Source organism: Larkinella punicea (assembly GCF_003334855.1).
GTDB lineage: Bacteria > Bacteroidota > Bacteroidia > Cytophagales > Spirosomataceae > Larkinella > Larkinella punicea.
In genome coordinates, this window is sequence record NZ_QOWE01000018.1 from 57,672 (window position 1) to 115,342 (window position 57,671).

Consider the following 57,671-nt stretch of genomic DNA (forward strand, 5'->3'; position numbering starts at 1 on the left):
CGAAGGTTTGGTAGACCGACCGGATGTAGGCCAGTGCCTCTCCAACTTTCGCAGGTTGAATCCGAACATAGACATTGTCTTTCTCAAAAGGAGCGGGCATCTGCAGCACCAACGGCTCGATTTTGTGTTGCAGCGAGTACGTGTGAAAGTCCTTGACCACTCCCACGACGCGGGCTTCGGCCGTGTTCTTGTCATTGTCGATGTAGTATTTCAACCGCTTCCCGACCGGATTTTTCCAGCCGAGTTGTTTCACCAGCGTTTCATTGACCAAAACCGCACCCGTCAAATCGCTTTTGAACGATTCGGAGAAGTTGCGTCCGTTCAGTAACTTGATTTCCATCGTTTTCAGGAAATCCGAATCGACGGAAAACTTCTGAACCATTTGGGTGCTGGCCGAAAGGACCCCGTTTTGTTCAAAGAACATGCCGTTGCCGCCAATGTTGTTGTTGCCAATCGGATTGCTGGCGGCTGACGCGTTCTCGATCAACGGGTTACGCATCAGGGCTTCTTTCAGGGCTTCAATGCGCTGACGGGTTTCCTGGCTGCTGATGTGGAACGTCAATACCTGTTCTTTATTGAAACCCAAATCTTTGTGCATCACAAATCCCATCTGTCGATAGACAATCCCGGAGCAGGCAATCAGCGCAATGGTGGCCACAAACTGGAAAACCACCAGCGATTTCTTGAAAACGATGCTGCCCGCCTGGTTGCCAAGTTGACCTCGCAAAGCCGCCACCGGTCGAAAACCGGACAACATCAGCGCAGGATATAAACCGCTCAACGCGCCAATCACCAGCGACAAGGCGGCTACAATCAGGAAAGTGTTTGGTAAGCTGTCAATGACCAATGCCTTGTCGGACAGTTGGTTGAAGTAAGGGAGGGCCAGTGTGACCAGCGCCGTACTGACCAAACCCGCCATGAAAGTCATGAGCATGGACTCGGCCAGAAATTGCCCGATTAGTTGCGCCCGATGCGAGCCAATCGCTTTCCGCACGCCGACTTCGCGGGTTCGTTTCAGGGCGCGGGCCGTGTACAAATTCACGTAATTGATGCAGGCAATCAGCAGAATCAGCCCTGCCACTATCGAGAAAATGGAGACCGTGCGGGCGGTGCCGTTCGGACTGATTTCGTAGTCGAGTTGCGAGTGAAGGTGAATGGAGGTCAGGGGCTGGAATTCAATGCGGTAAGTCAGATCACCCATTTCTTTTTTCAGGTATTTCTGGAAGAAACCCGGCATTTTAGCTTCCAGCTTTTTGTAGTCGCTTCCTTCGGTCAGCAATAGATACGTATACAGTTCAAAAGCCTGCCAGCCGTTGGTATAATTGGGTGGTAATGAGCGCAAAGCTCTGAAACGCAAATGCGAATTGGCCGGAATATCGTCAATAACACCGGTAACCGTATTGGGGAAATTATTACTGAACAGAACGACTTTTCCGATCGCTTTTCGGGCGTCTCCGAACAGGTTTTCGGCCACGGTTTTCGTCAGAACGATGCTCTGCGGTTTGGTCAGTGCCGACGCCGGATCGCCGAACAGAAACGGAAAGGTAAACACCTCAAATACCGACTGATCCGTGAAAATAATGTCGCCTACGTCAATTTTTTTGTCGTTGTACGTCATCTGTCCACCGCCTTCCATACTGATCCGGACGGCATTTTCAACCTCCGGATAGTCGTTTTTCAGAGCAGGGCCAAATGGCGCGGAGGTAGGAGCGAGCTTCAGATTTCCACCCGGCCACTGGGCATAATGAACTACCCGAACAATCCGATCCGCCTTGGTATGAAACCGGTCGAAACTCAACTCATCGGCAACATAAAGTACCATGAGCCACACCGCAGCCATGCCGATTCCAAGACCGACTACGTTCAGACCGCTGAAGAGCTTGTTTTTCCAGAATGTCCGAAGCGTGATTTTTATGTAATTGTATAGCATAGCCGATGCGGTATTGACGTTTAAAAAACCGGAAACCGATCACCTGGAATGAAAACGAAGCCAGGCTGTTCAGGTCAGGCCCAAAAGCCGTACCAAAGAACTAACACCCTTGTTTCCAGCAAAATAAAGACCATTCGGTTCGTACATTGTCCGCAAATGGACGGTTGGGCTGACCGCTGGCGGACAGGCACTCAAACCATTACTTCACGGCCGGTTCCAGCAACCGGATCGTTCCGGCGTCGGCATCCATTTCGGCTTCAATGCCCAGCGGGACGGTGAATTTGTGCGTAATGTGACCGATCATCGCGCCCGAATAGGCCGGTTTTTTCAGCGGAATAATGTGATCCCGAAAAACATCTTCCAGCGTCAGGGAACCGTAGCCTTTGCCGGGCTCGCAGTCGGTGCATTTCCCGAAAACAAAACCGCTGATCTGATCCAGAACGCCTGCCAGTTTGAGTTGCGTAATCATCCGGTCCATCCGGTAGACATCTTCGCCAATATCTTCGAGAAACAGAATGCTGTCTTTCCAGTCCGGCAGGTATTTAGAGCCCATCATGTGGCTCAAAACCGTCAGGTTACCGCCCACAAGCCGACCGCGGGCTTTGCCGGGGTGCAATGTGTCAATCCGGTCTTTGACCTGCGCCAGCAAGTCGCCTTTGTCGTGCGGGTTTTCCATCAAAACCGCCTGACCATCCATCAGCGTCTGTCGGAAATAGTTCACCGTGAACGGATTGAACGTCGCCGAACCCACCGGGCCGTGCATCGTCGCCAACCCGGTTTGGGCGTAAATGCCCAGCAGCAAGGCCGTTATGTCGCTGTAACCGACCAGAATTTTCGGATTCCGCCGGATCAGATTGTAATCGAGCAATGGCAACAGCCGGGCGCATCCCCAACCGCCGTGCATGGCCATGATGGCATTTACACTGGAATTGGCAAACATCGCGTTGAGGTCAGCGGCCCGGTCGGCATCGGTCCCGGCGAGGTAGCCGTAGCGGTCGAAAACGTGTTTGGCAATGACGGTTTTGAACCCCAGTGCCTGCAACGATTCTACCGCGACCTGCACGGTTTCGTGCGTGAAAGCCGGAGCCGCCGGGCCTACCAGCGCCACCGTATCGCCCGGTTTAAGCCGCGGGGGTTTGATCACGGAAAGCGGTGGACGAAAAGCCGGGATGGCCGCAGCAGCGGTGAGCATTTGCAAAAAGTTTCGGCGGGAAAACGACATGAGACGGAAACGAGTAGTAGGAATTGCGGTAAAAAGAGTAACAAGATAAACCAGAATACGACGCGATTCCTTAATTTAGATCGCATTCGGCATTTTTAAAAAATTTTAAAATATTTTTATTGGTGTTACGAATAAGTATACCGAATTTTGCCGCACCGCACGAACCACAATCTACCATTCGTTATGATTTCTGAACCTTCCATTGTCGAAAATGCGTCGGGTCGTAAACCGGGTGAGCCGGTGCAATCGGCCATCACGTACGAAAAAATTCCGACGCACATCTACGCCGATGCGAAAGATGCGTCCCGCGCCGTCGCCCACGAAATTGCGGATCTGATCCGTGCCAAACAGCAACAGGGCAAATTGTGTGTGCTGGGTCTGGCCACCGGCTCATCGCCCAAAACGGTGTATGCCGAACTCATCCGGCAACACCGCGAAGAAGGCCTGAGTTTCCATAACGTGGTGACGTTCAACCTGGACGAATATTATCCAATGGAACCCGATTCGCTGCAAAGCTACGTGCGGTTCATGAAGGAGCAATTGTTCGACCACGTCGACATTCCGGAAGGCAATTATCATATTCCCGACGGAACCGTTCCGGTCAACAAAGTAGCTGAGTTCAGCCGGTCGTACGAAGAAAAAATGCAATCGTACGGTGGACTGGATTTTCAACTGCTTGGCATCGGGGGCAACGGTCACATCGGTTTTAACGAACCGGGTTCGCTGATCAATTCACACACCCGCCTGATGATGCTTGATCACTCGACGCGGGCGGCTGCGGCCATGGATTTTGGGAGTCTGGTAAGAACCCCGAAAAAAGCCATTACGATGGGCGTTGCCGCCATTCTAAGCGCCCGGCGGGTGGTTCTGCTGGCCTGGGGTGAACGCAAAGCGCCGGTGATCCGGGCCGCTTTGGAAGGCACCGTTACCGAATCCATTCCGGCTTCGTACCTCCAAACCCACCCCAATGCGCTGTTCGTGATCGATCAGGCGGCAGCGTCGGACCTGACCCGGATGCAAACGCCCTGGCTCGTCGATACCGTTGAGTGGGACAACAGCATGGTTAAAAAAGCCGTGACCTACCTGTCGCGCTCGCTGAAAAAACCGGTGCTGAAACTGACCAACAAAGATTACAACGACAACGGGATGAGCGACTTGCTGGCGCAAGTGGGCCAGGCATACGATCTGAACATCGACGTTTTCAATCAACTGCAACATACGATTACGGGCTGGCCGGGTGGCAAGCCCAATGCCGACGATACGAAGCGCCCCGAACGCGCCCTGCCCGCCAGCAAACGCTGCCTGATTTTCAGCCCGCACCCCGACGATGACATCATTTCGATGGGGGGAACCTTCCAGCGACTGGTCGATCAGGGCCACGAGGTTCACGTGGGTTATCAGACATCTGGAAACATTGCCGTGGCCGATGACGAAGCCCTGCGGTTTGCGGATTATGTGGTGGATTTCAACGAGAAATTCGGGATCGACAGCCCCGAAGCGACCCAGATTTTCCGCGATGCCGCCGAGTTCCTGCGCGCCAAGAAAGACAGTGAAATGGATTCGACGGAAGTCCGGTACATCAAAGGATTGATCCGGAAAGGCGAAGCCAAATCGACCTGCCGGTTTGTCGGAATTCCCGTCGAAAACGCCCACTTTCTGAACATGCCGTTCTACGAAACCGGCAAAGTGGAGAAGAGTGCGCTGAGCGAAGCCGACATTCAGGTGGTGATGGACGTCATCAAACAGATAAAACCGCACCAGATTTATGCCGCCGGTGACCTCGCCGATCCGCACGGAACGCACAAAGTTTGCCTGGACGCCATCATGGAAGCCGTTCGCCGGTTGAAAAACGAGGACTTCATGCAGGATTGCTGGGTGTGGCTCTACCGCGGTGCCTGGGCCGAGTGGGATATTCACGAAATCGAAATGGCGGTTCCGATGTCGCCCGACCAGGTGATGCGCAAACGGCTCGGTATTTTCAAACACCAGTCGCAGAAAGACGGCGTGGTCTATCAGGGTTCCGATTCGCGGGAGTTCTGGCAACGCGCCGAAGAACGCAACCGGGCGACGGCCGGCTTGTATAACCAGCTTGGTCTGGCCGAATACGAAGCGATGGAAGCGTTTGTCCGCTGGAAATTTTAACGTACCCACCAACTTCTTTTGACCAGCCCCTGCCCTTCCGGCCGGGGCTTTTTTTGTACCCTGCCGTCGGTTGAATCGTTTTAAGGCCGATATGCGCCGGGATTCGGGTGCGCGGCTTTGAATCTGTCGGACCGGTGTCTATTTTTGCCGACACGCGGGCCATAACCCGCTCAATCTTTACCAACTTGACTTTAACCGACCGCGCCTTCTGGCTCAATTACTGGGAATCAAAAGAAGGGCTCATTTTCCAGATTCCAGACAAATACCCGTTTCTGCCCCTGATCCGGCAACTGGTGGCGGCTCACCCCATCCAGTCGGTGCTGGAACTGGGCGGTTTTCCGGGTTATTATTCGGTCTGGATGAAAAAACACCTGAACACCGACGCCACGCTGCTCGACTACGTTGTTCATCCGAAAATCCTGCATGAACTGGAAAAAGCGAACGGGTTGCCGGAACATTCCGTCGGGGTGATCGAAACCGATCTGTTTCAGTATTCGCCCCAACGCGGTTTTGACATGGTGACGTCGAACGGACTCATCGAACACTTCGACAACACGGCGGTTATTCTCGAAAAACACGTCGAATCGCTGAATCCGGGCGGTTTGTTACTCGTCACCCTGCCCAACTTCCGGGGGCTGAACGGCTGGTTTCAGAAGACGTTCGATCCGGAAAACTACGCCAAACACAACATCCGGTCGATGGATCTGGAGTTGCTCCGAACCACCAGTGAACGGCTAGGTCTGAAAAATATCAAGGTCTATTACGACGGGCGGTTTATGCTCTGGCTTGAGCGTGAATCCGAAAAACCGCTGCTGGGTCGCCTGCTCCGAAAGCTCCTGTGGCTTCCGCTGAAAGTGTTTTTCAAACTGGTTCCGGTTGAAACCAAAGTGTTTTCGCCCTACATCGTTCTGACGGCTACCAAATGAAGGTTCTGCACCTGAGCACGTTTCATCAGTTTGGCGGGGCGGCCATTGCCGCTAACCGGATCAATCAGGCGCTGAATCGGGCCGGTTTTTCGTCCGATATGCTGGTGGCCAACACGCCGGTGGTCGAACCGTTTGTGACGTCGCTCGCCCAAACGCCCTGGCAAAAACGCTGGAACACCGCCCGGTTTGCGCTCGACCGCCTGACTTTTATGCCCTTCGAACGCAACCGCGACGTCCGGTTTGCCTTCTCGCCTGCGCTGATCGGCACCGACATCAGCCATCATCCACTCGTGCAACAGGCTGACATTCTGCATCTTCACTGGACTTCGTTTGGTTTCTTATCGACCCGGTCGTTAAGCAAGCTGTTTGCGTTGCAAAAACCGGTCGTCTGGACGATGCACGACATGTGGGCGTTTACGGGCGGCTGCCACCACAGCGGCACCTGCGAGGGTTACCAACACCACTGCGGCAACTGCCCGTTTCTGCGTACTGCTGCGCCCGACGACCTCTCCCACAGCGGCTGGCTCCGCAAGCAAACGGCGTATCAAAACGCCCGGCTGACGCCCGTGGGGTGCAGTCAGTGGCTGGCAAACCGGGCGCGGCAAAGCAGCTTGTTCGGTACGTTAGCCGTCCATTCGATTCCGAATCCATTGGATACCAGGGTGTTTGTTCCGATCCCGAAAGCCGTTGCCCGCTGGGAATTGAAACTGCCGGATCACAAACGGTTTATTCTTTTTGCCGCTACGAAAGTATCGGCGGTGGGCAAAGGCTTTTCGTATTTCCAGAAAGCCCTGGGGTTGTTGCGGCAGCAACTGACGCAGCCCGACGATGTGGAACTGCTGATTTTCGGAGCGGGCGACGAAAGTTTGTTGCAGGAATTACCGTTCAACTACCACTTTCTCGGTTCCCTGAAAAGTGTGCAGCAGATCGTCACGGCTTACAGTGCCGCCGATTTGTTCGTCATTCCGTCGCTGGAAGAAAACCTGCCCAACACCATCATGGAGTCGATGGCCTGCGGAACGCCGGTGGTCGGTTTTGGGGTGGGCGGCATTCCGGAAATGGTTCAGCATCAGCAGACGGGCTATCTGGTCAACTACCGCTCGGTCGAGGATCTGGCCAACGGCATTGAGTGGGTGCTGGAACAATCCGAAACCAATTTCAATCAATTGTCGGAAAATGCCCGAAACCATGTGGTGATGCACTATGACGAAACCGTGGTAGCTCAGAAGTATATTCGCCTGTACGAACAAAAAATTGCCCCTAAATCCCCTAAAGGGGACTTGGACGCATCTGATTCCGGATCTAAAAGTCCCCTTTAGGGGATTTAGGGGCAATTAAAAAATAGCCAGATCGGTTTTCTTACGACACAACACCGCAAACGCGCTCGGTTTGATTTTTCGCAGGGCCGGAACGGATTTCAGGATTTGGGTTTTCAGCCAGATCGCCCAGAAAGCCAGCGTGTTGGGAGCCGAATGGCGAATGGCGGCCGTGTCGTAGAAAACGCTGTGTTCGGCCAGAATTTCGAACCCTTCGGATTTGAGCAGAAACTTGAACAGCGAGGGCGTGAAAATATTGATGTGACCGTACGACAGGAAGTGATCGGTTTTTTTGTCGACAAAAAAGCTGAAGTCGATCGGTACTTCGAAAAACTGGTATTCCGAAACCCGGGCGATTTCACGTAGCAAAAGCCGGGGGTGTTCCACGTGTTCGATGACGTGTGAGCAGGTCGCCAGCGGGAATTCTTTCGGGCCATACGGTATTTTGTAGCCGTCGAATAGCTGCACATTCTGCAACGACGACAGGCCCCGCTCCCGGATGCGGCTGGCGCCACTTTCCGAGATTTCGAGGGAATACATGGCCGGCGAAAACCGGTTCTGGTCGAGTTGCTGCAAAACCGCCCCGTCGCCGGAACCCACATCCAGCATCTTCGGAAAGTGGTAGGATTGACACAGGCGATGAATGGTTTCGGCCTTCATCCGGGCGCCCATATTCCGCCAGGTGCGGTCAGAATCAGCGTATTGCGACCGGTATGCGTCCTGAAGTGCCGATGAGGTTGTTGAATTCGTTTCCATTCAGCCGTTGGTTAGCACGTAAAATTACCGTTTTTTTGTGAATTGCCGCGATCACTCTATGCCCTTACTTTCCATCATCACCATCACCTACAACGCCGAACGCTTTCTGGAACGCACCATTCAGAGCCTGTTGGCCAACCAACCGGGCGCCGAGGTGGAGTACCTGATCATCGATGGCAACTCCAAAGACGGAACGCTGGACATCGTGCGGCAGTACGAAAAACACATCACCCGCTGGATTTCGGAACCCGATCGCGGGTTGTACGACGCCATGAACAAAGGCCAGCAACGGGCGACGGGCGACTATGTCTGGTTTATGAATGCCGGTGATGAGCTTCACGACGAAGCGGTTTTGCCGAAGCTCCTGAACCAGATTCGGAATAATCCCGCCGACGTCTATTACAGCGATGCGCTGTTTGTGGACGACCACGGCAAGGCGCTGGGGTTACGCAGCCAAATTACGCCCCACGTCCTGCCCCGCCACCTGAACTGGCGCGACATGGCGATGGGCATGAAAGTCTGTCATCAGGCGTTTATTGCCCGCCGAACGCTGGCTCCGCCCTTTCTGGTCGACAACCTCAGCGCGGATGTCGATTGGGAAATTCGCTGTCTAAAAACCGCTCAGAAAGTAGTTTGGCTCGATTTTGTCTTGTGTAAATATCTGGTCGGCGGTTTATCGGTTCAGCGGCACCGGCAGTCGCTCCGGGATCGGTTCACTGTGCTGGCCGATCATTTCGGGGTCGCAACGGCCTTATGGAACCACGTCCGGATTGTGGCGCGGGCGGTGCGGTTTCGGTTTTTTGGCTAAAAAGGACTCGCGACTGGTTTGTGGGTGCGATACAAGGTGACACTGCAGGGCGGCAGGCTGATTGGCTGGCCCGGTTCGGCCTGAGCGGGCAACAGGGCGGTTTCTGACGCGACAGCTTCCAACCACATGGGGTCTTTCGAGTCCAGAATCTTGTCCCAGGACGATGCCCCCCCGGCGGGCAGTGCGTACGAAACAGGTTCGTCGGACAGATTGAACAGGCTGAGGATATGCGATTGGCCGTCGGCGGTTTGGCGATTCAGAACAAAACCGGATTGCCCCAAAACCGTGACGCGCAGGTCATTTTTGGCGACGTTCTGCAACACCGGCTCGGTCCGGCGCAGTTCGATCAGCGTCCGGTACCAGTCGAGCATAATCCGGTGCTTGCCTTCCGTGCGCTTTTCCCATTGCAGGATGGAGTCGGTAAAGGTTGCTTTGTCAAACGGATCCTTCGGGTCGTCGGACCAGCCAAAAGCCGCAAATTCGTTTTTACGGCCCTCCTGAACGGCTTTAATCAGCGTTTCTTCGGAGTGATCGACAAAATAATAGAACGGGGCGTCTTCGCCGTATTCTTCTCCCATAAACAGCAGCGGCACATAGGGCGACAGCAAGAGGGCTGCTGCGGCCACTTTCTGCCGCTCGAAATCGATCAAAACGGAAAGTCGCTCACCCCCGACGCGGTTGCCAATCTGGTCGTGGTTGTGATTGAAAACCACAAACTGATCGCCCGGAAAACCGGCCGACGAAGCGCCGAATTTTCGTTTCCGGAAGGGAGCATATTCTCCGCTGATCACGAAACCGTCGGTGTAGGCTTTGGCCAGTTGCTCCATCTGGCCGAAATCGCCGTACCGCTCTTTGCCTTCCTTATGGAGCAAAACGTACAGCGCGTGGTGAAAATCGTCGAGCCACTGGGCATCGAAGCCGAAACCGCCCATTTCGGGTGATTTGATGACGCGCGGGTCGTTCAGATCCGATTCGGCCACCAGGTGCAACGAACGTCCCAGGCGTTTTTCCAGTACCTTGACTTCGTGGTGAATCTGTTCCCAGATGTGGAAAGCGCCCATGTCGAACACGGCATGAATGGCATCGAAGCGAAGCCCGTCGATGTGGTAATGTTCAAACCAGTGCAGCGGATTGTTGGAAAAATAATCCCGCACCCCATCCGACCATTCATCGTCGAAATTGATGGCGTCGCCCCAGGGCGTGTGGTATTTGGCGTTGAAATAAGGCCCAAACTGGCTGAAATAATTGCCTTCGGGACCCATGTGGTTGTAGACCACGTCCAGAAAAACCGCCATACCGCGGGCGTGGCAGGCATCCACCAGTTTTTTCAGTCCGGCCGGCCCACCGTAGGAATTCTGAACCGAGTAGAGGTAAACGCCGTCGTAGCCCCAGTTGCGGGTGCCGGGAAACTGCGCGACAGGCAGGATTTCCAACGCGTTAATGCCGGTTTCCATCAACGCATCGAGCCGGGGAATGATGGCTTCGAACGTACCGACGGGTGTAAACGTGCCGACGTGCAGTTCATACAGAATCAGATCGCAGAAGGGCAGGCCCCGCCAATTCTGATCCTGCCAGGCGTGGGCAGCATGGTCGACCACCACCGAGGGGCCGTGGACGCCTTCGGGCTGGAAATGAGAGGCCGGATCGGAGTAGGCTTTCCCGCCGTCCGGTTTGAAAAAATACCGCGTACCAGGCTGAACATCCGTCACTTCCACACAAAAATAACCCCATTCCACGCGTTGCATGGGGATTTGGCGTTCGGCAGGGTCGAGAAGCAGGAGCGTCATGGATTCTTTCTCCGGCGCCCAAACCGTAAACATACAGGAACCGTTACCGGTATAGTTTGCACCAATGGTTTTCATAATCGTTTAATCAAGTCGGATAATCATTCCTTCGTCACCACCCAGCGTGATGGTTCCGCCTACGGTATTTCCTTCCCGTTCGCGGGAAGTGGCCAGCGCAATAACGCCTTTCAGCGAAGGATCTTTCGGTTTAAAATAAGTCGGTCGGTGGCTCAGGTTCAGCACCATCAAAAACCGGGGATGCCCGTTTGCCTGCCGAATGTAGGCCATCAGGCTGTTGTCGGCATACACCGGCACGTAATCGCCCATCCTAAGCGAAGGCTCCCGCTGCCGCAACGCCAGCAGTCGTTTGTGCAGCGAAAGCATCGAATCGGGGTCTTCGTTTTGCACCTGCACGTTTTCGCGGGCGTGGTTTCCGGCCAGCCGGAGCCAGGGTTTTCCGGTGGTAAAACCGGCATTAGGCTGCTGATCCCACTGCATGGGCGTTCGGGCCGGATCGCGGCTCAGGTTCTTGTCCGGCATGTTCAGCCCCTGCGGGTCCTGCACCTCTTCCAATGGAATGGGAACGTCGCGCATCCCGATTTCGTCGCCGTAGTAGACTGTCGGCGTGCCGCGCAGGGTCAGGAGCAACAGAGCCGCCACCCGCGCCTGATCGCGGCCGACCCGGCTCGTAATCCGGGGCTGGTCGTGATTGCCCAGCACCCAGTTGGGCCAGCCGCCCGCCGGTAGCAGCCCTTCGTACTGATCGATGGCCGTGGCAATCTGGCGGGCGTCCCAGGGGAGTTGCAGCAACTGAAAATTGAAGGGGAGATGCGCGCCCTTGCCGTCGATCCCATAGTATGTCATCAGTTGGTGAATCGGAAGATAAATCTCGCCGATCATCATGCGTTCGGGATACTGGTCGAGGACCTCCCGCATTTTCAAAACCAGGTCGTGTACGTCGGGCTGGTCGGTGGAGAAAACCGGTAAAAGCTGCTCATAGGTTGCCATGTGCGGCTGGTAGCCCGGATTCGGCGGGTTATCGCGGAACAGATCGTCCTTGATCATATGCCACATCACATCCACCCGAAAACCGTCGACGCCTTTTTCGAGCCAGAACCGCATGACGTCGAACATCGCCTGCTGCACCGCCGGATTCCGCCAGTTCAGATCGGGTTGTTCTTTCAGAAAAGCGTGGTAATAATACTGTTGCGTGGTTTCGTCCCATTCCCAGCCGCTCCCGCCAAACACACTGAGCCAGTTGTTGGAAACGGAACCGTCCGGGAGGGCATCCCGCCAGAGGTACCAGTCGCGCTTCGGGCTGGTGCGCGACGACCGGGATTCCAGAAACCAGGGGTGCTGGTCGGAGGTGTGGTTGGGAACCAGATCCAGAATCAATTTCAGACCCCGCTGGTGTACCTCCGTCAGCAGCGTGTCGAAGTCGGCCAGGGTGCCAAACAAGGGGTCAATATTTTGATAATCAGCAATGTCGTAGCCGAAGTCGTCCATCGGTGACGGATAAATCGGCGAAAGCCAGACGGCAGTAATGCCCAGTTCTTTCAGGTAGTCCAGGCGTTTGAGAATGCCCGGCAGGTCGCCGATGCCGTCGCCATTGCTATCCTGAAAGGAGCGGGGATAAATCTGGTAAATGACGCCTTCCTGCCACCACAGAGGTTTCGTTTGCTGTTCTTGCATAAGTGTCCGGGGTACGGGATGATTCTGCACGCCGGTCATCCCGGATGTTTCGGGAAGACCGTTTGCTACTGATTTAATAACCCCAATTACGGGTTCAGGGATGAGAAAAAAGGACGAAAAACGATTATTCGGTCCGGTTTTCGGTGTTTAAGACATTTTCTCACCAACAGAACCGCCTTTTTCGGAAAATGTTGGTCGGGTGATTCAGTTCCCCGTTTACTTTCCAACCCAAAACAGCCTCGTTTGTAGAGGTCGATACGTGCTATGCTTCGTTTGTCGTAGTCATTGAACCCAACCGTTCGTTCGAGAACGCAGGCATCTTGTGCGGGATTGTCGGTAGTGGGCATAGCAGCCAGTAAAAACAACTTTTACATCTCATTAACCTTCTTTTACAGGCCATTAACGGACGACAGGATGAAAGCCTCTAGCTTTGTTAAAATCCTTGAAAACAAAATTTGAAATGAATAAACTCGTTCACGTATATCCTTTGTTCTTGCTGTTTGTTTTTTGCACTTCCTGTGGACAAAACCAAACAAACGCACCAAAAGATAACATCAAGTCCGAAATTAAGGACATAGGGCCTAACATAATGGTTCGTCATATAAAAAAAGGCAGCAATGGCACCATTTTGATTGCAGGCCCGAACAACTCATCATTTGGGGCTGTTTTTCGATACAATGGAAAATCTTTTACTAATCTTACAAGTAAAATAGGTCAGCACAGATTCTGGGATGTTCTGGAAGATCGACGAGGAAATATTTGGTTCGCAACTACTGATTCAGGCGTTTATTATTACAACGGAAAATCCTTTCAACATTTCACTACTACGGAGGGTCTTGCCAATAACCGGGTTATGTCTGTTTATGAAGATAAAGCCGGTATTATTTGGTTCGGCACTGGAAATGGCCTGACCCGTTACGATGGAAAATCTTTTCGAAATTTTAAAAACCCGAACGCCCCGCTTTTTTTTAAAGAAGGGCATTTGAATCATGATATTACCACAATCATTGAAGATAAAACCGGGAAATTGTGGGTTGGCACAAGGGGCGACGCCTTTGTTTATGACGGAAAAACATTTACCACTTTAACCCATAAAGGCGAGCCCTTTCTTGAGGTTTGGGGTATAATGGAAGATAGAAAAGGCACTATTTGGCTCAGCGGTTTTAATGGCTTTAAAGGAGGCCGACTACCCGGTGGCCTCTATCGGTATGACGGCAGTACCTTTACGAAGGTTTCGGAAAGAGGTGCTTATGCTATCATCGAAGATAAAAAAGGAAACATCTGGACTACTGGTTCAATAAATCCTGCTAATGCGACGGTCCAGGCACTTTCCCGTTATGATGCAAAGTCCTTGTCTAGTGATAAGCCCACGGTAACCGAAATCAGGTCAGGGAATGCTTTTATGGGGCTTTTGGAAGCGAACGATGGAAGTATTTGGTTTGGAGATGCGACCGGAGCGTATCGTTATGATGGAAAGACCATCACGGACTTTTATAATAAAGAGGGTCAGAAAAAATATATCATCGATACGAAGCAAAGTGTTGTAGTCTGGAAAGGTTCTATGCTGCTTGGTGGATGGGAAGGTTCTAAGTTTTTGGGTGATGGTTCCCATACAGGGGACGTGGATCTATTAAAAGGAGCATTGTTGATCGACAACCGTCATTTGGTGGGCGGTGCAGTTGAGGTTGACATGACTACAATTGAAAATTTTGTTGATCAACGTTCACTCAATCAATTACCTGCATTTTTTGATGTCAAAAAATTCCCTGTTTCTACATTCGAAATTACGAAGGTTGAAACAGTTAATGATGGAAATATAAAAGTTCCAAATGATGGAAGTATAAGAGTTAATGATGGAAATATAAAAGTTACAGGGAACCTGACCATTGAAGGTATCACGAAGGCTGTTACATTTCCAGCGAAAATGCAATTTAAAGACGGAATGGACGGAACTGTCGAGGTGAATGGCACGCTGATCATTGATCGAACAGATTGGGGTATTGATTATGGATCAGAAAAGCTCTTTAATCAGTCCGTTGATGGAGCTATTTCGGACGACGTTAAACTCTTTATGAAAATCGTAGCAAAAAAATAACATAACTGTTTATTGGACTTGCTACATTTGACTGGAGGGATTTTTTAGGCAGATTTGGGCCAATTCTTAAATTTGACTACTATGAAAAGGCGCGTTTTTGATGAGACCTTTAAAAAGATGGCCCCGCGCCGGCGGACCGGTCGATTTATCCTACGCCAAAGGATCGGTTCGCGAAGCGGCCGAGGAGCTAGGGATTGATTCGGGCAGAATCAGTAAATGGCGACAGCGGGATAACAAACCAGCCCATTCGGGTAAATCATATTCCGATATGACGGATGAACAAAAGCAGATCCGGCAGCTTCAAAAACAACTCAAAGAAGCTCAATTAGAACGCGATATATTAAAAACCGGAGCGCCGGACCGTGGCCGTTCAGCATCTTTTCCAGGGGCGACCGCGCGGCGGACCGTGGGAGATATTCCGATTTATAGAGGAGCACGCCAACCAGTTTTCCGTTGAAAGGATGTGTAAAGTGCTAAAGGTGAGCGTAAGTGGTTACTATTATTGGCTCAAACATCCTGTTGGAGCCCGAGAACTCAAGCAACAACAGTTATTGACTCAAATCCAGCAGGTTTACGATCGCAGTCAATCCCGTTATGGTAGTCCGCGTATTACCGATGACCTTAGTGAATTAGGGGTGAAAGCATCCCGTAATCGAGTAGCTCGACTGATGCGTAAAGCGAATATAAAGAGCATCATGTATAGAAAGTATCGGGTGCAAACCACGGATTCAAAACATGATTATCCAATAGCTAATAACCTGTTAAACAGAGCCTTTTCAGCCGAAAAACCCTGTCAGAAATGGGTGTCGGACTTAACCTATATTCGAACTGACGAAGGCTGGTTATACCTGACTGCTATTTTAGATTTAGCAGATAGAAAGGTAGTCGGTTGCGGGGCCGCCCGTGCGGGCCCTAAGTGATAATTTGAAAGCAATTGATACCAGCATAGCGGCCTGGCAAATGGCCCTGAAAAATAGACCCCTGACTGGCGAATTACTTTTTCATTCTGATCGAGGTGTCCAATATGCTTGTACCGAATTTCGGGATCAATTTAAGGGCCTAAAAGTCTTACAAAGTATGAGCAGAAAGGGTAACTGCTGGGATAACGCCGTGGCTGAGAGCTTTCGCTTCGGCGATCCGATTCAAAACGCTGAAGTGTGAGATGGTTAATCACATTAATTTTGAAACACGGCACCAGGCGAGGTTGGCTATATTTGAATATATCGAGGGGTGCGGGGCGGCCCGTGCCGTACAACCGTCGGCGGAAACATTCGACACTTAATTACCAGACTCCTCTTCAAAGTGAATTTCATTTTTTTACAAACTCAATGGCTGCCTAAAAAATCCTCCAGTATACTATTGCAATTCCAGTATTGCCCGCTTGTTTCAGACAAAAATACACACGACGATGCGGCAACCATCCTCTTTTAAAAAGTTTGTTTAAATATAGAAGCCTTACAGGAGACTCACCGATAAAAAGGTCGGCCCCATTAAGAGGCTCCATACAAAAAGAGTCAATCCGTTGGAGAGCCTAAGACGCTTCCCAAAACGGATTGACTCTTTTTTAAATTTAGGGCTTACGATAAGAACGTTAGTTGAGCGCGATCAACCGACCCGTCACAGCAGGTGGCTGGGTCGTAAGCACCAGGTTGTTGACCTTGGTATCAAACCCGTCGGTAACGACCACCTGGTAGGCTCCGTCGGGTAATGCGTCAATAGCCATTTTGATCCGGGCTATTCGTTGCCGCCGTCCGACGCGCTGAACGAAAAATTCCTTTCCGGTGCTGTTGACCAGCCGGACTTCAACAATGCCGCCGACCAGTTTATCGACCGCGACGCGGATTTTACCCTCGGTATCGGTGTAGAGACTGCTTTGATACGATTGCACTTTTCCGGTGGGTTTCGGTTGGCTGGCATTAGTTACTGCGAAAGAAACCGTCAGGCTCGTGAACAGGAAAGCTATGATCAGGGATTTGGTGAGCGTTTTCATGGCGTGAGAAGTTTAGTTTGGTTGTCCGTTTTGGATAAACCAAAGGTCCGCTTCCGGGCAAAAAAAACCTGTCCCAGATGAGTCAATCCCTGCTACTTTTGGGAAATGTCCTATAAATCGGTTGATCGGCTTACTGTTCGAGCGAGTTGGCCAGATTGGCAGAAGCGTTCTGCATCCCCATGAGTGTGTCGTAAAACCAGACGGTGTAGGCTTTGACGGTGCGGAAATACAAATCGAAATTACCTTTGTTTAAGAAAAGCACAAACCGATCAAAGGGAACAGCTTCGCCCTGGTCAATGGCGTAGCGAACCACGGCTTCAACAACCGGGATGAACCGGCCCGGATCGGCGGTAGCAAACCGTTCGTTCCAGTAGATCAGGTGATTCCCCTGGATAAACCCGAAATCGGTGAAGGTTTTCAGGAATTCGTTTAACGCGTCTTCAACTGTTAACTGAATCATGATTTGGTAAAGCCGTTGTTGGTTGCTACACCCCTGAAAATTTGCAAAATGCCCGAAAAACATAGCCCGGTGAATTTGTGGATACCTTCGCCAAAGCCGGTGCTGACATTTGCCCGAGAAATTCAAATTAATACAAAAAAAGTGCCAAAATACCCGGAAACGATTTACAAGTGATCCCCGATTTCGCAGGTACGTAAAAACGCCCGATCAGAATCCGGTAAACGCATGGCATTTCTTACCTTTATTTGGAAATTGGGTATGATCCTGATTGCCTAAAACCCTTTTCGGTCTGTTTCCTGTGCGCGATTTTCACCTTAAAATAGGTTCCTCCCTTTCCCTGGCAGTCGCCATACTGGTATCTATTCCACGGTTTATTCGACTGGAAAACCATGACTTTACCCATTATGCAGCTACCATGTCCTACACGTTCGCACATGGTTTCAGTTGCTGGGTCTTTCATCAATATGTGCTCAACCAACCGCGCATCGTTTCTTTTTTTCGCCCCCGCTGGGCCGTCGGCCCGGGAAGTGTTCTCTTTACACTGGCTCTTTACTTGCCGTATGATCACCTGATGGCCTCTGTATTTAATCTCAGTGTACTCTGGAAGGAGATTCCGGCTTCCAGACGTTTGGCCTGGGTTCTGCTGCGCGGCAGTGTGCTGTCTTCCTTCATGTTTTTTGTGGCCTATTACCTGAAACAAAACCAGGAATCTCAAGCGGCTAAATTGGAAAACGAGCGTCTCAAGCAGGAAAATCTGAAAGCCCGTCTGGAGGTTTTGAAGCAACAGATCAGCCCTCATTTTCTGTTTAATTCCCTGAATACGCTAAAGAGCATCAGCCAGGAAGAACCGGTGAAGGTCTTCACGATTCAACTGGCCCAGGTCTATCGCTATTTGCTTCGTCATACGACCGCCGATGTGGTGATGGTACAGGATGAGCTGGCCTTTGCAGAAGCGTATTTGTCCATTCAGAAGGCCCGATTTGGGGATAGCATCCGGTGCGATATCGCCATTGCTCCCTCCGTGTATCCCCGGTCTGTTTTGCCCTTCGTGATCCAGCTTCTCCTCGAAAATGCGATTAAACACAATACGGCCACGTTGCATAAGCCCTTGTTCATCCGCATCTACAGTGAAAAGGATAGCCTCATCGTCAGCAACAACCGGCAGCCTAAACATACGGTGGAGCCGTCGACGGGATTGGGTTTAAAAAATATTCAGATGCGGTATGAGACGATTGCCCGGCAGAAAATCGATATTATCGCCGATGAATTCACCTGGACCGTTAAAATCCCGTTGCTGAGGGTATGAGAGTAATTGTCATTGAAGATGAGATCCCGGCCGCCCGCGAACTAACCGGTTTGCTCGCCCGCTTGCGCCCGGACTGGACAGTCGCTGCGATTCTGCAGTCCATCGATGAGGGAATCGGCTGGTTGAACGACAATCCGCAACCGGATCTGATCTTCGCCGATATTCAACTGGCCGACGGCCTTAGCTTTCAGATCTTTTCAACCGTTGCCATCACATGCCCGGTTATTTTCTGTACGGCTTTCGACCAGTATGCCATCCGGGCGTTTGAAACCAACGGCATCGATTATGTTCTGAAACCTGTTGAGCCGGAGCGACTGACGACGGCCCTGAAAAAATACGAAAATCTGACTCGGGCCGCCCCGCAGCCGCTTCCGACCCTTCCTTTTTTTAAACAGTTACTCGAGCAACTCAGGCTCCCCTCCTTTCCGACCTCGCTGCTGGTATACCACCGCGATGCGATTATTCCGCTGCCCGTGGCCGACATTTTGTTCATTCATTACGAGTCCGGGGTGGTCTTGGCAACCAGTCAATCCCAGCAACGCTTCGTCCTTACCCAAACACTGGATGAGTTGGAAGCCCTATTGTCTCCGCAACCCTTTTTCCGCGCGAATCGCCAGTATATTATTCATCGACAGAGCATCGTGAATGCGGAGCGGTATTTTGGCCGGAAACTAGTCGTCAAATTAACCGCCCCCGTACCCGAACCGGTGATCATTAGCAAAGCAAAAGCCGGAGAATTCCTGACCTGGCTCCAACAGTAACCCATCGTTCTGTCCGTTTCAGGCTGCTCTTTGTCCATTTCACGTCAAATTCCCCAACAGCCCGCATCCGGAACGGCTAGGTTTGTCCTGATTTAACACCAGACACGATGAGCCGCAGTTTCTTTCTGAAGGGCCTGATTATTCTTTGCTTCATTGGCATGGCCGATAGGGCATCAGCAGCGTTCGATCCATCAGTCCGCTTTTTGACGAACCTCTGCGCCCAGCAAAATTTCACCATCAGCGGGTCGGTTAAAGACGCCCAATCAGGTGAACTGATGATTGGTGCCACCATTCGGGTGAAAGAACGGCCCGGAACCGGAACGGTTAGCAATGAATACGGTTTTTATTCGCTTACCCTGCCACAGGGCCACTACCAGCTCCAGATATCCCTGCTGGGTTTTGCCGATGAAGTCGTGGTTGTTGAGTTGACGTCCAGCCGAAAACTGGACCTGGTCCTCACCGAATCGTCGCAAATGCTTGAGGAAGTCGTCGTTAAAACCACCACGGCCAACGAAAACATCACCAACCCGACGATGGGGATCGAACGACTGGCCGTCAGGGACATCCGAAACATTCCGGTGTTGATGGGAGAACGCGACCCGCTCAAGGTGTTGCAGTTGCTGCCCGGTATCAAATCGGCAGGCGAGGGCAACAGTGGTTTCAACGTGCGGGGGGGTAACAGCGATCAGAACCTGATTCTACTCGACGAAGCCCCGGTTTACAATGCCTCACACCTGCTGGGTTTCTTTTCCACCTTCAACGCCGATGCCATCAAAGACCTGGCCCTCTACAAAGGCGGAATGCCCGCACAATATGGCGGGCGGTTGTCATCGGTGCTGGACGTCAAGATGAACGATGGCAACAACCAGGATTTCCACGCCAGTGGCGGTATTGGCCTCATATCGAGTCGGCTGGCACTGGAAGGACCCATTCAGAAGGGGAAAAGTTCTTTTCTGCTGACGGGCCGCCGAACCTATGCCGACGCCTTTCTGAAGCTTTCCAACGATCCGGATCTGAACAAAAATACGCTCTACTTCTACGACCTCAACGCCAAACTCAACTACACGATTTCGCCCAAAGACCGCATCTACCTCTCCGGTTATTTCGGACGCGACCAGTTCGGACTGGGCGATTTATTTGCCATCAACTGGGGCAACGCAACCGGCACCCTCCGCTGGAATCACCTCTACAACGCGAAACTATTTGGCAATACCTCCCTGATTTACAGCCAGTATGATTATGAGGTAGGGGTCAACAACGGCAGCAACCAGTTCAATCTCAAGTCGTCCATTCAGGACATCAATCTCAAACAGGAATTTAGCTATTTTCCGAATCCGAAAAATTCGATGCGGTTTGGCGTCAACATCATTCACCATACCATCACCCCCCGCACCCGAACGGCTACGGGCGAAAACTCCAGCATCAACAACACCCGTGATCCTGCCCGGACGTCCTTCGAAAGTGCCCTTTTTTTTACCAATAAATGGCAACCTGCCGATCCATTTACGATTGAATATGGCCTGCGACTGACCGCTTTTTCGGTTATGGGTGGCAGCCCTTATTACACCCTGGATGCCAGCAAAACCATCGTCGACACCCTCCGGTATGGCCGTGGCGAAGTCGTGAAGCAGTATCTGAATGCCGAACCCCGCGTGTCGATGGCGTATGTGATCCGACCGGATCTGTCCGTCAAAGCGTCGTATACCCGAAACGTGCAGAACCTGCATCTGCTCTCGAACTCCAATGCGTCGACGCCCAACGACCGCTGGGTGCAGAGCAGCAACGTCATCCGCCCCGAACTCGCGGATCAGGTGGCCCTCGGCGTCGTCAGGAACCTGAACGACAATGCCTACGAATTCAGCACGGAGGTGTATTACAAAACCATGCAAAACCAGATCGATTACCGCAATGGTGCCGATTTTACGTACAGTGACAACCTGGAAACCCAGTTACTCTTCGGGAAAGGGCGGGCCTACGGAGCCGAATTTTTGTTCCGCAAAAAAACCGGGGCCCTCAGCGGCTGGATTGGCTACACCCTGTCGCGGACAGAAAAACAGATCGAAGGCATCAACAACGGTTCCTGGTATGCGGCCAAACAGGATCGCACGCATGACATTTCGATCGTTGGCATCTACAAACTATCCCCGACCTGGACCGTATCAGGAACCTGGGTCTACAACACGGGCAATGCCGTAAGTTTTCCGACGGGGAAATACCGCATCGACGGGGCCGTCTTTTTCAATTATACCGAACGGAACGGTTACCGGATGCCCGCCTACCATCGGCTGGACCTGGGAGCCACCGTGACCTTTAAGAAACGCCGACACTTCGAATCGGATCTGGCATTTGGTCTTTACAACGCCTATGGACAGGCCAATCCGTATGCGATCAATTTTGAACAAAGCCCCGACGATCCCACGATCACGCAGGTACAACGCGTAACGCTGTTCAAGTTTATGCCTTACATCACCTACAATTTCAAATTTTAATCGCCGACGATTCCCGTCTTCCTTTTCGTTTGCTCATGCGCTCCTTTTCTCTCTTTCTTTTGCTAGCCCTCGGCCTGACCGCCTGTGTCGAAACCATTCAACTGGATTTGAGGGCGGTAGACAACCAGCTTGTCATTGAAGGCAAACTGACCGACGACTCGACAGGGAACGAAATTCTGATCACGTCAGCGGTCGATTTCCAACTCAAAAATGAGTTCCCGCCCGTTACGAACGCAACCGTTTCCGTCCGCGATGCCGCCACCCAGCAGAGCGAAGTACTTACCCAATCGTCCCCCGGCGTGTATGCCATCCGGAAAATCCGTGGCATTCCGGGCCATCAGTACTTCCTGACCGTGGTGGTCGACGGCCAAACCTATACCGCCACTACCTCAATGCCCGAAAAGGTTCATTTTGATTCGTTAACGTATGAAGAGGTGACCCGCTTCGATACCGAAACGAAGATGGTAGCGGTTTATCAGGATCCCGCTGCCGTCGCTAATTACTATCGCTGGACTTTGTCCCGAAACGGGCTACCCGCCCCGGATGTTTTTGCCCGCTCGGATGTGTTCACCAATGGCAATCAGGTTCGGCAAACCATCCTGAATTCAGAAGAGATTCATCCGGGCGATACCATTACCGTCGATATGCAATGCCTGCCGAAGTCTGCTTTTGATTATTTCAACGGTTTAATGAAGCTTCAGGGCAATAACATCAACCAGGGCACATCGCCGACCAATCCCGAAACAAACCTTTCGGATGGTGCCCTGGGTCATTTCAGTGCTTACACATCGCAAAAACGGACAGTTGTCATCCGATAGGAAGCCCCGGCCCTGTTTTTTCAACGGCGGTTTTCGTTCGACTGCTCAACGAATGCTTCGGAGTGAGGAATGTCCGGAACTGATCGTTGCCACAAAATCGTCATCGTTCAGGTGCGGATAAGCCGCGTATACCCGGTCAATTTCTTCCATCTGCCCCGGCGACAGCTCCTCCGCCGGATTCAGACACCAGCGCCCTTCGAGCAGTCCCTGCCGACGCAGCACCTCGTGAATTCCGGCAATGCAGCCGTGGAAACCGTGGGCCGGATCGAAGAAAGCCGCGTTGCTGTCGGTGACTTCGACGTTGCGCGCCAGCAGTTCCGCCAGCCCGTCGTTTCCGTTGTTGAGGCAGGTTTTGATTTCGTCCAGCAGTTCGACTGCTTTTTTCGTCCATACGGCCCAATGCCCCAGCAAACCGCCCACGAACCGCTTTTCAACGGATTTACCGTCGATCGTAAACCGGTACGTCGTCAGTAAATCCGCCACAATGTTGTCGTCGTTGCCGGTATACAACGCAATCGCATCCCGGCGGCTGGAATGGCAAACCGCCCGCACCACATCCAGGGTCTGATACCGGTTGAAACTGGCGACCTTAATAGCCTGAATGTTCGGAATTTCGGCAAACTGGTGCCAGAAATCGTAGCTAAAAATGCGCCCACCGACCGATGGCTGCAAGTAAAAACCGAATACCGGAATCACTTCGGCCACCGCCCGCACCCGATCCAGAATGGCCGCTTCAGTCCAGTTTTGCAAACCGCCCATGCTCAGCAACCCCAGATCGTACCCGTATTTCAGGGCGAGTTCGGCTTCCTTCAGTGCCTGTTCGGTAGGGCCAACAATACCGGCGACTTTGATGAACGGACGATCCAGTTGCGCCTGCCCGATTTCTTCGGCGGCTACCTTTAAAACCGTTTCGTAGAGATTGATTCGGGGGTCGCGAATCTCGAACTGGGTGGTGTGAACGCCGACGGCCACCCCACCGGCTCCGCTCGCCAGATAGTAACGGGTTAAACCACGTTGCCGGTTTTCGTCAAACTGCCGGGACGCGTTCAGGGCTAAGGGGTGGGCCGGAATCACCGTACCCGCGTGCAATAACTGCTGGACATCAGAACGTAATGCCATGTTGCTGTGGGTTAAAATTTGCCATCCCGCTCCTGAAAATGAGTCGGTTTGTTCAAGGTTGTGCCGCCACCCTGCAACCACGCGACGGTCAGTTCCATCATCTGCCGCAGCGTGACGCGCGGGTAGCCGAACAGCTTATTGGCCTGCGACGAATTACTCAGCAAGGCCGTTGGCTGGGCTTCATTGACAAAAACCGGGGCCTTGCCGAGCATTCTGCCATACTCCTGCGCCAGCCACTGAATCGAGACGGTTTCGGGGCCGGTGACGTTGAGAATTTTGGCCGGCACGTCGCAATGCCGCAGCGACCGGAGGGCAATTTCGTTGGCGTCGCCCTGCCAGATGACATTGGCGTTGCCCATCGCCAGGTTGATCGGTTTTTCGGCAATGACGGATTTGGCAATTTCCAGCAACACGCCGTAGCGGAGATCAATGGCGTAATTCAGGCGGTAAATCAGCGTCGGCGTGTTGTTTTTCTCCGCGAAATACTGAAAAATCCGCTCGCGACCCAGACACGATTGTCCGTATTCGCCAACGGGTTCGGGGGCGGTTTCTTCCGTTGCGCCCCCGGACGTCACCGGCATAAACGGGTAGACATTGCCGGTGGAAAACGCCACAATCCGGGAGTTGCGGTATTTCTCCGCCACCCGACCGGGCAAATACGCATTCATCGCCCAGGTGAAGGCTTCCTTTCCGGTGGTGCCAAATTTGGTTCCGGCCAGATAGAGCACATTTTTCACGGACGGCAAAGCTGCCAGATCATTTTCGTTGAGTAAATCAGCCGAAATCGTTTCGATGCCGTCGGCTTCGAGTTCGCCCTGGAGCTGCGGGTCCGAAAACCGGGAAACACCGATGACGCGTTTCTGAATACCGGCCTGCTCGATGGCCTGTCTGGCCAGCCGCGCCAGACTCGGCCCCATTTTTCCACCAACCCCCAGAATGAGGATATCGCCATCCAGTTCGTGTAAATCGGAAACCAAAGCCGTCGAGGGCCTGATCAGTTCCTGTTCCAACGCGTGTAAATCGTTCATGTCTGTTACTTAAAAAACAATTGGTTGACATTGCTCAAGGCCAGCCCGAAAATGACCAGCAAGCCCAACGCCCCGGCTACTTTGACGGCGGTCGAATTGGCGTAGCGGCCCATGATCCGGCGGTCGTTGGCAATCGTATACATCGCCACCCCGATGAAAGGCACCACCAGGATGGTAATGCTTTGGGCAAAAATGATCAGGTCGAGCGGCAACTTTCCGAAAATCATGGCGATCGAAGCCCCAAAAACCATCACCAGCGCAATCAGGTATTTGACCCGTTTGGAACCCAACTGACTGCCGTAGCCCAGCGCATCACCGAGGAGCGTTCCGCCGACGGTGGCGTTGCCGACCAGCGACGAAAACGAAGCGCCGAACAAACCGATCAGAAACAGCACCGAGGCATATTGCCCAAAAATCGGCTCCAGCGCTTTTCCCATGTCGGAGGCACTGGTCACCTTGATGCCCTTCGGATGCAACACGGCCGCAGCACAAACCAAAACCGTCGCGCTCATCAACCCCATCAGCGTCATGCCGGTGACGGTATCCACCTTTTCATCCCGCACTTTTGGATTAACCCGCACCCGCTCCTGCACCAGATACGACTGGTAAAACGCGCCGACAATCGAAAAACAGGAGGCCGTAAATGCGATGACCAGCCCCAGCGAACCCACGGGCAGCGACGGTACGAAACCGGTCACGACCTCGCCATAATCCGGCCCCGAAAAGGTCAGCGTGGCGATGAAAGCCACCAGCATCACACCAACCAGCATGATCATGAGCTTTTCGAGCACTTTATAAAACGACTTCAAAAAAAGCAGACTAATTCCCAAAACCGTGAAAAGACCAATCCAGACGTTCACCGGGGTATGCGTGGCTTCGGCGATGGAAATCCCGACCCCGACGGAGTTGCCGGCCTGGAACGAGGTGGCTACCAGAAAGACCCCGATTCCCACCGCAACCGCCACCGGATTGCCCCACTTCTGCCGGATCGTCGCCAGCAGGGACTGGTTCGTTGCCAGACCAATCCGGGCGGACATGGCCGTGAAAATGATCATGAAAAAGATGGCCATTACAATGATCCAGAGCAGCGAATACCCGTATTCGGCCCCCATTTTCGAGGTAATCGTCATTTTGCTGGGGCCGAAAACCAGCGCGGCTGTGATGATACTGGGACCCAGCGACGACAGCCAGGCTTTTAGCGTCCGGGGCGACGTGCGGCCCGGCCCCGGTTGCGTGGGCATTTCATTCGGTGAATCAGCGGTTTTGGGGTGCATGCGTTTCAGGAAAGCAAGGTTTTTCGAAGATATACTTCCTGCGCCAATATCCTTCATCTGGCGTCAAAATACCGGGAGCCAACTTTTTGCCCGGCCGAATATCCACTACTTTTGGGAATGGATTACTTTAAAAATCTTCTTGATGTCTTAAAAATTGAACGGGAAGAAGATCGCAATCAATACCGCCGACAGACCGAAAGCACCTCCGTTGCCGAACGCCGGGCCAACGGCCTGACCTGGTATCCCATCGCCATTCGAGGTTCCGAGATGAGCCGGGGCGACTACCTGACGGTGGAAGTGGAACGCACCACGCACCTGGATGTTTCGCACCAGTTCCGGTCGGGCATGCCCGCCGTTTTCTTCAGCAACCACGATCCGAAAAACGACCGGGTCGAAGGAACGGTTTCTCACCAGAGCGGCAATCGGCTCAAAATCACCCTGCTGACCGACGAACTGCCCGACTGGTCGCGGGATGGCAAACTGGGCGTTGAACTGCTTTTCGACGACAAGAGCTACGACGAAATGCAGGACGCGCTCAAGCTCGCGAATTCGCTGAGCGAAGGGCCGCAACACCGGCTGGTGAAGATTCTGACCGGCCAGTCGTCGCCCACCTTCCAGACCGATTTACCTCCGCTGCCGATTCCGCAACTGAATGAAAGCCAGAACCGGGCGGTTGAAAAAATCCGGGCCGCCAACGAACTGGCGATTGTTCACGGCCCTCCGGGAACCGGCAAAACCACCACGCTGGTACAGGCCATCAAAGCCCTGTTGAAACAGGATAACCGGAAAATTCTGGTGGTTGCGCCCAGCAACACGGCGGTCGATCTGTTAAGTGAAAAATTGCACGAACAGGGGCTGAACGTCCTGCGGGTGGGCAATCCGGCGCGCGTTTCGGAGCGGCTGATGGCGCTCACGCTGGACCACAAAATGGCGGAACACCACCTGATGAAAGAGGCCAAAAAGCTAAAAAAGCAGGCGAATGAGTTTAAAAACATGGCTCATAAGTACAAGCGGAATTTTGGCAAAGCCGAGCGCGATCAACGGAAAGCGCTATTCGATGAGGCTCACCGGATTATGAAGGAGGTGGGAAACACGGAGCAGTACATCATCGACGATCTGGTGGCCAAAGCGCAGGTGATTACGGCCACACTCGTTGGTTCCAACCAGTACATGATCCGGAATCTGACGTTCCATACCGTGGTCATCGACGAAGCCGGGCAGGCCCTGGAACCCGCCTGCTGGATTCCGATCCTGAAAGCGCAAAAGGTGGTGCTGGCCGGTGATCACTGCCAGTTGTCGCCGACGATCAAATCGAACGAAGCCGCCCGAAAAGGCCTGAGCACGACTTTGCTCGAAAAATGCGTGGCGCTGCATCCCGAAGCGGTCAGTGTGCTGGAAGAGCAATACCGGATGCACGCGCACATCATGGGCTATTCGTCGCAGGTTTTTTATGCCAATCTCCTCAAAGCACACGCGTCGGTGGCGGCTCATTCGCTGTTTCCCGGCGACAGCGCGCTGCGGTTTATCGACACGGCGGGCTGCGGTTTTGACGAAAAACTGGAAGGTACCAGCTCCACCAACCCGGAGGAAGCCACTTTGCTGATGAAGCATTTAACGCAACTGGTGGCCGAACTGAGCCCGTTTTACAGTCCGCAGAACTTCCCGAGCATTGCGATCATCTCGCCCTACAAACAACAGCTCGCCGTTCTGAACGAGCAACTGGCACACGCCCCTGATTTACAGCCTTATCTGGCCAGAATTGCGGTCAACACCATCGATAGTTTTCAGGGGCAGGAGCGCGATATTGTCTACATTTCCATGACCCGGAGCAATGCCGACGGCGAAATCGGTTTTCTGGCCGACATTCGCCGGATGAACGTCGCCATGACGCGGGCGCGGAAGAAATTGGTCATTGTGGGCGACAGCGCCACGCTGGCGAGTCTGCCGTTTTATGCCGACTTCATTGCGTATTCCGAAAAACTCGATGCGTATCAGAGTGCGTGGGAATGGCTGTAAATCTTTCAATCTAATAACAAAAACCGCCCGAATGACGTGTCCGGGCGGTTTTTACTTGATGCTGTTTGAATTTATTGCGTCAACACTTTCAAGGTTACGGATCGGGAGCCGCTCTGAACCTGTAAAAACAGCAGGCCCGGCATCGGATGCAAAACCGGCAGGGTCAGTTGTTCCACCGCAGCCGCTTTTTCCACCTGCCGTTCATTCAGCAGTCGGCCATTGACATCCGTCAGTTGCACCCGCAACGGCTGGCCTTCGGCGCCCCGGATTTCGACACGCACCTGATCCGACACTGGATTGCCCAGCAAAACCGCCTGAAGATTGTCCCCACGTTCCGCCGACAACCGACCGCCGGAGGGCGCGCAGGTCAAGTTGATCGGTGAGCCTTTCAACACATAGGTGCTGTTCTGGACTTTGGCACTGATTTGATGGTTGACGTTGTCTTTCACCTGCGCCGGGGTTGCAAATGCATAACCGTGGGCGCCGTTGCCTTTCTGGGCATCTTTCAAATCCTGCCGGTAGTTCTTCGCTTCGATGGTACCGATTGAGATGCCGTCGGCAAAAAACTCCACCAGCATCGGCGTGTTGGGCTTGTTGCGGTCCCACACCCAGCCCCGGATTTCCTGGCAATTCACCACCGACAAATAGCCCTCGAAGTTGCCCGTCACCACCGGCGGTGGCGTCGTCGATCCCGCCACTACCGTCAGCACCACGCTGGTCGGCGTCGCATTCGTTCCGTCGCTGGCCGCATACGTCAATGTATATGTACCGGCAGCTCCCGTGGCCGCCGTGCCGCTGATCTGGCGGTTGCTGACCGTAAAACTCAGCCCGGAAGGCAAACCGCTCAGCGAATAGGTCAGCGATTGATTTTCAGGATCGGTAAAAACCGGTAGCGTGACGCTGAATGCCGTTCCAATAGTGGCGGATAAAGGTGTTGTCGTGGGCGCAACGGGTGGTAGATTGATTGGTTCCCCGCTTCCCTGACAAGTCAGTGCTTTGGGCGGATTTTTCAGCATGAAACTGCTGCCCGCTACCCGTGCCGTGAGCAGATGCGGACGACCGTCTTTCAGGCTGGCAGGAATGGCAAGACTAAAGGCATGTTTGCCGTTGCCCTTGCCCGCGTTGAGCAAATCCTGCCGAAAATCACCCGCCGGGAGTGTGGCAATGACAGTGGCTCCGTCGAGAATGTCTACTGAAATAACGGTGTTGACTTTATCGCGATTCCAGGCCCAGCCCCGGAAGGTTTCGCAGTCCACACCGTAGACAAAACCGTCGAAACTGCCGGTGGTGGTGGGCGCACTGATCACCACCGAAGCGGTTCCGGGGGGACTGACACAACTGCCAACGGTGCAGGTTGCCGAGTAAACCCATGTCCCCACGGCAGCGGTAGAAACCGGAATTGCCGCTCCCGTTCCTTTCGTATTGTTCGACCCTGCCCAATTGACGGTGCCGCCCTCACAGCCGGAGACGGTTATTGAAACCGAAGGGGTGTTTTGGAGAACCGGCTGGGAAATACCGGCTGACAGTGCCAGCGTGGGAGCTGACATGCTGTTGCTTCCCGGTTCGTTGTTGCAGAAAGCCGTAAAGTTGCCTCCTCCGGGCAGGCCGGGGTTGTTCCAGAATTGCACGCTTTTGCTACAAAGCTTTCTGAGGGCTTCCGGAAAACAACCTGTCAACTGATTGCTAGCTAAACTGAGGTCTTTCAAATTAGACAAAACTCCTAGACTATTTGGAATTGGGCCGCTTAATTTATTGTCATTTAGCCTGAGGTATTGTAACAGGGATAAATTCCCCAGACTGGCGGGAATCTCTCCACTTAACTTATTCATGAACAATTCAAGATATTCCAATTTAGTCAGATTCCCCAGACTACTAGGAATAGGCCCCGTTAACTCATTATTATACAAGAAAATCTGCCTTAGTTTTGACATATTACCGAAGCTTTCCGGGATCGATCCACTGAGCTTATTATGATCGGCATAAAACCTATCGAGATTAATCAGATTTCCCAATTCATCAGGAATTTCGCCAGTTAGCTCATTATTATATAAAGCCAAAGCTTGCAGATTGACAAGATTTCCCAAACTATTGGGGATTGGTCCACTCAGTTTGTTGTTGTACAACCCGAGACCGGTCAGTTTTGTCAGATTTCCTAAACTACTGGGAATTTCTCCACTCAACTTATTATCATTTAAGGAAAGCGAAATCAGCTTTGTAAGACTTCCCAAACTGGCAGGAATTTCCCCAGTTAATTGGTTGAAACTTAAAGCAATAGAAATTAAATTTGGCAAATTCGCCAAACTACCAGGGATTGATCCCGTCAACTGGTTGAAGAACAAGCTAAGAGACGCCAGATTAGAAAGATTCCCGAAACTACTGGGAATCTCCCCGCTCAACTGATTGGAAGTCAGGCTAAGTTGCCATAAGCTGGTCAAATTTCCTAAGCTAGCAGGAATCGTTCCTACTAGATTGTTGTTTTCCAGTTTGATTTCACCCACCCGGTTATTAATACAAGAGACGCCATACCAGCCACATGGGTTATTGTCCGTCAGCCACTTATCAGATTTTTTCCAGCCGGAGCCGTTGGTGGAATTGTAAAGATCGGCTAAGGGCGCATAATCGGGATGTGGGTCGGCACCGGATGCCAGTAAGCTGATCACGACCGAAGCCGTTCCGGGCAGGCTAACACAACTCCCCACGGTGCAGGTAGCCGAATAAACCCGCGTGCCGGTGGCTGACGTGGGTACGGTAATGGTGAATCCACTCCCGGCGGTATTGTTCGGTCCCGACCAATTGACGGTGCCGCCCTCACAGCCGGAGACGGTTATTGAAACCGAAGGGGTGTTTTGGAGAACCGGCTGGGAAATACCGGCTGACAGTGCCAGCGTGGGAGCCGACATGCTGTTGCTACCCCGTTCGTTGTTGCAGAAAGCCGTAAAGTTGCCTCTGCCGGGCAGGCCGGGGTTATTGTAGAAATTTACGGCTTTGCCACATAATACTCGCAAAGATTCCGGAAAGCAGCCACTTAGTTGATTGTTGTATAGCCAAAGGTATTCCAGTTTTGACAGATTCCCTAAATTGGCGGGAATGGGTCCGCTCAATTGGTTATTTTGTAAACGAAGGGATTGCAAATTGGTCAAGTTACCCAAACTTGATGGAATTACCCCGGTTAATTGATTGTCACTTAGAACCAGATTTTCCAGTTTATTTAAATTTCCAAGGCTAGCGGGAATAGACCCGGTTAATTGATTGACATTCAGGCCGATAAATCGCAAATTGGTTAAACTTCCCAAAAATTCCGGAATCGATCCGGTTAATTGATTTAGGGTTAGGTAAAACTGATCCAGTTTAGCCAGGTTTCTAAAATTGTCAGGAATCGAGCCGGTTAACTGATTGCGGGACAAGGAAAGGTGCTCCAGGGCTACCAGATTCCCCAGACTGCCTGGGATGGGTCCACTCAACTCGTTATAGTCCAACGTTAAATACCAAACCTTGGTTAGATTTCCCAGGCTAGCCGGTATTTCACCACTCAATTTATTGGTACTCAAACTTAAAAACCGCAGATTGACAAGGTTCCCCAAACTACCGGGGATAGCGCCTTCCAGCTTATTCTCCATCATTGAAAGGGAAGTCAGATTAATCAAGTTCCCAAAACTGTCAGGTATTGGCCCGCTCAATTGATTGAAGTTGAAGTTAATGCCCTGTAGATTGGTTAGATTTCCCAGACTAGTCGGAATTGATCCACTTAGCTGGTTGGTACCAATTGAAAGGTCTTGCAGACTGGTTAGATTCCCCAAACTGCCGGGAATGGTACCCGTCAACTTATTTGCGCCCAAAGAAAGGTATTGCAGGTTCGTTAAATTTCCTAAACTGGCCGGAATTTCACCGCTTAACTGATTTTCATACAAATAAAGACTTTGCAACTTGGTTAGATCTCCCAGGCTACCGGGGATGATGCCCGTCAACTTATTGGTGCCAAAAGAAAGATAGCTCAGTTTGGTTAAACTTTCCAGGTTACCGGGAATCTCCCCGCTTAACTCATTATTATTCAAATACATTACCTGCAAGTTGGATAAGTTCCCCAAACTGCCCGGTATCGCTCCCGTCAATTTATTGAAAGCCAAACTCAGCGTTTGCAGGCTTGTCATACCACCCAAACTGGCAGGAATAGTACCAGTCAAATTGTTTCGACTCACCATAATTGACAATAAATTGACTAGATTCCCCAGACTGGCAGGAATCTCTCCACTCAACTGATTGTAATCCAAAGTAAGGTATTTAAGATTATTTAAATTACCCAGACTAGCAGGAATCTCCCCACTCAATTGGTTGTAGTAAAGGTTTATAGACTGTAGATTGATCATATTACCCACACTACCGGGGATTTCACCACTTAACTGATTATTGCTTAAAACAAGGTTTTCTAAATTGGTAAGCTTACTCAAGTCGCCGGGGATTTCTCCAGTCAACTTATTTTCCTGTAAGGAAAGATATTTCAAATTTGATAGGTTTCCCAAACTGTTAGGAATACTTCCACTTAACTCATTTTTACGTAAAAAAAGATTTTGCAAACTGGTCAGATTTCCCAGACTTTCAGGAAGTGTACCACTTAACTTATTCTCACTCAAATAAATATCCGTCACCCGGTTATTCGTGCAGGAAACTCCATACCACCCGCACGGATTATTGTCCGTCAGCCACTTATCAGAATTCTTCCAACCCGAGCCATTGGTCGCATTATACAAATCGGCCAGCGGAGCATAATCGGGATGCGGATCGGCGCCGGAAGCCAGCGAAGAGGCCGCTAACCCGAAAACGATGAGCATTCCTAAAAACCGGGAGCATACAACCGTTCGGCTGAGCCAGTGGCGGTTTTTCCGCAAAAAGAGAGGGTTTCCGGCCATGCGTAGCCGATTCGTTCCGGTTGGGTAAAAATGATTCATAAATAAAGTAAACTATGTGGGAATTGGGGTTTATTACTCAAAAATGTCCGTTATCCATCGGCTTTTCAGGCCAATGGAGGCAACACGCAGCAGTACGATGGAGTCTATACGTCCACTAATCGACGGATACGCGTCCAGTTGCTTCTAAAAAGAAAGATGGGAGAAATTGATCGGCGAGGTGAGATCAGGAGTAGCCGATGCGTTTAAAAGGGCTGTCAAACCCCAACAGGAAACGAGAATACCGGCACTTCATGGCCAGCGAGAAAACGAGTGAAGAAAAATACATCTGGCCAGAGAAAAGGGGAAATAAATAATCGTTTTAAAACGCTATAGAAACGTATAAAGCATTACCTGTATGTTCGTTTCTACTTGTACAAATATACAAAATTGGTTTGACATACACCCGTAATCAAAGCGTTATTTTTCAACCGAAAAAGGGAAATTAAAAAATCAGTTTCGTCCGCAAACTCGAGGTTTGAAAAGGGCGTTGTGCGTTGCCCGTGCGGTTCATTACTTCATTGGTTGTGTCCTGAAAAATATCATCAAACCGCTCGCCTTTTCGCAGAAACTTCAGCAGAGCCATCGTAAAGGTTCCATTACGCCCCGTACCGTTTTGAGCCACACTACCCGGTGCTGTCGCATAACCAATAAACAAATTATCGATCCGGGCCTGAGCCAGATCGATGGTTTTAAAACCCCGGTCTACCTCGCCCCTACTCCAGCTTCGGAATGGATTTTCGCGACAGGCATCCAGCAAAACAATGCTGTTTTTGGCACCCAGTTCCCGAAACTCATCGAGTACCCGGCTGACCGGAAACGCTTCGTAACGCACATCCTCTTTTTGCTCCAGTTTGGCACCAGTCGGGATCATGTAGTTTTCGCCGGCGACCTCAATTCCGTGGCCCGCATAAAAAAACAGGGCCGCATCCGCACCTTTAGCTGTCCGGTTAAATTGCTGAAACGCCTTTTCGAAACTTTGTTTATCCGCCAGATCTTCATGGCGTGTCACCGTAAACCCCAATGACTGAAGCCGTTCGGCAATATCGCGGGCATCGTTGAGCGGACGCCCTTCCAGCCCACGACCTTCCAAATAACCGGAATTCCCGACGATAAACGCATAGCGGCTTTTTGAAACAGAAGATGTTAAAACCGGCGTGACCCGATTTTCATTCCGGATAGGTGGAGTCTCGATTTTTTTTGCATAGGATCTATTTCTGAATGCCGATTTTTTATCCAGAAAAATTGCTAGTGTTAGTGTATCTCCTTGCCTTAATCCTACGCATTTGTACGTATAATTACTGTATCCCAGCGATGTAAACATAATTTCAACGGGGTTCGAACCATATTTTGGCTGTCCATATTCATCTATAGCATCAATATGAAGACTAAATTCCCCGTCACTATTGGTCTGTGTTCCAATGGTCGTCCCCCTCCAGACTATACTAATTTTCGGAATCCGTATATTCTCTGAATAACTATAAACAGCTCCCCTGATCACAACTGGTTTCTGAGCATTGATGTGGCCACAACAAATGAATATAACCACCAAAGACAGTACAAAAGCACGTATCATTTTCTGAAAAGGAATGGTAATTGAATCTTGAGCATCGTCCGATTTTCGCAAGATACTATTTCACGAAAACCTGTGGAGGTGAATACCGCATCTTTTTGTTGTTGCCTCCATAGCGCTTTACCCACAAATCGTGCGGCAGCACGTCCAGGATCAGGTGCAGGTGCCGGGCTTCCATGTTATCGGCATCGCCATTGCCGAGCCAGAACCCAAAATCAAACGATCCCTGGTCATTGCCGGTATCGGTCGCGGTGCCCCTCAACAGCGTTCCCCGGTCATAAACGCACTGGCATCCGGAATACTTGCCGGTGCCCCGGTAGGAGTTATTGAAACCGTGGTAGACCCAGGAGTTGGGCCATTCGCGGATCCACCCATTGCCTTGCCGGTCGTGCTCACCATCGCCGGGCTCCTTCAGCGGACAGTGGTTGAACTGGTTGCGGTTGACGTGGTAATACTGCTTCAGCACAAAAATACGCACCTGATACTGTTCGCTGTTGTTGTCGACATCGTTGTCGTTGATATCCAGCATCAATTCGCCGGTCGACTTGCTCAGGAAGTAATCGCCCGCGACGTAATTGGGACCGTCCTCTTTGATCATCCGGTCTTCCGATACCATAAAAATATTTTTAACCGTTTCATCATAGCTGCGGAACATCTTCCGGCAACTCCCGCTTTCCGGCCCAATTTGCCACATCAGCGCCCCGTGCAATACAGACCGACGCTTATTGAAAAAGTTATCGAAACTCTTGGGAAGACCAACCGGATAGGCCGACCCATAAAACAGGCCCACCCGGATTTTCCCCAGGGCTTCGATATAAACATAATCATCAAATCCAACCTGAATACCGGTTCTCAAAGGCTGTTTCAGATTACCCGGAACCGATACGGTTTTAGCCACAAAATAGCTGTCCGGTGATTGGGCTGCGACGTTTTCCGTACCCGTCAGCACCAGGACGAGCAGGAGAAAACCGATTGTTTTGTACATATACAGTGGCGTTTCCATCAATTCCCTTTGCTCAATTCATCAGCCGCCACGTTGATCAGCGTGCCAATCATCAACCCCTGCAAATCGTGGCCCAGCGCACAGTCGTTCACGCGTTCCATTCTAAACTGGGGCTGGGTGCCATCGTCGTTGACGTAGAGATAACCCCGGGCTTCCACCTGGCACTCATCGCAAATCCAGCACCCTCGCCCCACCCAGGTCGAGGTCATGTCGATGGTGTATCGACGGGTATCCGGGTCGTAATTCCACTGGTTGGTGATGCCCTGGTAATCGCGGCCCGTGTTCGGGTAATACTGGTTCATGAGCAGACCGGCATACTGGCCGACGAACGCATTGGCTTCCTGATAACTGCCCTGGTAAACCGGTTCTCTCGTCGTGTTGCAGGAGAACAATGTAAGCAGACCAACGACACAGGCGACCGTAATTCCGGTCCGATTGCGAAAGGCGACAAGTGATTTCATAACAGAAAAATAGTTTATGGTTTTCCGCCCCGTCCGAAGCGTTTGACCATCTATTCTGTCTACGGTTTCAAGGTTATCGGCTTCTTTAATTTTTTTTCAACTACGGGAAAAGCTTCCTTTCAAAAAATACCCACTTTCTGCTATTTGTACTCAAGCCTGCCATGATTTTACACCATTTAGTTGGAGTGAATGGGTAATTCTGCGTAAACTTCTGGCATTCAAAGACGTAGAATCCTCTTTTCAGCCTGATCGTATGCCTTTCCGGTTCTTCCTGCTCCTCCTGTTCCTCGGCATCCGTGCGGCAGACGTCTACGCCAGCCTTCCGGTTCTGCTCTCGGCATCGCAACCGAAATACAGCCTGGGAAGGCGGGTGGATTTTCTGGCCGACACGCTGGATCATCTGACAATCAACGATGTACGCAAACCAGCACTGGCCCGCCTTTTTCAACCCAGTTTGCAGGAAACCCCCAACCTGGTTTTTGCCAACAGCAGCTACTGGTTCCGCTTTCAACTTTTGAATCAGGACGTTCGGCCGGAAAGCCGCTACCTGTTCGAAGTCGGCTTTGGTAACATCAGGGAAATCGATCTCTACCTAATCGACCGCAACGGCAAAATAACCCGCTTCCGGGCGGGCGATGCCCTGGGGCGCAACAGCCGGCCAATTTCGTCAAACACCTACGTCTTTCCCCTGCCACTCCGACCCGGAGAACCCTATACCGTTTATGTCCACATCGATAACCGCCAGCTTCACAGCTACTTCCCGCTCATCATCTGGGAAGAAAAGGGGTTTCAGGCCCATGCCCAGGTGGCCACCCTGCTGTGGGGCTTTTACTGGGGAACGCTGTGTCTGATGCTGCTGTACCACCTCGTCATCTGGCTCTTTACCCGGATTGTGAGCTATCTCTACCTGGCGTTTTACCTGCTTTCCTACCTCTTTTACGAAGCCTGCCGGGGGAGTAACATCGGCATCCGCTACCTCTGGCCCAGCTCGACCTGGCTGGCCGAACACGGGCTGGGGCTGTTTTCGCTGGGTGTGTTCTTTACGTTCATCATTTTTTATTCCCGGGCGCTGAACCTGCGGCAAACGATTCCCCGCCTGTATTATACCCTCTGGATTCTGTGCGGCCTGAGCGTGATCCTGGTCGGGATCAATCTGCTCGAATTGCTGCCGTTGTCACTCCAGTTTGTGGCCCTGATGAGTTCCTGTCCGCTGGTCATCGGCATGTTTGTGGCGGGGGTGCTGACGTGGCGGCAAGGGCAGACATCCTCGAAATTTTATGTCATTGCTTCCATGTGTTACTCCCTCGGTTTTGCGCTCTTTGTGCTCAACCGGGTCGGCATCATTCCCGGAACCGGTCTTCTGATTCACTATTCCCAGAACATTGGTTCGCTGCTGGAATTTACGTTCATGTCGGTGGGGCTGGCCGACTACATCCGGAATGAACGACGGTCGGTCCGGCAGATGAAACGCCAACGCGAAATCGCCGAACTGGCCGCTTACGAACAGGAGATTCGCAAAAAAATAGAAATGGAAGAAGCCCTCATTGCCGGACAGATTCAGGAACGGCGCCGGGTGGCCGACGAATTACACGACCAGTTGGGCAGCGTCCTGTTTAGCATCCGCACCCGCCTGAGCGAACTCAATAACCCTGATAAACAGCCGATTATCGACCGTTCGGCCCTACATTCGCTGTTGCAATCCGTACAGGACGCCTACGACGGCATCCGGCTGATCGCTCATAATTTCTGGCCCGACGAACTCGACGAACGCGGGCTGGGCAGCAGCCTCCAACAACTGACCAACAGCCTGAACCGGGCCGGCAAAACCAGCTTTGTCCTCCAGTTGAGTGGTATGGAAGAGCAACTGAACCGGATTGCCAAGTTTCATCTCTACTGCGTTTGCCTCGAACTGGTCACCAACATTCTGAAACACGCCCAGGCCAGTGAAGCCACCATCCGGTTTATGGTCGACGAAAACCGGAAGTTCCTGAAACTGAGCGTCCGCGACGACGGTTTGGGCTTCGATCCTGACCAGTTTCCGCAGGGAAAAGGACTGCGAAGCATCAACGAACGGGCGGGATTGATGAGCGGCACCATCAACGTCTCGAACCTGCCGGACGGCGGAGGCACCTGGGTTCAGATTCGGATCCCACTGATCGAGATCAATCTACCAAAACCGCCCATCCATCAACAACTCAACGAGCCGTTGGTAAGTCCGGCTCGTTGAGTCGCCCTGATTTTCTACTTTTTACCCAAAAATCAATGAGGCCGTTTTGGTGATCACCTTTCCATCGGGAAGTGTCACGGTCAACTTGATTTCGTCCTGGATCCCGGACGTCTTGGCACCCGGTATGGTCAGACTGAAATTGAAAGCCCCGTTGGCATCCAGCGAATAAACCACCGTTGATACTTCATCCGTATACGAATCGGTTCCTACCACACGGAGCGACACCCGGGAATTGACCGGAACGCAATGGATGGACGCACGCGCCACATACGACTGTTGGGCCACGGGCCGGTCGGGTGAGAGTACCAGTGGCTGCACCTTCAGTTCGGCGCCCAGTTCGACGGACAAATCCGGGTACGATGCTTTTCCATCGATTGGATCGGTGAGTCTGGAATACCTGGGTTCACCCCCGGAAGTCGGTACGGCTTTGGCAATAAAGAGCACATTACCGGTCCAGTAGTTCTTCTTTTCATCTTCAAAATTGGCTTTGCAGAGTTCGCCCTCCGGCGTAGTGATCCCACACAGTTTCCCCAATCCTTTATCCAGTATAAAACCGCCAATCAGCGTCCAGGGCGTAGCCTTCGGTGCTTTCGAGCCCACTTTCCGCAGCACTTTGGTCACTTTATTGCACAAAATCTTGTCGATAACCTTGCCGACACCTTTGCAAATATCCTGATTCGACAGATTCACCTCGGCGCTCACGTCCGTCGGCAGAATCACGCTATACATCCCTTTGGTTACCCGATGGGCTTTAAATTCGCCAACCCGATTGCTTTTACTGGCCGGGCTTTTATACATGATGACCGATACATATTCAGCATCGGACGGTAAGCCTCCGCAATTGGTCAGGTTGATGGTAACTTCCTGCTGTCCGGCGGCTTTTCGCGCACCCGACGGAATAGAAACGGCGTCGTTGGCAAACTCCTGACTGAGTCGCAGCGGCTGGTTGTTGCGAACCGAAGTACCGCTGCCTGCCGGAAAAACCGGATTGGTCGCCGGAGCCGCCAGCCGCCCTCCGGTGATTTCCTCATCCAGATCGATTTCGGTATTCACCTGATTCTCCCCATCGGCCGAAATGTAGGTTACCGTCGCCCGGCTTTCCGTCTGCCATTTCAGGGCGATTTTAGAGCCATCCTGACCCAGAATGGTTTTCAGCCTCGATTGCTCATCGAGCAGCAAATACGTCGCATCCTTCGAACTGGGGTCCATCTGGTGAACCAGCATGGTGAGTTGCTGGGTTACCCCGGCGGCATTTTTCGTGCCGTACAGTTCCAGAATCCCGTCGGCTTTGTTGTCGATGCGGGCCACGAGCGGGTTACTCGGGGAAGTGAACAGCGTGATGGGCGAATTGGAAACCGGAGCCGGGTCCGTTTCTTTTTTACAGGCACCGGTCATCAGAACCAGAAAACCGGCCAGGGTCAGCGGGCCGAACACGAATCGGCGGACGGCAACCGGAAAGCGAAAAAATGTACCAGAGAAGTCCATAGAGCTGGAGATGTTGGGTTGGAACGCCCGGTTTGGTCCGGGAACACCCATCTATGACCCGCTCAGGGGGGAGGTTATCAGGCGAAAAAAAAGATTTTCGGTAACCCGGTTTTACACCAGTCCGTTCCGAATGGCAAAGTTGGCCAGTCCGACAATGCTCTTTGCTTTCAGTTTCTGGATCATATTCCGGCGGTGCGTATCCACAGTCGCTTCGCTGATGTTTAGCTTGTCGGCAATTTCGGCGGTGGTAAACTCCTGGGCGATCAGCCGCAGCACTTCAATTTCCCGGGCCGTGAGCTGGCGGATTTGCTCGGGTTGTTTTTCTTCCTGCGAATCGACAAACGTTCGCAATACTTCCTGGCTCATGTAAGGGCGGTCGTCGCGAATCACCTCATAAATGGCTTTCCGAACCAGATCGACGTCCTGGCTTTTGAAAAGATACCCGGATACGCCCAGCCGAACGGCGGCATGAATATCTTTGGGGTCTTCGGACATGCTCAGAATAATAACCCGGGTTCGGGGCGACACGGAGCGTAGCTGCACCACAAATTCCAGCCCGCTGATTCCCCGGCGCATGCGCAAATCGGCCACGACCACATCGACCAGCGGTTCTTTGCCCGTTCCATTTTTAAAAAACTGCAGGGCCTCCTCGCCATTGGTAAACACCTCTTCGATCTCAATTTGCGGGTCGTCACGGAGTAAACTCAGCAGACCGTCGATCACCACTTTATGGTCGTCGAGGAGCAACACTTTGATTTTGCCTTTCACGATAGGGAGGAATAGTAGACCGTCAAAATTAGTCAAACGAGATGATAACTTCTTGTCATAACCGCAATAGATGGATGAAAAATCAAACCATCTGCGATCATGTTACAGACATTTTTGCTTCAAAGCACAACGGATCTTTACCGGTTTATCGAAACGTATCGTCAACGCAGTCAGGGCATTAGCGTCGACCCGGATTTCCTGAAACACACCACCGTGCGGATCTTTCAGGATAGCGATCAACCCGGCGAATGGACGGCCGGCTATTTTGTCAACGCCCGCCCACCGCATCGGTATTTTGATGTGCTGCCGGCCGCAATCAAAGCCCAGATACTGGAAGACAGCCCAATTCGGGAGGAAGACGTGGCCGAAATTGGTGCCATCTGGATGGACGTCAAAGCCCTCGGGCGACTCGGACGCTGGCAGGTGTATCTGTTCATGCTGGCCGATGCCTACGCCACCAATCAGCCCTTCATCGTCGGCGGAACCGTTCACGCCCAGATCCGGGACTTTCAGATGCAGGTGGTCAAACACCCGCTGTTTGAGGGGGATGTGGAACTGGCGGGTCAGGTGCAGCGGATTTGGGAATACTACGCCAACCGCGAAGAAATGTGGTTCGACTTCCTCAATTTCACCGTGCCGGAAATGCGCCGTCATGTCTCGCGCGACACCATAAACCTTCGTCCGGCACCTTACCGACAAAGTGCCTGATCCGAAAATTTAGTTAACTACAAATGGTCAGATGGAGAGATTTTAGTAGTTTTAACTGCTACTTGGATTCCATCTGACCCGTTTGTATGTATGTTTAAATTTCTACAGAAATCTTCCTCCTCTGCTCCTACTGACCCCTGCCTTCACCTTGAGAATAATCCCGATCTGTTTTGCCAAACACTGGTTCGCGAAGACCCGCGCGACGAAATGGCCTGGATGTGCCTGACGAAGCGTTTGTATAAATTTTTCTTTAACTATGCCCAGAAATTCGGCACCAGTGAAGAAGATATCCAGGATTTGATTCAGGATACGCTGGTCCAGTTTATGGACGATATTTATTCCGGAAAATTTGTTTGTCGGGGCTATAAACCCATTAGTTATGTCGGTCGGATCTGTATTAATAAATGGCGGGGCTGGTGGAAAAAATACAAAAAAGAAATGGCCCTCAAAGTCGATTGGGATTCGCTCTTCCGGGAATTTGACGACCGGCCCCTGGGTCCCGAACCCGCCACGGATGAGGCTGCCGAAGAAGACGATTGCATGCGGATTGCCGCCCGTAAAGCCTATGAAAAACTAACGCCCGTTCAGCAAAAACTGATGTGGGAGCATTACGTAAACGGAATGAAATTGAAAGATTTTGAACTAATGGAAGAAAAAGCAGATGGGCACGGAAAATTACTCCATCACCGCGCCAAAAAAAAATTCGTCGGACTGTTCAAACAATACCTTTCCGATTGTCAATCATGGAAGAACTGACGGATCAACAGCACGACGATCTTGCGGCTTATCTGTCCGACCAGATGACGCCCGGCGAAAAAACCGCCTTTGAAGAACAACTCCGCCAGAACGAAGCCCTGCAACAGGAACTGCAAGTCCAGCAGCGGGTCCGGCGGGGCATGAGGCTCCTGTCTTTCGAGCAGGAAGCTGCGGCCTTCTACGCCAAAGCAAAGGAGGAACTGGCCACGGAAAAAACCGCCCAACCCGCCGAAGCGACCGTCCGCCCGCTCTGGCAACGCCCCGCCGTCTGGCTGGCCGCAGCCACGGTGCTGCTGACCCTCGGGCTGTTCTGGCGATTCTACAAAACCGGCGGTTTGGACGGCCCGGAAACGCCGGTTGCCCAAAAAGACACCACCGCTACGCAACCCCGCCCCGCCGACACCCTCCGGTCATCGCCCCCAACGCCAACGCCCGCCCCCCCCGCCGATCCGGGTCTGCTGCTGGCCGACGCGCTTTTCAAACCCACACCCAAAGCCGCCCCGCTGCCCATCGAGCCGCCCGATGAAACCGATGCCGCCGGTACGACCGACTCTGCCGCCGTGGCACAGGACTCGCTGGCCGTTTGGCAGGGTGCCCGGCTGCTGCAGCAACGGCAACTCCGCGAGGCCATCCCGGTTTTGCAGAAAACCGTACTGGAAGGCTATCCCGGCCACTGGCGAGCCTGTGCCGAATGGTATCTCAGTCTGGCGTATTTACGAAACCGGCAGCGCCGGGAAGCCCGGTCGATCCTGACGCGCATTGCCCGAACGGATGGACACCCGTATCAGGAAGAAGCCCGAAAACTACGCAGTCGTTTAAACGAATAACCCGTTCCCTACCATGAAAAGGTTCCTTTGGCTGATCAGCCTGCTGGCGCTGCCCGGTTTGGCTCAGGTCACGGATTTGTCCAAATCTCCGCTGGCGGGGCATGTAGGCCAAATTCGAACCATCACCTACCATCCAAATGGTGAATGGCTTGCTTCGGGAGGCTACGATAATACCGTTAAACTATGGGATGTTAAAACCGGCAGGGTACTGAACACATTCACGGGACATGCCGGAACCGTATTCGCCAGTAAATTTAGTGCCAGCGGAAAATTACTGGTGTCAAGCGCGCATGATCACACCGTAAAAATCTGGGATGTACAAACCGGTAAGTTGATTCGAACCATCACAACCACTGGTTTTGAAGAAGAATTTTTTGAAATTGTTAACGACGATCGGTTGATAGCCATCAATCTGCCCAATACAGGTCGCGTAAAACTGGTTGAACTCCTGACGGGCCGTGTATGGCATACCTTTGATCCCATGCCGGTTTCAGGGTTTTCCAGCACGTGTAGTTCCCTGGATTACGATTCAAAAACGAACCGTTTGGCGGTTGGCTATCAAAACAATACCGTTGGCATTTGGGATACTAAAAACCGAAAGTTCCTGCGTCTTCTGAATAAAAAAGCCTCTGGGTATTGGCCTGTTCCGGCCCTCTCGTTCAGTGAAGACGGAAAAAAACTTGCCGCCAGTCACTTGAATGGTATTATGATATGGGATGTTGTGACCGGCAATAAACTAACCACGCTTCCGCACACCGATGACAATCAAACCAACACGCTTCACTTCGAAAAAAACGACCAATTCCTGATCTGCGAAGGTGCCAAAAGAACTCTAAAGACGTGGAACCTCAGCACGAATAAAGTCCAAAGTGAACTGGTCGATAACATGCCCCATGGTTGGTTCAGTGTATGTCCAAACCAGAATCAGGCGGCAGCTTATACCGGTCCGTATAATACTGAAATTACGGTATGGAATACAACATCAGGCAAGGTCCTGCAACGATTACGCGGCCTTGATGAAGACATTTCCAAAACTTTTTCAGGAGACATTGATCCGACGGGAAACCGAATGGCGTTGGGAATTTCAGCCGGTAAGATTGGAATTTGGAACTCCCTAACCGGAGACCTTTCTCAACTGTTGGAAGACAAAGCCGATGATCAATTTGAAACCCGTTCGACCCATTTCAGCCCCGACGGAACGCTCCTGGCAACAGCAGCACTGGGTACCATTCGCATCTGGAACCTTCAAACTGGTAAGGCAACCCCCCTGCCGACCGGAGTCGGCATTATCAATGCCGTCCGTTTTTCAAAAGATGGATTACACCTCATTTCTGAACTTGATAACCGCCGGTTTCAAATTCTAACGCTTCGTTCCCGCAGCAAATTCGCCCCCCTCTTTACCACCACGTATCAATCTCCTGATCTTGCTGAAATCAGAGCCATCGGTGTGGGAAACAACCCTGGCGAACTTGTGCTGGCAACGGGCGACAATACCCTCCGTTTATGGCATACGGCCGAAAACAAAGCCACGGCAACGGTTCCCGTCAACCGGTTTATTTCAAACATCACCTACACCCCCAACGACCGCTACGTGCTGATTCAAGGTTTCGACAACTTGATCGAAATTCGCGATGCCAAAACCCTGAAGCTGATTCAAACGCTCAATCAGGTCGGTTTTTTCACGGATGCAAACTTCAAAGCGCCCAAAACACCCGACGGTCTTTACGAGATTTATCCTTATTTCCGGTCGGTTTTCCTGAAAAAAGTAGCCGGGCAACCCGTGGTGGCCGCACCGCCCAAAACCGCCCAGCCCCCGACGATTACCTGGGAACTGCCGACCCGGTCGGACGAAACCGTTGCCAGCAATGCCTATGGGGTGAAGGCCTGTATCTCGGGCGACGGCATAACCGGCCACCAGCTTTACCTCAATGGCGAACCGGTCAGCCTCCGGGGTTTCAAACGGCTCGGCTGCCCCCTGGGCATCGACCAGGTGGTTACGCTCCGCATCGGGCCGAACGAGTTGTACCTCACCGCCACCACGGCGGCCGGCACCGTTTCGTCCGAACGCCGGTATATTACCTACCAGCCGCCTGAGCCATCGCCCCTGACGGTACAAACCGCTCCGCAACAAAAGCGGCTGGCGCTGGTGATCGGAAATGCCCGGTACCAACACGCCTGGTCGCTCGCCAATCCGGTCAACGACGCGCTGGCCCTGAAAGCGGTTCTGGAAGAATGCGGTTTCACGGTGCTTTATTACGCTGATCTCGACAAAAAAGGCATGATTACCGCCTTTCAGGAATTTGGCCTAAAGCTCAAGGCGTACAATGTTGGGCTGGTATTTTACGCCGGTCACGGCCTGAGCATTCGGGGCATGAATTACTTTCTGCCCACCGACGCCAATCCGCAAAGCGAGGATGAGGTGGAGTTTGAGGGCATTCCAACCACCCGGCTCATCCGCAAGATGGAAGAAGCCAACCGCCTGACCAACATCATCCTGTTCGATGCCTGCCGCGACAATCCGTTTGCCCGCACCTGGGGCCGGGCCCTCGGTGAATCGGGCGGTTTTGCCCTGCTGCCTCCGCCCAAGGGCACGCTGATTGCCTACGCGGCCTCGGATGGCGAAGCCGCCCACGACCGGGCCAAAACCGGCACCAACAGCCCGTTTACCAAAGCCCTCGTCAAATATATTCGCCAGGGCGGGCTGTCGCTGTCCCAGATTTTGCAACGGGTCCGAACCGATGTCGAGAATGAAACGGCCGAACGCCAGACGACGCAGGATGTGAACATGATGCGCGATGATTTTTATTTCCGATAACCCCTTCTGTCCATGAAACGGCTCACTTTTCTGTTCTGCCTGCTGCTAACACGGTCCCTCTTTGCTCAGGATGCGTTTAATTACGGACTCATCATGGACGATGACAGCTACCTCCGGATTCCGGCCAAACCGCCGGTTATTCGGAAGTTCGGGTTGCAGCAACTCCCGGCGCGGGTATCCTACGAGGCTTATTGCCCCCAACCCCTCGACCAGGGAAAACACGGTACCTGTCTGGCCTTTGCTTTGGGCTATTACCTCCGCACCATCATGGAAGCCCGGCGGCTCAATACCACCAATCGGGTGGAAATCAACAAGCTGGCCTTTTCGCCGACCTATCTCTACGAAGAAGCCAAGCTCAGGAACGACCCGTATTGTCAGAATGGATTGCGGATCGATTCTGCGACGAACGTCATTCAGCACAAGGGCATCATTCCGTTCAGCTACCTGGGTTATCCCGCTTGCAGTCAGGCCGATACACGAAAATTCAGAACAATGGCGATGCGCTACCGCGTGGCCGAATCGCAGCGGTTTCTGCGCCTGGACGATCCCGTCAGTGAAAAAGTGTCCAAGCTGAAAAATGTGCTGGCGGAGGGACTGCCGGTGGTGGTCAGCATTCTGATGACACCCTCTTTCGACCAGTTGAATCAGGAGGTCTGGCAACCCGGTCAGGAGGATCTTACGCTGCTGGCGACTAAACAGAAGCAGTTGCAAACCAAAGGCCAGTCGGGCATGGGACACGCGCTGTGCATTCTGGGCTACGACGACGAGCAGTTTGGCGGAGCGTTCCGGATCGTCAACAGCCGGGGGCCGGGCTGGGGCAAACAGGGATTCTGCTGGATTCGGTACGCCGATCTGGCGACGTTCACCCGCTACGGTGTGCAACTCTACCCGCCGATGCAGCAACTGGCGACCTACCAGATTGGCGGCTTCAAGGCGGCTGTGCAGTTTGAGCAGAAGGGAATGGGCGAAATGGGGCTTCACATTGACGAAGCCGTTTCGAAAACCGCCGGGATGCTGGTCTACCGCATGAACAAACCCAATGTGTCGGGCGACGAATTCAAGTTTCTGATCAACAACGACCGGCAGGCCTACCTGTTTGCCTTCGGTACCGACGAACGACCCAACTCCGATTTGACCCGGCTTTTTCCGTACAGCGAAAAACGGCCGGACGGGAAGCTGGTGGATTACAGCCCGTTGCTCGGCGCCAACACCACCGTGGCTTACCCGCCCACCAACACCATCGAGTTGGATAAGAACACCGGGACGGATTATTTTTTGTTGCTGTTCGCCAACCGGCCCGTCGACAGCGGCCGCATGAACCGAACGCTGCGGAGTGCGCAGGGGGGGCGGTTGCTCGACCGGCTTCAGAAAACCCTGAGCACGGAGAGCCTGATCGATTTCACCAAAATCCGGTATGAGCCGAACCGGATCGCGTTCCAGGTGGAGAGCCAGGCCACCGGGAGCGTCGTGCCGGTGCTGGTGCTCATCGACCACCGTTGAGTCGGCTCCCCATGAATGGCCCATTCCACGGAAACGTTTTCAGGCACGGCACGACCTAAAATCAATTGAGCTTTTTAGCGGGTGGTGCATTGTCACAACGAGGGTCACCCGCAGGCAATGACACCTGACTTTGAAGCCCTCCACTTGCATTGTAAGTTTCAATCACACACCTTCCCGCCCGTTTTACCACATACGGTATTCCCGGTTTGAAAACAGGTGATGGGGGCGATGGCTTCCAGCCACAATCCACACTATTTACTTTATTGACCTTCTCCGTATAGCCGCCTTTTCCATCACATAGTTTTACATACTGGGTCGTTCCTCTACAGAACGTATTAACCACCGTTCCGGCGGCACAAGGGGGAGGAGGAGGAGCACAGGTTCCGATTTTCTTTCCTTTGTCAAAACCGCCTTTTCCATCGCAGACAACCTGGTATTTGACATCATTTATACACGTATCTCTTCCCGCAATAACTTCACCCTGTTGACAAACCGCAGGAGAAACTGGCCAAAACCAATACACAAGCCCCGCAATCAGGAGCAGCAGGGCTGCCAGAATAGCCCACCAGTATTTGCGGTACCAAGGTCGCAAATCCGAATCTTTTTTAGTGGTTTCTTCAACGGGCGGTCTTGGCGGAGTAGGTGGTGGTGGCACCAGCTTCAACTGGCTTTTGCAAAGCGAACAGTAGTGATCGTCAAAGCTGCTCAGAATTTCATTTTTGAAATCCGAAGGCTGCAAATATTCCGGCATCGACTTATACGGGCAATCTGTTCGTTTTCCACAGCCTTCCGGTACGGGCAAATAATAGGGGTTATATTTTTGAGGTGGGGTAGACGGTGGCTGCATAGAAATATTTTCGGAATAAGATGATAACCTTCGTGGATAAGCGGCATAAATTAGCAAATCCCAGGAGCCGACGCGTCAATATTACACAATATGTCTAAAAGGTTGATGATCCATTTGTAAAATCATGAATCCCCTTAGAAAGAATCATGGAATATGGTATTGCGAATGAAGATGTAACCACCCAATTTTAGCAGTTTTAAAAATTGATTTACCCCGGCTGATTATCCCTGATAAATTCCATCCTTTTCCAAGAACGTTGACTTAAAACGGAATCCATTTATGCCACAAGTTATCTGGGAGCAACCAACCCAAAACCCAAAAAAAGTAACCCTAACCTTTCCGCCCGTAAACCAGCAATTTGATTTGGTTCAGGAAGAAATCATCAACCAGTTGGCCGGCAGTGCCAGCAAATCCGTCCGAATCCACCTGGACGGTTCTCCGTACGAGGCCGATTTCACCAACCTGCAGTCTGTTCCGCAAAAAGTGGGCATTCCGTTGAAAAAACCGGGGGGCGCGGCTCCGCTCATCAGTGGTGATGTCTGCACCATCGAACAGAACGGCCAGTGGCTCAGCCTAGACGGCTGGCAACCCAATCAGCAATACATCCGGCTGAAACGCCTGAACGGAACGCCCCCTCCCCCCCCACCCGACTACAAAAAGTGCCAAAACTGCCATACCCCCAACCGGCTGGATGCGGTCGTCTGCCGCCAGTGTGCCGGTACTGTTTTCGAGATCATTTACAAAACCGTTTAACCGGTCCTTTTCCTACCACTCATGAACATGGTTTCCCTGATCGCCAACTCCGGCATCCAGTTTATAGATATTCCCCTCAACCTCGGCGATACGAGCGCAGCCCCCAAACTGCGGTTTGAGTATGCCGAACAGGAAGACCCCGACAACGACCGGGTGTATCTCATCATCCCGTACATGCTCGAAAACGGGAAGTACATCAGCCGTCTGGACATTAACGCCGAAGCCTTCCGCCCCGACCGCTCCATCGACGAAAGTAAAATCAAGCCCGAAAACCTGAACTACATCCGGGAAGATCACCTGATCAATCTCCAGGGTCGCTATGCGCTCGACGTTCTGGAGGGCGTCTGGCTCCCCCTGCCCTATTTCCGCACCGATCACTACGACGCCGGCAAACTGATGCCCGGCCCACAGTCCTGGGCGCGCATGTACCTCGGCCGGATCAGCTCACAGGAAAAAGCCGAGGGTAGCCCGTATACCCACAAACTGGTGCTGGCGTTCGATACGCACTGCGACGACAAGTATGACCCGCGGCTCAACCACACGTATTATGTCGTGCCGGATTCCAGCGACCCGGAAGGCGGCAATACCCGCTTCAAGTGTGCTACCCACGAAGATACCAACGGTTTTTTTCTGTCTCAGAAACGCGTCAACGACTGGCTGGAAGAAGTGATCACGAAACGCAAAAGCCGGATTCCGCGCCAGCTTACCAGCGAACCCCACCACCTGCTGCACCTGGGGCTGTATATGACGCTCCTGAAGATGATCGAGCAGACCAATAGCTGGCCCGTCGTAACGCTACAACAGGACGCCCTGGGCCGGAGCATCGACGTCAACCTGGTGCTTGATGTCGGCAATTCGCGCACCTGCGGACTGGTGCTGGAGAGCAGTGCCCGCGAGCGCGATGCAGAACTCGCCCTGACGGACGCCAAACGCCTGAAAATCCGGGAACTCCGCAATCCGACTCACACCAGCAACAAACCGTTCGAGATGAAGCTGGCGTTTATGGAAGCGTCTTTTGGCAAAAAGGAAGGGCTGACCGACGACTTCCTGTTCCGCTGGCCCAGCATGGTTCGGGTAGGAACGGAAGCCACGCGATATGGGGTCATTTTTGGCGACAATCAGGCCGTCAACGACCAGTATGAAATGACCTTTTCCAGCCCCAAACGGTATTTGTGGGACGCCAAAAAGCGCGAGAAACCCTGGGGTTATTTTTCCGAGCATACCGAACTGATGCAGAATTCGGCATCGAGTCTTCCCCTCGCCAACCTCTTTACGAGCGACGGTATGCTGGTCGATAAAGCCAACAAACTGGCCAGCGCAAACGGTCCGGGACTGATCTACCGAAGCGGCCAGAATCCGCTCTACGCCCGCAGCGCACTGATGACCTTTGCGCTGACCGAAATTCTGCTCCAGACGCTGAGTTACATCAACAGCTACGAGTTCCGGCACGAACGGGGCGAAGCGGGTGTGCCCCGGCGGTTGCGCCGGATCGTGCTGACCTGCCCGACAGCCATGCCAAAAACCGAACGGGTCAAGCTGCGAGAGTGTGCCGCCGACGCCCTTCAAGCCCTTCGTGAATACTACGGCGATAAGTACAAACTGATTTCACCCGACCTCGAAATCATTCCCGACTACAGCAAACTGGCTGAAAACGACCCGGTTGAAAGCCGCATTCCGAAAAACCTGAAAGACCTGCGGGAAAACCACGATCCCGTTCGGCTGCGCACCTCCTGGGGCTACGATGAAGCCACCTGCAGCCAGTTAGTCTTTATGTACAACGAGATCGTTCACCGGTTTGGGCCGGAAAATGCCCCCCGTTTTTTTGAGACCATGGGCCGTCGGCGCACCGACGACCTCGACCCATCCCGCAAATCGCTGATGATCGCCAGCGTCGACATTGGCGGGGGAACGACCGACCTGATGATTGGCCACTATGAATATGAACCGGGCGCGGTCACCAGCCTCTACCAGAACCCGGTTTTCTGGGAAGGATTCAACCTGGCCGGCGACCACATCATCAAGAAACTCATTGAAGAGTGTGTGTTGCCGCAAATTGCCCGCGAAGCCCGCCGACTGGGTTGTGGCCGCGCGGGGCAGGTTCTGTATTCGCTCTTCGGCCCATTCCAAAGCACCGATACCGACCACAAACGCACGCTCAAGAAGCATTTTGCCAATCAGGTGGCCACGGTTATTGCGCAGGGCATGTTGGGACAGATTACCGCCCATCCTGATCAAACCCGTCAGGTGGCTTTCGACGAGTTTTTTCAGGAACACGAAGCGCCGATTCCAAGCGTGTTGCAGTATGTGAACGAGGGATTCCGGCGCGAAGGAGCCACCGGTTTCGACATCCGGCTGATGAGCTGGGAAGTGTCGCCGGAGGAAATCAACCAGAAAGCCATTCGCAACGTCATCGGAACCATGCTCCGCGATTTGTGCGGCATCATTTCCCAGTACCAATGCGATTACGTCCTGCTGTCGGGCCGCCCCTCGACGCTGCCGGTGGTGCTGGATCTCTTTCTGGAAAACATGCCGGTTTCGCCCGACCGGATTGTGCCGATGAACCGCATCCGGGTAGCCACGAGCGAAAAATTCTGGTATCCCTTCAGCGATCCGCACGAATACACCATCAAGGATCCCAAAACCTGCGTTTCGGTCGGAGCCGCCATCGCCCTGCTGTCGGAACTGGGGCATCTGAACGGTTTCCGGCTCGACACGCGCCTGCTGGCAGCCCGCATGACTTCCACCGCCGACTACATTGGGTTGCTGACGGACGGCCAGCCGCCCCGCATCAAAAACGAGCATGTGCTGGCCGTTCCCGACGATTCATCCATCGAGCCCATCGACGAAATCGAGCTAACCGGTGCCAAAGATACATTCCTGGGAATGCGCCAAATGGCGAGTGATCAGTGGATTGCCACGCCTTTGTACAAAATCGAGTTCGACAGCGAACGGGCCAGAACGCTGCTCATGCCCAAACTCCCGCTCAAAGTCCGGATTGGTCGTCCGAACCTGCGCGACAAAGAAGGGTTGATCCTGCGCAATAACCTGACGGTGATGGACCCGCAAACGGGCCGCGACATTCCGGCGCTGAAGCTGACGGTTTGCACGCTGACCGATCCGCACGGCTACTGGCTCGACACCGGAAATTTCTATCTGGACCCTTATCTGAACTGACAATCAGGCTGTTTTTCCATGATTTGATTGGCTATTTCAACCCGTATGAACGCTCAATCCGACTTTACGCCACCCGATCCATTGCCCACTCCGCTTGATTCGTTCGTCAATCACCTCCGCGACCTGCTGGGTCCGGAGGTGATTGCGCGTCTGCGGCAAAACCCCAATCTGGCCCTGCCCTACGCCGACGAAGACAGCACTGACGGTGACTGGCTTCGCCGGGGGTTACAAACCATTCTGTCGTCCGACGATCTCGAAACCGTGGGAAGCCGGGCCAGGGACCTGCCGCTCACGATCAGCCGACCGTTGCAGCAGCAGATCGAGAATTTGCGCTGGGAGCAACTGGAACAGCAGCAGGCACTGACGCTGGCCCTGGAGCAGAAGCAAACCGCCGAAACCGGTCGCGAGCAGGCCGAAATCGAGGTGTTTCGACTCCGGAAAGAGCGGGCGGCCATGCTGCCAGCGGCTGAGTTTGTGCGGTTATTTTTCAGTACTGCCGCCGAAACCGGCATCCGTAACCTCCTCATCGAAGCTACCGAGTCGCCCACGCCCGACCTCAACGGTTTTCTGGCGGCTTTTGTGGGCGGATGGACGGCCTTGCGGGCGTTGGAAACGACCCTGAACGAGTCGCCACAGGATGCGGTTCGGCAATACCACCAGGCGCTGACCGATTTGCTGAGTGCCTTAACGGGCCTGTATATTCCCCAGCGTCGCGCCCTGCTGGACAAGGTGGCCCAATGGGCGTCGAACCACTTTGAGGATTTTGTCTTTGTGTCGCCCGAAGAAACCCGGCAAGTGGACCCGGCCCTTCACAACGTGCAGGGTCTGGGAGGAAATACCGTCCGCGAAGGCCGGTCGTTTGCCGTCATTCGGCGGCAATCACGAACCGTGGTGATTTACGCAGACATCGTTACCGAATAAAGATTTTTGATAACCTGAACGGGTGTTCAGGCATAAATACTCGAAAACATCCCGAAACCCATTCACTATGTTTCCTACTCTATCTCAGGAAAGTCTGCAATTACAGGAGAGCATTCGGCGCGGCACCGAATGGTTGAGTCTATACGAGGAACCCGAAAAACGGCTGAGTACGCTCGATGAACTGGGCAAGCTGCGCCGACGCGCCAAACGGCTCGAACAGGCCGCCAAAATGCGTCCGGCACTCGCCCTGTTTGGCATCAGTCAGGTTGGAAAATCGTACCTGGTTTCCAATCTGGCCCGCATTCCCGGCCACAATCTGTTGCAGATCGAATCGGCGGGAATACCGGCCGAAACCGTCCGGCAAATCACGGGACACGATGGCCCGATCAGCTTCATCGACGACATCAACCCCGTGGGGGGCGGAACCGAGGCCACCGGCGTGGTGACGCGCTTTACGACCTACCACCAGAACAACGAGGGCGGTTATTTGCTGCGGCTGCTGAACCAGTCGGACATCGTGAAAACCATGGCCATCGGGTATCAATACAACATTATCAATTCGAAATACCCCGAAAAGCTCACGTTCGAGCAACTGGATCAACTGCAAAACCGCCTGGAACGGCAACGGCAGGCCACGATTCAGCCGGGAATGACCGAAGACGACATCCTGGATTTGCGGGATTATCTATCGAAATATTTTCAGGGAATGGACCTCATCGGCACCTTGCGCCGATACAATTACTGGGAGAAAGTGGCCGCTATTGCGCCCTATGTACGGCCCGGCGACCGCTGGGCCATTTTCGCCCCGCTCTGGCACGAAGACGTGTTCATGACCAACTTGTTCAACAAACTGAGTCAGGGGCTGATCGAACTGGGATTTGAGTCGGAAGTATGGGTTGGTCTGGAAGCCGTTGCGCCCCAGAAGCAAACGATTGTCGACGTCATGCGGCTGTATGAAATGGACCAGACCGACAGTCAGCTCAACACTGTAACGGTGGTCACCCGCGACAAAAAGCGGATTCCGCTGACCCGGAGCATTCTGACCGGGCTGACTTCCGAGCTGGTGTTGCCCCTGCCCAAAGCCCTCGAAAACCACCCCAGCCGCCGGTTTCTGCAACACGCCGACATCCTCGATTTTCCGGGTGCGCGGAGCATGGAAGGCTCACCGGAAAACGTTTTTCAGCAGGAAACCGACGTTTCCAAGAAAATGGACCCGTTTCTGCGCGGAAAAGTTTTTTACCTCTTCAATGCCTACAACGATTCGTTCGGCATCAGCAGCTTGCTTTTCTGCATGCACAACATGCAGTCGGAGGTGAAAGGCACGCTCAACATCAACAGCATGATCAGCCAGTGGATCGGCATGAACGTGGGCCGCTCGGCGGAGGAGCGCGAAAAACGCGAACGCGTGCTGAACAACCTGGTACCGCTGGATGCCCGCGCTGGCGTCGACCGGATCAATCCGTTCTTTCTGGTGCTGACCAAGATCAACGTCGAGATCGACGAATGCGACCCCACCCGGGTGGGCCGCACGGACCTCTACGACCACATCTGGGAAAAACGGCTGGAGCGGTTTTTCGACAAGGAATTCGACAAGGTTTCGACCGACAAATGGACGCGAAGCTGGAACGGCCCGAGCGACAGTTTCAAAAACACGTTCATGATTCGCGACCCCCGGTATTGCAAAGTCTCCTACCAGATCACGGACGGCGTCGAAACCTACAACGAACGCTACACCCCGGCCTTTGCCGACATGGAACGCTCGTTTGTAAACAATGAACACACCAACCGGCACTTTCACGATCCGATGACAGCCTGGTATGAAGCCACGCAGCCGGGCCGGAACGGGATCGATTACCTGCTGAAATACCTGTTACCGGCCTGTCATCCGGCCATCAAACAGGAACAAGTCCGGGAAGCCCTGAATCGGGTGCGGCAGGAAGTGGGGGAAGCTTTGTGCCACCATTACGAGGGCGGATCGGTGGAAGAAAAACTCATCCGCGCCCGCGAACGCCGGGATCAGCTTCGCAAACCGGTCGGACGGTTGATCAAAGAGAAAAAGTTTGGCCGCTTCCTGGCTTCCTTCACCGTCGCCGAGCAATTTGTGAACGGCAAAGAAAACAGCCTGTGGGACCGCGAGCTGGTTCGCCAGGTGATGAGCCAGCCCGATCTGTTTCTGAAACAGGCCGAATCGACCAGCGCGGTTACCAATGCTTCGGCAGACTCCGTCGACCTTGGTATTTTTGTGGATGGTATCCTGAATGTAGGATCCGTTAGTGAGGAACCCGCTCCCAAACCAGCACCGGGCTCGGTTTTGGCCACCCGCTATGCCGAAAGTCTACTGGGGCAATGGGTGACGCAGCTCAAGCAACTGCGCAGCGACCGGCAGTTTCAGGGGCAGTTTGGTCTGGCCGAAAACGAGGTAACGATTCTGGTCGATGAAATGGAGCGGAGCATGGAACGCGACAGCCTGAAAGTCCGGGTTGCCGAAGACGTTAGCCCCTACATTCACCAATCCGATAACCTGGAAGTAGTTCTGACGCTGGGCCGGGCCGCCATCAACGACTTCGTCAATACGCTGGGCTGGTCGCGGGTGAGTGCCGACGACAAACTCAGAAACAAGGCCGTCTACCAGTCGGCGCCCAACGTGGTGGCTCCCATTTACGGCAATCCGTTGGCCGACGTGCCGGCGAAAAACCAGTTGACCACCACGGTGGACGATCCGTCGCGGGTTTTCTACAGCCAGTGGTTCAACGGTTTCGACAAGTCGTTTGAATACAACGTTTTGCGCGAAGCCAACCTGACCGACCCCGAAAAAGCCCGGGTGAATGGCCTGCTCGACACCATCATTAAAGACCTTGGTTACCAGTGCCAGTAATCGGTTAGCCCGTTATTCTCATGCCCGCCCACTACCCCATCTTCAGTACGTCGCTCTCCGCTTACCGGCCGGTTATCTGGTTAGCGCAACCGGTTTACACGCGCTACAACCAGCTTCGGGATTTGCTCCGCAGCCGCCTGGGCGAAAGCTACGCGCAGCTTCTGGCCGAGCCGCTCATTCCACCGCCCTACGAACAGACGCGCACCGAAGCCCGCTGGTTTTCCGATAGTTTTCGGCAGGGAACGCCCTTACCCAACCTCATTCCCCCGGATCGCGCCCGTGTCAGCCAGTTGCTGGATGCACAGCTCTCCGCCATCCGCCAACTGGCGGATGAACTCGAACGGACTTCGCAGACGGAAAACCAGCAACTGGGCACCCTGTTGCGGCTCGCCGTCGAAATACCGGGGCCGGAATGTGTGCTGACCAACGGCGATCAGGCGGTTTTGGTGCTCTGGGGGTTTGAATCCGATCGCAGCCGCCAGGAACGGTTTCGGGTCAATCAGTACCTCAAACACCAGATTCCCGAACCGCCAGCCGTGCCCCCGGTGGTGCCGCTGGCAACGCCCACGAATCCGGCGCTGACCTCCAATCCGACCCCGCCCCCGGTTCCGGTTCAACCGGTAGCGGACACCGTGAAAACCCGGCGGTGGTGGTGGGACTGGCGGTGGCCGCGCTGGTTCTGGTGGCGACGGCAAACCGACGGCCCGGTGGGTTGTGGGTGCATCGGCTGGCTGCTGGGTTTGCTGCTGTTGTTGCTCCTGCTGGGATTGTTATACTGGTTCTGGCCCGCGCAGTGGGGTCGGCCCGTTGGGGTGGGCGTACCGGGCGTCGAAACCGGGGCGGGCGAGATGCCCGAGTCGGGACGAACCCTCAGCCCTCACTTGCCGGATCGGCCGCAGGGAATTGTGGCTCCCGTCGACTCAGCCCAGATTATTACCAACCCGCAGGACTCCCTGCAACGCCCGATTATTGGCAACCGGCTGAACGTCTTTTTGAAAAAGGAGGTCAATCTGGTCGCGTTTGTCAACAAAGTGAAAGCCAGTTATACCGACAACGAATTGCAGATCGTGGCCTTCGATACCACCCTGAACGCCCTGCAAGTCCAGATTCCGACCGATCAGCGGGATGTCTGGCGCGACCGGCTTCAGAAAATGCCGGAAGTGTACCTGGTTTTCGACGAAAGCCTGTTCCAGTCGAGCGGGCTGCCCAACGACCCGGATCTGGCAAACCGGACCAAGAACTGGTATTTCGAGGCCATTGGTGCTTTTGAAGCCTGGAATATTACCCGTGGCTCCGATCAGGTGACGGTGGCCGTGCTGGATGGCGGTTTTGATACGGGCCACCCCGAACTCCAGAACCAGATTGTGCAAGCCCGCAACATGACCGCCGAATCAGGAAAGATCAACACCGACAGCCCCATGGGTGGCCGACACGGAACGCACGTCGCAGCCACCATAGCCGGGCGGGCGGGCAATGCCGCAGGCACTTCCGGGATTGCGCCCAACTGCCGGGTCATGGCTGTTCAGGTAGGCACCGACAAACCGAGTACGCTAGCGATCGTTTTTGGCCTTCAATATGCCATTAAAAATGGTGCCCGCGTCATCAGTTTATCGCTGGGCCGCAGTATTCCGGCTGCCGCAGCGGCCAAACTGGCGGCTATGCCAGAAGCCCGGCAGAATGCCCTGCTGGCGAGTTACCAGCAAAGCCCGGCCTACCAAACCGAACGTCAGTTGTTCGAAACCCTTTTCGGCGAGGCTTCGCGCAATGGCGTCGTCATCGTGAAAGCAACCGGCAACGAAAATATTCCGGCCGGTTTTGATCCGATGAACGATACGCCGTATACCATCAATGTGTCGGCGGATGGCCCACCCAACCAGGCAGGCGAGGTCGAACGCGCATCGTTCAGCAATTACGGCCCGCTGTCGACCGTGTCGGCGCCCGGTGTGCAGATTTACAACGCGGTGCCGGGTGGAGGCTACGACTACATGAGCGGCACGAGCATGGCCACGCCGATTGTGGCCGGTGGTGTGGCACTGATGTGTTCCCTGCGTCCGGACCTGAGCCCCGATCGAATCCGGGCTATTCTGGTAAAAACCGGCAATTCGC

The 57,671-nt window shown here is 53.2% G+C and carries 42 protein-coding genes and 2 pseudogenes (2 of these 44 cut by a window edge); 25 read left to right on the forward strand and 19 right to left on the reverse strand.

The genetic code is table 11. The features are described from left to right. A protein-coding gene (locus DUE52_RS20870; protein WP_114407993.1) for an ABC transporter permease crosses the window boundary here: on the reverse strand, positions 1–1,930 show its 5' portion. 455 nt of this gene lie to the left of the window's left edge; 1,930 of the gene's 2,385 nt are visible here — the first part of the coding sequence; the start codon lies at positions 1,928–1,930; the stop codon falls past the left edge of the window. Positions 1,931–2,129: 199 nt separating this feature from the next. Then, on the reverse strand, positions 2,130–3,122 hold the full coding sequence (locus DUE52_RS20875) for a S66 peptidase family protein (protein WP_229312245.1): 993 nt from the start codon (positions 3,120–3,122) through the stop codon (positions 2,130–2,132). Between the two features lie 213 nt (positions 3,123–3,335). Between DUE52_RS20875 and nagB the strand changes: the two genes are divergently transcribed. The 3 genes from nagB (at position 3,336) to DUE52_RS20890 (ending at position 7,539) form a co-directional block, all read left to right on the forward strand. Next, the gene (gene nagB, locus DUE52_RS20880; RefSeq protein ID WP_114407995.1) at positions 3,336–5,294 is read left to right on the forward strand and encodes a glucosamine-6-phosphate deaminase; all 1,959 of its coding nucleotides are present in this window, start codon (positions 3,336–3,338) and stop codon (positions 5,292–5,294) included. Positions 5,295–5,479: 185 nt separating this feature from the next. Next, on the forward strand, positions 5,480–6,220 hold the full coding sequence (locus tag DUE52_RS20885; protein WP_222930306.1) for a class I SAM-dependent methyltransferase: 741 nt from the start codon (positions 5,480–5,482) through the stop codon (positions 6,218–6,220). Further along, positions 6,217–7,539: a glycosyltransferase family 4 protein gene (locus DUE52_RS20890; RefSeq protein ID WP_114407996.1), complete on the forward strand. Its 1,323-nt coding sequence runs from the start codon at positions 6,217–6,219 to the stop codon at positions 7,537–7,539. The genes DUE52_RS20885 and DUE52_RS20890 overlap by 4 nt, the downstream gene beginning before the upstream one ends. 15 nt (positions 7,540–7,554) lie before the next feature. On the opposite strand, the gene DUE52_RS20895 is transcribed toward DUE52_RS20890, so the two are convergent. Next, the gene (locus tag DUE52_RS20895) at positions 7,555–8,292 is read right to left on the reverse strand and encodes a class I SAM-dependent methyltransferase (protein ID WP_114407997.1); all 738 of its coding nucleotides are present in this window, start codon (positions 8,290–8,292) and stop codon (positions 7,555–7,557) included. 58 nt (positions 8,293–8,350) lie between these two features. On the opposite strand from DUE52_RS20895, the gene DUE52_RS20900 reads away from it, so the two are divergent. Further along, on the forward strand, positions 8,351–9,100 hold the full coding sequence (locus DUE52_RS20900; protein ID WP_114407998.1) for a glycosyltransferase family 2 protein: 750 nt from the start codon (positions 8,351–8,353) through the stop codon (positions 9,098–9,100). On the opposite strand, the gene treZ is transcribed toward DUE52_RS20900, so the two are convergent. Continuing rightward, positions 9,097–10,962, reverse strand: a complete 1,866-nt coding sequence (treZ, locus tag DUE52_RS20905; RefSeq protein ID WP_114407999.1) for a malto-oligosyltrehalose trehalohydrolase — start codon at positions 10,960–10,962, stop codon at positions 9,097–9,099. The genes DUE52_RS20900 and treZ overlap by 4 nt on opposite strands. A gap of 6 nt (positions 10,963–10,968) precedes the next feature. Continuing rightward, complete coding sequence (locus DUE52_RS20910; RefSeq protein WP_114408097.1) at positions 10,969–12,576, reverse strand: alpha-amylase family glycosyl hydrolase; 1,608 nt, start codon at positions 12,574–12,576, stop codon at positions 10,969–10,971. 460 nt (positions 12,577–13,036) lie between these two features. On the opposite strand from DUE52_RS20910, the gene DUE52_RS20920 reads away from it, so the two are divergent. The 4 genes from DUE52_RS20920 (at position 13,037) to DUE52_RS33100 (ending at position 15,953) form a co-directional block, all read left to right on the forward strand. Next, positions 13,037–14,671, forward strand: a complete 1,635-nt coding sequence (locus DUE52_RS20920; RefSeq protein ID WP_114408001.1) for a two-component regulator propeller domain-containing protein — start codon at positions 13,037–13,039, stop codon at positions 14,669–14,671. Positions 14,672–14,771: 100 nt separating this feature from the next. Then, positions 14,772–15,128, forward strand: coding sequence for a transposase (locus tag DUE52_RS20925; protein WP_114408002.1), 357 nt, complete (start codon positions 14,772–14,774; stop codon positions 15,126–15,128). A 4-nt stretch (positions 15,129–15,132) separates the two neighbouring features. Further along, the gene (locus tag DUE52_RS20930) at positions 15,133–15,591 is read left to right on the forward strand and encodes an IS3 family transposase (protein WP_229312246.1); all 459 of its coding nucleotides are present in this window, start codon (positions 15,133–15,135) and stop codon (positions 15,589–15,591) included. Between the two features lie 230 nt (positions 15,592–15,821). Then, positions 15,822–15,953: an IS3 family transposase gene (locus tag DUE52_RS33100; RefSeq protein WP_374755914.1), complete on the forward strand. Its 132-nt coding sequence runs from the start codon at positions 15,822–15,824 to the stop codon at positions 15,951–15,953. Between the two features lie 309 nt (positions 15,954–16,262). Here DUE52_RS33100 and DUE52_RS20945 read toward each other — a convergent pair whose 3' ends face one another. Both DUE52_RS20945 and DUE52_RS20950 read right to left on the reverse strand, forming a co-directional pair. Next, positions 16,263–16,661 (reverse strand): hypothetical protein, encoded by a 399-nt coding sequence (locus DUE52_RS20945; RefSeq protein ID WP_114408006.1) that lies wholly within the window; start codon positions 16,659–16,661, stop codon positions 16,263–16,265. Positions 16,662–16,791: 130 nt separating this feature from the next. Continuing rightward, positions 16,792–17,121 carry a hypothetical protein gene (locus DUE52_RS20950; RefSeq protein WP_133299891.1) on the reverse strand — a complete coding sequence of 110 codons (330 nt, stop codon included), beginning with the start codon at positions 17,119–17,121 and terminating at the stop codon, positions 16,792–16,794. Positions 17,122–17,536: 415 nt separating this feature from the next. On the opposite strand from DUE52_RS20950, the gene DUE52_RS20955 reads away from it, so the two are divergent. From DUE52_RS20955 to DUE52_RS20970, 4 genes are all read left to right on the forward strand, one after another. Continuing rightward, the gene (locus DUE52_RS20955) at positions 17,537–18,427 is read left to right on the forward strand and encodes a sensor histidine kinase (protein ID WP_114408008.1); all 891 of its coding nucleotides are present in this window, start codon (positions 17,537–17,539) and stop codon (positions 18,425–18,427) included. Then, positions 18,424–19,188: a LytR/AlgR family response regulator transcription factor gene (locus DUE52_RS20960; RefSeq protein WP_114408009.1), complete on the forward strand. Its 765-nt coding sequence runs from the start codon at positions 18,424–18,426 to the stop codon at positions 19,186–19,188. Before DUE52_RS20955 ends, DUE52_RS20960 begins: the two co-directional genes overlap by 4 nt. A gap of 107 nt (positions 19,189–19,295) precedes the next feature. Then, positions 19,296–21,677 carry a TonB-dependent receptor gene (locus DUE52_RS20965; RefSeq protein WP_114408010.1) on the forward strand — a complete coding sequence of 794 codons (2,382 nt, stop codon included), beginning with the start codon at positions 19,296–19,298 and terminating at the stop codon, positions 21,675–21,677. Between the two features lie 35 nt (positions 21,678–21,712). Continuing rightward, entirely contained in the window at positions 21,713–22,495 is a 783-nt protein-coding gene (locus DUE52_RS20970) for a DUF4249 domain-containing protein (RefSeq protein ID WP_114408011.1), read from the forward strand. 45 nt (positions 22,496–22,540) lie between these two features. On the opposite strand, the gene DUE52_RS20975 is transcribed toward DUE52_RS20970, so the two are convergent. From DUE52_RS20975 to DUE52_RS20985, 3 genes are read right to left on the reverse strand one after another with little or no spacing between them, the layout of a single operon-like run. Beyond that, the gene (locus DUE52_RS20975; protein ID WP_114408012.1) at positions 22,541–23,614 is read right to left on the reverse strand and encodes a dihydrodipicolinate synthase family protein; all 1,074 of its coding nucleotides are present in this window, start codon (positions 23,612–23,614) and stop codon (positions 22,541–22,543) included. Between the two features lie 11 nt (positions 23,615–23,625). Continuing rightward, positions 23,626–24,642 carry an NAD-dependent epimerase/dehydratase family protein gene (locus tag DUE52_RS20980; protein ID WP_114408013.1) on the reverse strand — a complete coding sequence of 339 codons (1,017 nt, stop codon included), beginning with the start codon at positions 24,640–24,642 and terminating at the stop codon, positions 23,626–23,628. A 5-nt stretch (positions 24,643–24,647) separates the two neighbouring features. After that, complete coding sequence (locus tag DUE52_RS20985) at positions 24,648–25,916, reverse strand: Nramp family divalent metal transporter (protein WP_229312247.1); 1,269 nt, start codon at positions 25,914–25,916, stop codon at positions 24,648–24,650. Positions 25,917–26,033: 117 nt separating this feature from the next. Here DUE52_RS20985 and DUE52_RS20990 point away from each other — a divergent pair, with 117 nt between their 5' ends. Further along, on the forward strand, positions 26,034–27,932 hold the full coding sequence (locus DUE52_RS20990) for an AAA domain-containing protein (protein WP_114408014.1): 1,899 nt from the start codon (positions 26,034–26,036) through the stop codon (positions 27,930–27,932). Between the two features lie 71 nt (positions 27,933–28,003). Here the strand turns inward: DUE52_RS20990 and DUE52_RS32810 are convergent, their stop codons facing one another. Further along, on the reverse strand, positions 28,004–29,560 hold the full coding sequence (locus DUE52_RS32810) for a putative Ig domain-containing protein (RefSeq protein WP_229312248.1): 1,557 nt from the start codon (positions 29,558–29,560) through the stop codon (positions 28,004–28,006). Positions 29,561–29,761: 201 nt separating this feature from the next. Next, a pseudogene (locus DUE52_RS33105) lies at positions 29,762–30,631 on the reverse strand (hypothetical protein); the annotation flags it as partial. Between the two features lie 52 nt (positions 30,632–30,683). Between DUE52_RS33105 and DUE52_RS32815 the strand changes: the two are divergent. Continuing rightward, a complete protein-coding gene (locus DUE52_RS32815; RefSeq protein WP_229312249.1) occupies positions 30,684–30,905 on the forward strand; it encodes a hypothetical protein in 222 nt (73 codons plus the stop codon). Between the two features lie 65 nt (positions 30,906–30,970). On the opposite strand, the pseudogene DUE52_RS33110 reads toward DUE52_RS32815, so the two are convergent. The 4 genes and pseudogenes from DUE52_RS33110 to DUE52_RS21010 all read right to left on the reverse strand — a co-directional run. Further along, positions 30,971–32,758: pseudogene (locus tag DUE52_RS33110) on the reverse strand (leucine-rich repeat domain-containing protein); the annotation flags it as partial. A 559-nt stretch (positions 32,759–33,317) separates the two neighbouring features. Then, positions 33,318–34,448 (reverse strand): caspase family protein, encoded by a 1,131-nt coding sequence (locus tag DUE52_RS21000; protein WP_374755915.1) that lies wholly within the window; start codon positions 34,446–34,448, stop codon positions 33,318–33,320. Between the two features lie 55 nt (positions 34,449–34,503). After that, positions 34,504–35,430: a hypothetical protein gene (locus DUE52_RS21005; RefSeq protein WP_133299892.1), complete on the reverse strand. Its 927-nt coding sequence runs from the start codon at positions 35,428–35,430 to the stop codon at positions 34,504–34,506. A gap of 17 nt (positions 35,431–35,447) precedes the next feature. Further along, positions 35,448–35,909 (reverse strand): hypothetical protein, encoded by a 462-nt coding sequence (locus tag DUE52_RS21010; protein ID WP_114408018.1) that lies wholly within the window; start codon positions 35,907–35,909, stop codon positions 35,448–35,450. Positions 35,910–36,162: 253 nt separating this feature from the next. On the opposite strand from DUE52_RS21010, the gene DUE52_RS21015 reads away from it, so the two are divergent. Then, entirely contained in the window at positions 36,163–38,136 is a 1,974-nt protein-coding gene (locus tag DUE52_RS21015) for a sensor histidine kinase (RefSeq protein ID WP_114408019.1), read from the forward strand. Between the two features lie 21 nt (positions 38,137–38,157). Here the strand turns inward: DUE52_RS21015 and DUE52_RS21020 are convergent, their stop codons facing one another. Both DUE52_RS21020 and DUE52_RS21025 read right to left on the reverse strand, forming a co-directional pair. Then, positions 38,158–39,621 (reverse strand): hypothetical protein, encoded by a 1,464-nt coding sequence (locus DUE52_RS21020; protein ID WP_114408020.1) that lies wholly within the window; start codon positions 39,619–39,621, stop codon positions 38,158–38,160. A 111-nt stretch (positions 39,622–39,732) separates the two neighbouring features. Beyond that, on the reverse strand, positions 39,733–40,389 hold the full coding sequence (locus DUE52_RS21025) for a LuxR C-terminal-related transcriptional regulator (protein WP_133299893.1): 657 nt from the start codon (positions 40,387–40,389) through the stop codon (positions 39,733–39,735). A gap of 99 nt (positions 40,390–40,488) precedes the next feature. Here DUE52_RS21025 and DUE52_RS21030 point away from each other — a divergent pair, with 99 nt between their 5' ends. The 5 genes from DUE52_RS21030 (at position 40,489) to DUE52_RS21050 (ending at position 46,995) form a co-directional block, all read left to right on the forward strand. Beyond that, positions 40,489–41,097 (forward strand): hypothetical protein, encoded by a 609-nt coding sequence (locus tag DUE52_RS21030; protein WP_114408022.1) that lies wholly within the window; start codon positions 40,489–40,491, stop codon positions 41,095–41,097. A gap of 90 nt (positions 41,098–41,187) precedes the next feature. Then, positions 41,188–41,853 carry an RNA polymerase sigma factor gene (locus DUE52_RS21035; RefSeq protein WP_133299894.1) on the forward strand — a complete coding sequence of 222 codons (666 nt, stop codon included), beginning with the start codon at positions 41,188–41,190 and terminating at the stop codon, positions 41,851–41,853. Further along, the gene (locus tag DUE52_RS21040; RefSeq protein ID WP_114408024.1) at positions 41,841–42,680 is read left to right on the forward strand and encodes a tetratricopeptide repeat protein; all 840 of its coding nucleotides are present in this window, start codon (positions 41,841–41,843) and stop codon (positions 42,678–42,680) included. The genes DUE52_RS21035 and DUE52_RS21040 overlap by 13 nt, the downstream gene beginning before the upstream one ends. A gap of 13 nt (positions 42,681–42,693) precedes the next feature. Beyond that, on the forward strand, positions 42,694–45,495 hold the full coding sequence (locus DUE52_RS21045; RefSeq protein ID WP_114408025.1) for a caspase family protein: 2,802 nt from the start codon (positions 42,694–42,696) through the stop codon (positions 45,493–45,495). Positions 45,496–45,507: 12 nt separating this feature from the next. Beyond that, on the forward strand, positions 45,508–46,995 hold the full coding sequence (locus DUE52_RS21050) for a C1 family peptidase (protein ID WP_114408026.1): 1,488 nt from the start codon (positions 45,508–45,510) through the stop codon (positions 46,993–46,995). 61 nt (positions 46,996–47,056) lie between these two features. Here DUE52_RS21050 and DUE52_RS32145 read toward each other — a convergent pair whose 3' ends face one another. Then, positions 47,057–47,842 carry a hypothetical protein gene (locus DUE52_RS32145; protein WP_133299895.1) on the reverse strand — a complete coding sequence of 262 codons (786 nt, stop codon included), beginning with the start codon at positions 47,840–47,842 and terminating at the stop codon, positions 47,057–47,059. A 279-nt stretch (positions 47,843–48,121) separates the two neighbouring features. Here DUE52_RS32145 and DUE52_RS21055 point away from each other — a divergent pair, with 279 nt between their 5' ends. From DUE52_RS21055 to DUE52_RS32820, 5 genes are all read left to right on the forward strand, one after another. Next, entirely contained in the window at positions 48,122–48,595 is a 474-nt protein-coding gene (locus tag DUE52_RS21055; RefSeq protein WP_114408027.1) for a hypothetical protein, read from the forward strand. Positions 48,596–48,616: 21 nt separating this feature from the next. Beyond that, positions 48,617–51,769, forward strand: coding sequence for a virulence factor SrfB (locus tag DUE52_RS21060; protein WP_114408028.1), 3,153 nt, complete (start codon positions 48,617–48,619; stop codon positions 51,767–51,769). A gap of 45 nt (positions 51,770–51,814) precedes the next feature. Further along, a complete protein-coding gene (locus DUE52_RS21065) occupies positions 51,815–52,690 on the forward strand; it encodes a hypothetical protein (protein ID WP_114408029.1) in 876 nt (291 codons plus the stop codon). Positions 52,691–52,757: 67 nt separating this feature from the next. Beyond that, positions 52,758–55,565 (forward strand): virulence factor SrfC family protein, encoded by a 2,808-nt coding sequence (locus DUE52_RS21070; protein WP_114408030.1) that lies wholly within the window; start codon positions 52,758–52,760, stop codon positions 55,563–55,565. Between the two features lie 20 nt (positions 55,566–55,585). Beyond that, positions 55,586–57,671, forward strand: the 5' portion of a protein-coding gene (locus DUE52_RS32820; RefSeq protein WP_114408031.1) for a S8 family serine peptidase. The gene runs 146 nt beyond the window's last position; the window shows 2,086 of its 2,232 coding nt (coding positions 1–2,086); it begins with the start codon at positions 55,586–55,588; the stop codon falls past the right edge of the window.

Bases quoted from the DNA above. Each gene is read 5' to 3' on its own strand.
- DUE52_RS21060 (WP_114408028.1), top strand. From the start codon at position 48,617: ATGAACATGGTTTCCCTGATCGCCAACTCCGGCATCCAGTTTATAGAT.
- DUE52_RS20945 (WP_114408006.1), bottom strand. From the start codon at position 16,661: ATGAAAACGCTCACCAAATCCCTGATCATAGCTTTCCTGTTCACGAGC.
- DUE52_RS20910 (WP_114408097.1), bottom strand. From the start codon at position 12,576: ATGCAAGAACAGCAAACGAAACCTCTGTGGTGGCAGGAAGGCGTCATT.
- DUE52_RS32815 (WP_229312249.1), top strand. From the start codon at position 30,684: ATGGTGAATCCACTCCCGGCGGTATTGTTCGGTCCCGACCAATTGACG.
- nagB (WP_114407995.1), top strand. From the start codon at position 3,336: ATGATTTCTGAACCTTCCATTGTCGAAAATGCGTCGGGTCGTAAACCG.
- DUE52_RS20925 (WP_114408002.1), top strand. From the start codon at position 14,772: ATGAGACCTTTAAAAAGATGGCCCCGCGCCGGCGGACCGGTCGATTTA.
- DUE52_RS32145 (WP_133299895.1), bottom strand. From the start codon at position 47,842: ATGCAGCCACCGTCTACCCCACCTCAAAAATATAACCCCTATTATTTG.
- DUE52_RS21050 (WP_114408026.1), top strand. From the start codon at position 45,508: ATGAAACGGCTCACTTTTCTGTTCTGCCTGCTGCTAACACGGTCCCTC.
- DUE52_RS20955 (WP_114408008.1), top strand. From the start codon at position 17,537: ATGTCCTACACGTTCGCACATGGTTTCAGTTGCTGGGTCTTTCATCAA.
- DUE52_RS21000 (WP_374755915.1), bottom strand. From the start codon at position 34,448: ATGATACGTGCTTTTGTACTGTCTTTGGTGGTTATATTCATTTGTTGT.
- DUE52_RS21005 (WP_133299892.1), bottom strand. From the start codon at position 35,430: ATGTACAAAACAATCGGTTTTCTCCTGCTCGTCCTGGTGCTGACGGGT.
- DUE52_RS20960 (WP_114408009.1), top strand. From the start codon at position 18,424: ATGAGAGTAATTGTCATTGAAGATGAGATCCCGGCCGCCCGCGAACTA.
- DUE52_RS20985 (WP_229312247.1), bottom strand. From the start codon at position 25,916: ATGCACCCCAAAACCGCTGATTCACCGAATGAAATGCCCACGCAACCG.
- DUE52_RS21035 (WP_133299894.1), top strand. From the start codon at position 41,188: ATGTTTAAATTTCTACAGAAATCTTCCTCCTCTGCTCCTACTGACCCC.
- DUE52_RS21070 (WP_114408030.1), top strand. From the start codon at position 52,758: ATGTTTCCTACTCTATCTCAGGAAAGTCTGCAATTACAGGAGAGCATT.
- DUE52_RS20950 (WP_133299891.1), bottom strand. From the start codon at position 17,121: ATGATTCAGTTAACAGTTGAAGACGCGTTAAACGAATTCCTGAAAACC.
- DUE52_RS21045 (WP_114408025.1), top strand. From the start codon at position 42,694: ATGAAAAGGTTCCTTTGGCTGATCAGCCTGCTGGCGCTGCCCGGTTTG.
- DUE52_RS20980 (WP_114408013.1), bottom strand. From the start codon at position 24,642: ATGAACGATTTACACGCGTTGGAACAGGAACTGATCAGGCCCTCGACG.
- DUE52_RS20965 (WP_114408010.1), top strand. From the start codon at position 19,296: ATGAGCCGCAGTTTCTTTCTGAAGGGCCTGATTATTCTTTGCTTCATT.
- treZ (WP_114407999.1), bottom strand. From the start codon at position 10,962: ATGAAAACCATTGGTGCAAACTATACCGGTAACGGTTCCTGTATGTTT.
- DUE52_RS20875 (WP_229312245.1), bottom strand. From the start codon at position 3,122: ATGCTCACCGCTGCTGCGGCCATCCCGGCTTTTCGTCCACCGCTTTCC.
- DUE52_RS21040 (WP_114408024.1), top strand. From the start codon at position 41,841: ATGGAAGAACTGACGGATCAACAGCACGACGATCTTGCGGCTTATCTG.
- DUE52_RS20895 (WP_114407997.1), bottom strand. From the start codon at position 8,292: ATGGAAACGAATTCAACAACCTCATCGGCACTTCAGGACGCATACCGG.
- DUE52_RS21010 (WP_114408018.1), bottom strand. From the start codon at position 35,909: ATGAAATCACTTGTCGCCTTTCGCAATCGGACCGGAATTACGGTCGCC.
- DUE52_RS20890 (WP_114407996.1), top strand. From the start codon at position 6,217: ATGAAGGTTCTGCACCTGAGCACGTTTCATCAGTTTGGCGGGGCGGCC.
- DUE52_RS21065 (WP_114408029.1), top strand. From the start codon at position 51,815: ATGAACGCTCAATCCGACTTTACGCCACCCGATCCATTGCCCACTCCG.
- DUE52_RS20930 (WP_229312246.1), top strand. From the start codon at position 15,133: ATGTGTAAAGTGCTAAAGGTGAGCGTAAGTGGTTACTATTATTGGCTC.
- DUE52_RS21030 (WP_114408022.1), top strand. From the start codon at position 40,489: ATGTTACAGACATTTTTGCTTCAAAGCACAACGGATCTTTACCGGTTT.
- DUE52_RS21020 (WP_114408020.1), bottom strand. From the start codon at position 39,621: ATGGACTTCTCTGGTACATTTTTTCGCTTTCCGGTTGCCGTCCGCCGA.
- DUE52_RS20900 (WP_114407998.1), top strand. From the start codon at position 8,351: ATGCCCTTACTTTCCATCATCACCATCACCTACAACGCCGAACGCTTT.
- DUE52_RS20920 (WP_114408001.1), top strand. From the start codon at position 13,037: ATGAATAAACTCGTTCACGTATATCCTTTGTTCTTGCTGTTTGTTTTT.
- DUE52_RS20970 (WP_114408011.1), top strand. From the start codon at position 21,713: ATGCGCTCCTTTTCTCTCTTTCTTTTGCTAGCCCTCGGCCTGACCGCC.
- DUE52_RS20975 (WP_114408012.1), bottom strand. From the start codon at position 23,614: ATGGCATTACGTTCTGATGTCCAGCAGTTATTGCACGCGGGTACGGTG.
- DUE52_RS20990 (WP_114408014.1), top strand. From the start codon at position 26,034: ATGGATTACTTTAAAAATCTTCTTGATGTCTTAAAAATTGAACGGGAA.
- DUE52_RS21055 (WP_114408027.1), top strand. From the start codon at position 48,122: ATGCCACAAGTTATCTGGGAGCAACCAACCCAAAACCCAAAAAAAGTA.
- DUE52_RS21015 (WP_114408019.1), top strand. From the start codon at position 36,163: ATGCCTTTCCGGTTCTTCCTGCTCCTCCTGTTCCTCGGCATCCGTGCG.